Genomic DNA, 54,392 nt, shown 5'->3' with positions numbered 1-54,392 from the left:
TTCTCGACGGGGATCAGGGCGAACTCCTGGCCGGTGGCGGGGGCGAAGCTGTCGACCTTGCCGACGATCTTGGCCTTGCCGAAGGCGTCGGCCTTGATCTCGACCGGCTGGCCGACGCGGATGCGCGAGACCTGGGTCTCCTTGAAGTTGGCGACGACATAGGCCTGGCCCAGGGGCACGACCGACATCAGGGCGACGCCTGGCTGGACCAGTTGGCCCGGACGCACCGAGCGGGCGCCGACCACGCCGGCGGCCGGCGCGCGGATCACGGTGCGCTCCAGGTTCAGCTTGGCCTGTTCGACGGCGGCGTGGGCGGCGGCGGCCTGCGCCACGGCCTGAGCCTTGGCCGAGCCCAGCGACTGGGCGGCGCGGCGCTCGGCCTCGAGCGCGGCCTGGGCGCTGGCGACGCCGGCGGCGGTCTGGGTGGCGGTGGCGCGCTCGGTCTGGACCTTTTGTTGCGACACCCAGCCTTGGGCGGCCAGGGCGTTGTAGCGCTCGAGATCGGCCGTGGCCCGGCCGGCGTCGGCCCGGGCGCTGGTCACGCCCGCTGCCCGCTGAGCGATCATCGCCTGTTCGAGGCTGTTCTTGTCGTCGATGGCGCGCACGGCCGCGTCGGCGGCGCTGGCGTTGGCGATCGCCTGGTCGACGATGGCCTGGAAGGTGGAGGGATCGATCTTGGCCAGCACTTGGCCCGCCTCGACCCGCTGGTTGTCGGCCACCAGCACCTCGGCCACGTAGCCGGAGACCTGCGGGCTGATCTGCACCGTATCGGCCTGGACGAAGGCGTTGTCGGTGCTCTCGAAGCGCTGCTTGTCCAGGAACCAGAGCGTCCCGCCGGCCACGACGGCGATCACGACGGCTCCGCCGATGACCATCGGCACCAGTTTCTTCTTTTGCGGCGACGCCATGAACGAAACCCCAGACAGCGTGAGCGCGCCCGATAGAGGGCTCGGGCAAGCGCGGCAAGCGGATAAATGGACGCAGTCGTCCAAAAATCAACGGCGGCTTGGAGAAGTTTTTGCGTCGAAGCTGGAAAGCCTCGCCCCCGCCGAAGCGCGGACGGGCGCGAAACCCAGGCCGGCCGGGCCCCGCGAACCAAAAGGCGCTTGGTTCGTTCAACGAAAATGGGCCGCGAGACCGCGGCCGTGGGAGGTCCCCATGAACACCCCGCGATTGGCCGAGCGCTCTTCCCTGGAACTGGTCCGTCCGTTGCTGTGGCTGGCCGCCGCGGCCTTCACGGCGGGCTTTGGCGGCTATCTGGCCGTGGCCGGGCGCTCTCTGGGGCTCTAGACGCCCGTCGAGCCGAAACCGCCAGCGCCGCGATCGGTTTCGTCGAGATCGGCGACCTCGATCAGCGGCCATTGCGGGGCGGCGGCGATGACGCCCTGGGCGATGCGGTCGCCCCGGCGGATCGTGAAGTCCTCCTCGCCCAGATTGATCAGCAGCACGCAGACCTGGCCCCGATAGTCGCTGTCGACCGTGCCGGGCGCGTTGACGACCGTGACGCCGTTCTTGAAGGCCAGGCCCGAGCGGGGCCGCACCTGCATCTCCCAGCCGTCCGGGACCGCCACCGAAAAGCCCGTCGGCGCCATGCAGCGCGCGCCGGGCTTCAGCACGATCGGCGCGTCCTCCGGAACCGCCGCCCGCAAATCAAACCCCGCAGCGCCCGCCGTGGCGTAGGCCGGAACCGGCAGATCGGCATTGCCCTCCCAGCGCTTGAAGCGGATGGCGAGACCGGCGGGAATGGCGGACATGCGGAGTTCCTGTTCTGGGGTCGCGACGGCTTTAGCTGATTTGCGGGGGCCTGGGCCAGGGGGACTAGGCTCGTCGGCGAAGGCCCCCTCGATCGGGCGCGCCCAAGGCGACGCTCGCGGCCAGGATGACGGCGCCGGCGATCAGGGCCGCGTCGACCGCCAAGCCCATGGCGTCGGCCAGACCGCCGCCATGACGGGCCAGATGGACGACCGCGAGCCCCGCCAGCGCCGCCGCCGTGGCCAGCCTTAGCCCCGCGGAGATCACGGGGGGGCGACCCAGCGCCGCCGTGGCGCACGCCAGAAGCGTGACGACGCCCCAGACCAGGACCGGCGGCCAGGGCAGGACGAGCGCCGCCAGGGCCGAAGCCGCGTAGGCCAGCGGTTGGCTCCACGCGAAGGCCACCCACAGCCGCTCCCACCCGGGCGCCGGCCGGCCCTTGTCGCGACGCCGCGCCAGCCAGATGGCCACGCCGCTGGCGGTCACCGCGGTGAGGCCAAGACCCAGCAGGAAGTAGGCCACCTTCACCGGCCATCCGCCGAACCAGCCGAAATGCAGCGGAGTCATCGCCGAGAGCACGCGGAAGCCCAACGAACCGCTCTCGTAGCCGACCTCGCCCAGAATCCGGCCATCGCCGTCGACCACGACGGTCTCGCCCCGCGACAGGCGCCCCTCGGTGGCGAGATTGACGATGGCGTGCTGACCGCGTTCCCCCGGATGCTCGACAAAGATGTAGGTCGGCCGCGCATCGGGGTAGCGGGCGGCGACCGCGTCGAGGACCGAGCCGACGTCGATCATCCGGGCGGCGGGGCGCGGATCGTCCTGGACGGTCGGGCCTCGGAACAACGCGTAGGCCTTGCTGGCGTCGCCCTTGAAGGTGGCCAGGGCCAGGACGCCGACGATGATCGTCGTCAGGCCCAGGAAGGCGCCGGTCAGCGACACGGCGAGATGGAAGGGCAGGCCCCAGACCGAGATCCGATTATGCAGGTCGGCCTCCTGCAAGCGCTTGGAGCCGCCCCAGCGGAAGGCGAAGGCGTCCTTGAAGACCCGAGGATGCGACAGCACGCCCGAGATCAGGGACGACAACAGCGCCACGCCCGTCAGCCCCACCACGAACCCGCCCCAGGCGCGCGGCAGGTGCAGCACGGTGTGGAGCTCGACCTGGAATTCGGTCCACGGGGTTCGCGACTCGCCGGCCAGCCGGCCAGTTCGGTCCGCGACATAGGTGCGCTCGCCGCCGGTCGCGTCATCGCCATGCACGGTCAAACGAGGATCGTCGGCCGTCGGCAGGCGGACGAGCAGATCGTGGGCCTTTGGGTTCTTGGCCAGGGTCGCTCGGACAGCGGCGTCCACCGCCCGCGGAGAGACCGCGTCGAGGATCGGTCCCGCCGGTTGCTCCCAGCGGCCGAATTCCTGGGTGAACACCGCCACCGATCCCGAGAAGCAGACGAGATAGATCATGGCCGCGAAAGCCAAACCCAGAGCCGAGTGACCGGCCAGCATGGCGCGCACGAAATCGGCGGGAATCTTGGGCCAGATCGGCTTGCCCGCGGCCTTGGTCCTCGCGGGCGTGATCTTGTCGGGGGAGGCGTCCATCACAGCGCGCCCTTCAGGAAGGCCGCGCCCAGGGTCAGGGTCGCGACGCTGGCCAGGACCGCGAAGGCCCGCGGGATCTTGTCGTCGGAAAGAGTCCAGGCCATGCCGCCGGCCCACAGAAAGGGGACGATCAGTCCGCCGATGACCATCCGGCTCTGGATCTGGCCCGGCGCGCAGATCGCCACCGCCAGGCCGCAGCCCAGGGCCGCCACCCCCGCGAGCGGACCCGCCATGAAGCCGCGCAACCAGCCGCGCCAGACGACGCGCCGGCGGTCCGAGGGCTCGGGCGCCAGCTCGCGGGCGGCCTTCTTCCGAGCGTCGCGGCGCTCGACGCCGGCCGCGACGAGAGCGAGCGCCGCCATGGAGCCGACCGCCAGCATGGCCGAGGGACCGCGCGCCGGCCCCATCAGCGGAACCGAGGCGGCGATCGCCAGGGCCAGAAGGCCCCACCCGCCCAGGATCAGCCACGGTCGGTGGGGGCTTGGACCAGTCCAGGCCCGCTTCAGCAAGGTCGCGCCCGCGAGGGGCAGCGGCGTCAGGGCCAGCACCCAGAGCGCGCTCACCAGCGGGTCTCCAGGGTCAGGCCCAGGATCCGGGGCTCGCTCAACATGGCCACGCCGGTGTCGCCGCGGACGTACTGGGCGTAGGTCGCGTTCAGCAGGTTCTTGCCATAGACGTAAGCGCCCCAATGAGCGCGCTCGTAGCCGAAGCGGCCGTTGAACACGACGCGTTGCTTGACCACGTCGTCCTGCGCTTGTTGCAGGCCCGCCGACGAATAGCTCCGCGACCGGTAGGCGCCGTCCAGGTGGGCGATCACGCCGTTGGCCCAGCGATAGTCGGCGCCCATCGCCACCGTCCAGCGCGGGGCGTAGGGGAACTCCGATCCCGCCAGGTCGCGGGTGTCGACGCCCGAGGTGATCGTGAAGTCGTCGAACTTGGTCTTGGTGCTGCCGAGCGAGGCGTACCAGGACAGGGCCTGGCTGACGCGCTGGGCGACTTCGAGCTCGAAGCCGTAGAGGTGCGACTTGCCGGCGTTGCGGACCTCGTAGTCGTAGCTGTTGATGCCCAGGTTCACCGTGACCTGCTGGTCCTTCCAATCGACATAGAAGGCGTTGGCGTTGACCGTCAGGGTTCCGTCCAGCCAGGTGGTGCGCAGCGAGGCCTCGTAGTTCCAGGTGTATTCGGGATCGTAGGCCGCGACCGTCGAGCGGGCGATGTTCACCGTCGAGCCGCCGGAGCGGTAGCCGCGCTGGGCGACGAGGCTGGTGTTGATGTCCGGCGTCCAGTCGTACTTGACCCCGACCTTGGGCAGGAAGGCGTTGAACGCGCGGGTGTTCTTCGGCGCCGAGGAACCGGCCTGGGCCACCATGTTGGCGACGAAGCCGTTCACCAGGGTCACGTAGGGCGCGTAGGCGCCGAAGGACGAGGCGTTGGGATAGATCCCCGTGAAGCTGGCGACCTGATTGCTGCGGCTGGTGTTCTTCTCGTGGTCGTAGCGGAAGCCGCCCAGCAGGCTCAGCTTGTCGGTCAGGGCGAAGCTGGCGTCGGCGAAGATGGCGCTGGTGTCGATCACCGAGGGCTGGTCGCCCGAATAGTCCACCGGGATCACCGGCAGGGCCGCGATGTAGAGGTTGGCGAAGGCGTTGGCCTGGGCCGCGGCGGCCGCCTGCTGGGCGGCGGTCGGGCTGGGCACGCCGGCCAGCAGGGTCGAGGTCAGGGTGTTGACCAGGGTCGCGCGAGGGAAGTCGACATTGACCTGGCTGGCGGTCCGGTCCTGGGCGTCGCGCCTGGCGTGATAGAGGCCGACAAAGCCCTTCAGGCGCTCGCCGTCGTGGTTCAGGCGAAGCTCTTGGGAGGCCGTGTCGGTGTTCTCGCGGCGCGCGCCGTAGGACGTCCGGGCGGGCCGAAAATCAAGGTCATACGTGGATCGGTTCTTGACGGTGTTCAGCGAGGCGATCGCGTTCAAGGTCAGAACGTCGTTGAGCTTGTAGGCGACGTCGGCCGTCAGGATGTCGGTCTTGGTCTTGGTGCGGTTCGGATCGCCCGACAGGTCGACGCGGTGCTTGTAGTAGTCGGGCGTGTCGATGCGCGAATAGGTGAACACATAGCCCGCGTCGCGGTCGCTGTGGGCGTAGGTCAGGGTCGCCTTCAGGCCCGGTAGGGCGGTCGGGGTGAACAGCAGCTTGCCCCGGACGGTCAGGCTGTCCAAGGCGTCGATATCGCGCTTCAGGATCGGATTGTAGACGAAGCCGTCGCTATCCTTCTTTTCGACCGAGGCGCGGAACGCCAGTTGGTCGGCGACGATCGGGCCGCCGCCGGCGATCGCGTAGGTGCGCTCATCGCCGCTGGCGAGGTTCACCCGCGCCCGGAACTGGGGCGTGTAGGTCGGGTTGGCCGAGGTGATGACGACCGCGCCGGCCAGCGAGTTGCGGCCCTGCAGCGTCGATTGAGGGCCTCGCAGCACCTCGACCTGGCCGATATCCCACATCTCGAGCGGGCCGCCGTAGACGGCCTCGAGCGGCAGGGCCGCGCCATCGACATAGACCGTCGCCAGGCCGCCGGTCCCGCCGCCGGAGACGTTCATGTTGCTGACGCCGCGGATCGTGAAGCCGGTCTTGCCATAGGTCTCGCTCATGTTCGCCGTGCGGGCGACCACGTCGTAGAAGGTCTGGATGTTCTCGCGCTCGATGCGGGCGGCGGTGGTCACGGCGACGCTGGTGACGGTCTGCTGTAGGGAGCGCGAGGTCTTCTCGCCGGTGATCACCACGGCTTCCACGGCGGTGGCCTGGTCGTCGCTAGGCGGGGGGGCGGCTTCCACGCCCCCGGCCCAGGCGGCTTGGGCCAGGCTCAGGATCGTGAAAGAACAAGCGGTCAGCAGATAACGACGCATGGAAACCCCCGGACGAAACAATGGCCGAGGGCGCTACTTTAGATAATATTGCGAGTCAATCTCATTCGCAGTATGGGCGCTATGTCGTTCCCAACGCCTGAGCGATCCGCGCCGCGATCTGGGCCGCGACCGCGTCCTTGGCGGCGCGATCCCAGCGCTCGGTCTTGTCCTTGGTGACCAGCAGCACGGCGTTCTCGCCACCGCCCATCACGCCTGGCTGAGTGACGTCGTTGGCGATGATCCAGTCGCAGCCCTTGCGGGCCAGCTTGGCGCGGGCGTGCTCCTCGACATGGTCGGTCTCGGCGGCGAAGCCCACGACCAGTTTCGGCCGCTGGGGGCCGGAGGCCGACAGGGTCGCCAGGATGTCGGGGTTCTCGACGAAGGTCAGGGCCGGCGGACCGCCCTTCTCCTTCTTCAGCTTGGCGCCGAACGCCTCGTCGACGCGCCAGTCGGCGACGGCGGCGACGAACACGCCGACATCGGCCGGCAGGGCGGCCTGGCTGGCGGCCAGCATCTGGCGGGCGGTCTCGACGTCGACCCGCTTGACCCCCGGCGGGGTGGGCAGGAACACCGGACCGGCGATCAGGGTGACCTCCGCGCCCAGCCGAGCCAGGGCCTCGGCGATCGCGAAGCCCTGCTTACCGCTGGAGCGGTTGGTGATCCCGCGCACGGGGTCGATCGGTTCGAAGGTCGGGCCGGCCGTGACGATGGCGCGCTTGCCGACCAGCGGCTTGGCGGCGGGGCCCTCCAGCATGGCGACGATGGCGGCGAAAATCTCCTCCGGCTCGGCCAGGCGACCGGGCCCGAACTCGCCGCAGGCCATGGCGCCCTCGGCCGGATCCACGAACGACACGCCATCCGCCTTCAGGGTCGCGACATTACGCTGGGTGGCCGGGTGCAGCCACATCCGCACGTTCATCGCCGGCGCCATCAGCACGGGCTTGTCGGTGGCCAGCAGGGCGGTGGAGGCGAGATCGCCGGCCAGGCCTTGCGCGGCCTTGGCGATCAGGTCGGCCGTCGCTGGGGCGACCACGACCAGATCGGCCGAGCGCGACAGCTCGATGTGGCCCATCTCGTGCTCGTCGGTCAGCGAGAACAGGTCCTGATAGACCTTGTCCTCGGCCAGGGCCGCCAGGGACAGGGGCGTGACGAACTGCTCGCCCGCCTTGGTCAGGACCGGCCGCACGGCGATGCCCGCCCGCCGTAGCAGACGCACCAGCAGCAGCGTCTTGTAGGCCGCCACGCCGCCGCCGACGATCAGAAGAACCCGCTTGTCGCTCACGCCCAGCTCCCGCTTGCCGCGTCCGTTACGTTCTCTTGCACATGCCCATCCGCGCGGCAAAGCGCCAGTGACAATCCTAAGGCGAAGATTGGGACTCGACTCACGTTCCGCTTTCGTTCATTGAGCGTAAAGGTAGAGCAATGGGCGAATACGATCATGAAGGTTGTGAGACAGGCTGCTTTCGGCGTGGTCGCCTGGCTGGGCCTATTGGCCCTGGCCGCCTGCGACAGCGGGGCCTCGGCGGTCAAGGCGCCGAAGGGCGGCGAGCGCGCCGGCGCGGCGGCCGAGGGGGCGGCGACCCAGGCGGAAGCTCCGCGAGGCGATCCGCGCGACGCGCCGGTCAAGCTGGTCGCGGGCAAGCCCTACTGGGCCGCCAACCGCACGCGCACGGCCGAGGAGAACGCCCAGCGCTCGTTCGAGCGCAACGGCGAGACCTTCGGCGCCAAGTCCGCCGACGACTATGTCGCCAAGGTCCACGCCTTCGTCAGCGATCCGCCCAAGGGGGCGCAAACCCTCAAGCGGGCCAATGGCGACCTACTGATCTACGACCCCAAGGACAATGTCTTCGCGGTGGTCTCGCGCGAGGGCGCGCCCCGCACGATGTTCAAGCCCGACGAGGGCGCGGCCTACTGGACAGAACAAAAGACCCGCGAGGCCCGCCGCGCGACCGCCGCCAAGAAACGCGAGCGCGACGAGGCGGAGGGGTAAGGGGGATCCTCCTTGCCACCCTGGGTCTTGGGCTCGGGACCAGGGCGGGTCTGGGGCGGGGATGATGGGTTGAGCGAGGGCGGTCGTGCGCCCTTGCTTGGCTCTCCACGTACAACGCGCCTGGGTGGCAATGCGCCTGGGTGGCAACGCGCCTGGGCGGCGTCGCCTAGCGCGACAGCAGCAGTCCGGTCACGAACGCCGCCCCGGCCGTCGCGGCGCCGACCAGGAACCATAGCAGCGGCCAGACGTGCGACCGCTCGATATGAACCTCGGCCGTCGGCGGCGGCGGGGCCTCGGCCAGGCGGGCGATGGCGCGGAGGGCGCGTAGGGCTTCCTCGGCGAAGTCGCGGACCTTGGCGGCGGGGGACAGCTCGCGGCCGATCCAGCGACGCACCACCGGATCGGCGGCCGCCCACAGGTCGTGGGTCGGGTCGATGCGGCGGGCCACGCCCTCGACCGTGACCATGGTCTTCTGCAGCAGCACGAGCTCGGGCCGAAGGGCCATGTCGAACAGGGCGGTGATCTCGAACAGCTGCGCCAGGAGGCGGCCCATCGAGACGTCGCGGGCGTTGCGGCCAAACACCGGCTCGCCGACGGCGCGCAGGGCCTGGGCGAAGGCGTCCTTGTCCTGGTGGGCCGGCACGTAGCCGGCGTCGAAATGGACCTGGGCGATGCGGGCGTAGTCGCGGTTCAGGAAGCCGTACAGAATCTCGGCCAGGTAGCGGCGCTCGCCCGCGCCAAGGCGTCCGACGATGCCGTAGTCGACGGCGACCACGCTGGCGGGCGCGGCGACGAACAGGTTGCCCTCGTGCAGGTCGGCGTGGAACAGGCCGTGATCCAGGGCCTGGGCCAGGAAGCCCCGGGTGACGTTCTCGGCCAGGGCCTTGCGGTCCAGGCCGGGCAGCGCCAGGGCGTCTGGGTCCGACAGCGGCATGCCCTCGGCCCAGGTCAAGGTGAGAACCCGCTTGCCCACGCCCTCCCAGCACACGCTCGGGGCGCGCATATAGGGGTCCTTGGCCATGGCCTCGCCCAGCTCGGCGCAGCCGGCGGCCTCGAAGCGCAGGTCCATCTCCAGCGCGAGGGCGCGGATCACCACCTCGACGAACTCGGTCGGGCGCAGGCGGCGCGAGGCCGGCGCCAGGGTCTCGGCCAGGCGCGCGGCCAGCCGCAGCACGGCGGTGTCGCGGGCGACCTGGCGCTCGACGCCCGGCCGCAGCACCTTCACCGCGACCTCGCGGCCGTCGACCAGCGTCGCCGGATGGGCCTGGGCCAGGGAGGCGGCGGCGACCGGCTCGCCGATCTCGGCGAAGATCTCGTCCAGCGGCTTGCCGAGGTTACGCGCGATCTCGGCCCTCGCGACCGAGAGCGGAAAGGCCGGCAAACGGTCCTTCAGGTGCGACAGGTCCTCGGCGAAGGCGGCGCCGAAGATGTCGGCGCGGGTCGACAGGAACTGGCCCAGCTTGATCGCGGCCGGCCCTTGGCGTTCCAGCACGCGCGCCAGGCGCTCGCCCGGCCGCCCGCGCTTGGCGGCGCTACCGGCGAACAGGCGCAGCAGACGCCCGGCCAGCTTGGCGGCGGGCGGCAGCAGCGGTTCGGCCTCGCGCGGGATCAGGGCGTCGGCCCGAACCAGGGCCCAGCCCGCGCCCGTCAGGCGTAGAAAGGCGGAGAACGACGTCACTGGTTAGAGCGCCCAGCCCTGGTGCAGGGCCGCGACGCCGCCGGTGAAGTTGGTGTAGCTGACCCGCTTGAAGCCGGCGTTCTCGATCATGCCGGCGAAGGTCTTCTGGTCGGGGAAGCGGCGGATGCTCTCGACCAGGTACTGATAGGCGTCGCGGTCCTTGGCGACCCATTCGCCGACCTGGGGGATGACCTTGAAGCTGTAGGCGTCGTAAGCCTTGGCCAGGGCCTCGGTCACCGGGCGCGAGAACTCAAGGCACAGGAAGCGGCCGCCGGGCTTCAGCACCCGGCGCGCCTCGCGCAGGGCCGCGTCGATGTCGGTGACATTGCGGATGCCAAAGCTGATCACATAGGCGTTGGCGTAGTTGTCGGGCAGCGGCAGGCGTTGGGCGTCGCCCACGGTCCAGGTGATCTCCGGCTCGCCGCCGCGCTCGATGCCGGCCATGATCATCTCGGCGTTGTAGTCGACGATGTTGATGGTCGCGTCCGGGCCGCCGCGCCGCTCCTGGGCGTTCCGGGCCATCTTGGCGAAGCGGCGGGCCATGTCGCCGGTGCCGCCAGCGCAGTCGATGATCACCTCGCCCGGCTGCGGGTTCAGGCGCGCGGCGACCGCGTCCTTCCACAGGCGGTGCACGCCGCCGCTCATCAGGTCGTTCATGATGTCGTAGTTCTTGGCCACGCGGTCGAACACGCCGCGCACCAGGCCCGCCTTTTGCGAGGCGTCGACATCCTTGAAACCGAAGCTGGCGGAGGTGTTGCTCATGACGTCCCGGGGGCGAACTCTCTATATGAAGGTCCGCTATTAGCTCGCGCATCGCGCCGCGTCATCGTCTTAAGGGTTCAAGCTTGCCCGAACTGCCTGAAGTGGAGACCGTCCGGCGCGGTCTTACGCCCGTCCTGTCCGGCGCGCGCCTCTCCCGCGTGCGGGCTAACCGCCCCGACCTGCGCTTTCCCCTGCCCGACGGCTTCGTCCAACGGTTGACGGGCGCGACGATCCTGCGCCTGGACCGCCGGGCCAAGTACATCCTGGCGCCGCTGGACCGCGGCGACACCCTGGTGATGCACCTAGGGATGACCGGGCGCTTCGAGATCGCCGCGCCGGAGGGAACCGTGCGCCCCGGCGACTTCGCCCGCGAAGTGACGCCCGACGACAAGCACGCCCACGTCATCTTCGAGACCGAAGAGGGCGCCGTGGTCACCTACTACGACCCGCGCCGGTTCGGCTTCATGGACCTGATCCCGACCGACCGGGTCAGTCATCACCCCTGGTTCGCGACCATGGGGCCCGAGCCGCTGGGCGAAGGCTTCGACGCCAGGACGCTGGAAAAGGTCTTTCAGAACCGCAAGCAAGGCCCCAAGACCCTGCTGCTGGACCAGCGCACCGTGGCGGGCCTGGGCAACATCTATGTCTGCGAGGCCCTGCACCGCGCCCACATCTCGCCGTTCAAGCCGGCGGGCGGCGTCGCCAAGAAGCGCCTTGGCCCGCTGGCCACGGCGATCAAGGACGTGCTGGCCGAGGCGGTCGAGGTCGGCGGCTCCACGCTCAAGGACTTCGCCGCCGCCGATGGGGCGCTGGGCTATTTCCAGCACCGCTTCCGCGTCTACGACCGCGAGGGCGAGCCGTGTCCGACGCCGGGGTGCGAGGGCGTGATCGCCCGCGAGGTTCAGGCCGGGCGGTCGACCTTCTTCTGCCCGGTGTGCCAGGTGTAAGGGCCGTCCCGCGTCACCTTTTCTTGAGAACGCAGAGCGCCTGCCCGAGATTTCCCGCGGGCGTCACCTCGTCGCCGCCGCCTCGGAATTCCACGACGTCAAAGCCGATGTCGTTCGCCCACAAGGCGATCGCCGCCCGGTCCAGGAAGACATTGAGGGGCGCAGCGGAGCCGGACTTGGCGCCCGCCACGGTCGGCTTGAACACGTGCTCGAAGTGCCAGGGCTCCTGGAATTCCAGGAACGACAGGACGACCCGGCCGCCCTTTTTCAGCACGCGGTGGGCCTCCTCGAGGTACCAATAGCTCTGCTCGTGCAGCAGGTGGGTCATCACCGAAAAGAAGCAGACCATGTCGGCGCTGGTCTCGGGCGCCGGTATGCCGATGTGATCGATGACCTCGAACGTCCAATCCGGACGAGGGGTAATGCGGCGCGCGTTGTTGACCAGCGCCGGCACGAGATCGATCCCAAGATAGCCGCCCGGGTGTTGTTCGCTCAGCGTCTTGGCCAGCCGGCCCGCGCCGCAGCCCACGTCGACCAGAAAGCCCTGGGGCGGCAGGCCGTAATGCTTGAGCAGGGCCGTCTGGACCTTGCCGCCAAACTCCCAGTCCCCGCCGATCGCGACCGACATGGCTTCATCATGCGGCAACGCGCCCATCAGCGCGTCGACCATCGCGACATTGACGGCCTTCAAGGCGCGCGGATCGCCGCTCGGGCTGGCGTTAGGCGCGGGCTTGCGCCGCAAACGGTTCTTCAGAAACGACACGATGCTCATGAAACCCCCGACAATGCGCTTTGAGTAGGATGCCCGAGGCGTCCCGTCCAGCGAAGGCGAGTGGCGGGGGTGGCAATTGCTCTAAGTTGATCTGCGCGGCGGCGTGGTCTGAATAGGCGCCCTGAATGTCGGAAAGGCGCTCGGACATTGGGCATTGCGGCCCTGGCCCGACTTGCATTCAAGTTGTAGCGATTCCCGGCGCGATTTCGCGCCGGGCTTGCCGCGAGGTCGAGGGCGATGGAACTCCGAACGACGGACGGACAATTGAAGGCCGGAGCCGCCTTCAGATTGGTCGCGACCGGCTACATCATCGGCGCGAGCGTGATCTTCGGGCCGCTGTTCCTGCTCGCGACCTTGACGATGGGCGTTCAGCGCCCGGCCATGCTGGTGGGCGGCCTATTACAGCTTCTGCTGCTACCCATCGTTCTGGGGATTCAGTCCCTGTTGCTCGGCGGCGTGATCGTTCTGGGCCTCTGGCTGTATCAGAAGCGAAGGCCGATCTTGGTCGTGGATGGCGGTGACGCGCCCGCGCGGGGCGCTGGGGAGCCGACCGATCGAACGTCCGACTAGGGTGGAGGCCGGACACTCAAAACCCCTCTCTCATAGAGAGAGGGAGGGGCCCGCGCCGCAGGCGTGGGAGGGTGAGAGGGTAGGCGAAGCCCGTGGACAATCCTGGCGTGGTTGAGAGCGATGCGCCGGCACGCCGGCCGAGGGTGTAACCACTCACCCTCCCAAGCTTCGCTTGGGCCCCTCCCTCTCTCTAAGAGAGAGGGTTTTCGTGATCGTCTCGCCGCGGGATGTAAGGAATGGCTCCCGTCGCGGAGGACGGGCGACCAACACCAAAATCCTCCCCCGCTGGGGGGAGGATTTTACGAGCGTTCGCGGCGCTCTATCATCCGCGTAGACGAAATCGAACCCAGCGATTTCAACGGCTTCTCACTTTTACACGCCGCTGTGTGATCCGCGTTGAAACCGCGCGCACAATCATAGCCATCCCCGTCGCGGGGGAGGGCGTATGGATCCGGCCCAATACGGCGGCGGGGATAGGTTGAGCGGGGCCGCTTTCTGGTCCCCGTCCGTTTCGACAGGTCGCGTGGCTTACTCTTTAGGAGCGCACACGGGTGACGGGACGGTTCGGGAACAAGGCCGAAAGCGGAGCGACAGGGCGGTGATCGATAAAGCCGCCTATCGTGGATCGCCGAGCTGGAGACGGTAGAGCCGATCCAGTGGGTCCACGCCCGTCCGGGGGGAACGGAGGCCCGAGCAGATAACGCTCACGCCCGCCGTCCTCATGGAAACAACAGCCTGGCGGAGCGGTCGACGAGCCGAAACGCAATCAAACCAAACGGTCTCCGGGTTCGCCCGGCCGCTCCGTCACCTCCCCAGCAAACTTCAGCGGCATGCCGCGTGAGGTCGAAACGTCGTGTCCTCAGGTGACGGCATGATCCTTCAGAACACCCAGCGGCGCGACGGCCAGCATCTCCTCATGGGTGGCTTCCAGCACCACCTGGGGCGCCATGCCGGCCTCCAGCGCCTCGGTCCAGCGGCCGGCGCACAGGCACCAGCGGTCGCCGGCCTTCAGGCCCGGAAAAGCGTACTCCGGACGTGGGGTCGAGAGGTCGTTGCCCTGGGCCTTCGAGAAGGCCAGAAACTCGTCGGTCAACACGACGCAGACGGTGTGCAGGCCCAGGTCATGCGGCCCGGTCTCGCAGCAGCCGTTGCGATAGAAGCCGGTCACCGGGTTCAGGGAGCAGGGCTTGAGTTCTCCGCCCAGCACGTTCTTGGCGTTCTCGTCGTAGCGCGTGGTCATGGCCCGATCCTACGCCAAGCCGAGGCGAGGCCAAGGCGGTTATTGCCCGGCCTGCCGCAAGCGGAAGGCTTTTGCCGCGGCGCGGCAATGCTAAGCTTGATCCAATCCAGAAAGCCGACCCGGGGAGTTCCATGACGATCGCCGTTCCCAGCCGTCCGCGCCGCAGCGCGCTCTACATGCCCGCCTCCAACGCCAAGGCGGTCGAAAAGGCCCGCACCCTGGACGCCGACGTGATCATCCTGGACCTGGAGGACGCCGTCGCCCCCGAGGCCAAGTCGGCGGCCCGCGAGGCGGCCGTGGCGGCGGTCCAGGCCGGGGGCTTCGGGGCGCGCGAGGTCGTGATCCGCGTCAATGGCCTCGACACTCCCTGGGGCGCGGAGGACCTGGCCGCCGCCGCCGAGGCCGGGCCGGACGCCGTGCTGGTTCCGAAGGTCAACGACGCCGCCGACGTGCGCCTTTACGACCAGCGCCTGCACGCCGCCCCGCCGGCCACGCGTCTCTGGACCATGATCGAGACGGCCAAGGCCGCCTTCCACCTGTGGGAGATGGCCGAGGCCGCGCACGGAACCCGCCTTTCGGCCTGGGTCATGGGGGTCAACGACTTCGCCAAGGAAATGCGGGCCCGCCAGACGCCGGACCGCGCGCCGTTCCTGCCGCTACTGACCCTGTCGGTGGCGGCGGCGCGGGCCCACGGCCTGACCATCCTGGACGGCGTCCACAACGATATCGAGGATCTGGCGGCGCTGGAAGCGGTCTGCGTCCAGGGCGTCGACTTCGGCTTCGACGGCAAGACCCTGATCCATCCCAAGCATCTGGAGATCTGCAACCGCGTCTTCTCGCCCTCGCCCGAGGACATCGCCTGGAGCCGCGCGGTGATCGCGGCCTTCAACGCGCCGGAAAATTCTGGCAAAGGCGCCTTGCGGGTGGACGGCAAGATGGCCGAACGTCTGCATCTGGCCCAGGCCGAGCGCCTGGTGGCGGTCGCCGAGGCGATCGCCGCGCGAGGGTGACGGCTTGAGGGGCGTTTGAAGGTTGCGAATGCGGGCTATCGTCTTCTCCGTCGTCCTGGCCGCCAGCCCCGCGCTGGCCCAGCAGAGCCCGGCGACGGCGCCGCCCGCGCAAACGCCGACTGTCACGACCGCGCCGGCGGCGGCCCAGGTCCCCCAGGCGCCGGTCCCGCTAGCCCTCGACCCTTTGGCCGACCTGATCTCGCAATCTGGCCAGGACATGGACGAGGAGCAGGCCGAGACGGCCGCCAAGCCTCCGCCCCGTCGCAAGCCGAACATCCTGCCGATCCCGGCGCCGGGCGAGCCGACCTCGGCCGAGCAGGTCTATGAGCTGCGGGTGCGGGGCTCGATCGCCGCCGCCCAGAACCTGCAAGGGCCGCTGGACGGCCAGTGGCGAGTGGCGGGCCCGGACGGGACACCGCTGTACGCCCTTCAGATCGTCGACAAGGCCAGCGGCGCCGCGCCGCTGGAAGGGGCTTGGCGCGATCTGCGTCGAACCGGCGCGCCAGGATCCACCGGCTTGATCGACGACCTTCAGCGCGAGGGCGAGGGCCTCTCGGCGCGGTTTTCGGCTCGCGAGGGCGGTCAGGCCTCGACCCTGACCCTACGCCCCGACGCGGACGGTCGCTGGGCGGGCGAACTGGTCGAGGATGGCGCGGCGCGGCCGGTTTCCGCCGAGCACCTGCTGCCCGAGGCGCCGCCCGGCTACGAGGCGCGTGGCGCGCGGCCCTATGTCTGGCCGCCGCGCGCCACGTCCGGCCGCGCCGCGCCGGCCAAGGCGGCGGTCTGCTCGACCAAGGGCAAGAAGGGCAAGGCGCTCAAGGCCGCCAAGGCCAAGTGCGCCGCGGCCGCCCGCAAGGCCAAGTCGCCGGCGCTGAAGAAGGGCAAGGCCACGAAGGCCAAGGGCAAGAAAGCCGCCTCGCGGAAGAAGCGCCGCTAGTTTTCGAGGACTTCTTCCGCAGCGGTGATGGCGGCCGCCAGGGCGTCGGGGCCGTAGGGGCTGGCCGCGCCGTGACCCCAGACGGGGCCGGGCCACGCCGGATCGTCCCGCCGCCGGCCGACGACATGGACGTGCAGCTGGGCCGTGACATTGCCCAGGGCGCCGACATTGAGCTTGTCGACCGCGAGACCGAGCGCGGAGCCGACGGCCCGCACGGCGGCGCCGGCCAGGACGATCTCCTCCATCAGCTGCAGGCGATGGCCGACGTCGAGCTGCTCGATCTCGGTCAGGCCGGGCTGGCGGGGGATCAGCACGAGCCACGGATAGCGGACGTCGTCCTGAAGTCGCACCTCGCAGAGGGGAAGATCGGCGACCAGATGCGAGGTCGCCACGAACGCGGGATCGAGCACAAAATCAGACACGCTTAGGCACCGCCGCCCAGTAATCGAAGTCGAGGATCACGGCGGAATCGTAGACGCCTTCGCCGCCCTTGTCCGGGAATTCCGCGCAGGGGGCGTCCTTGGTCGCCACCAGCCGCAGCCGCAGGGCGCCGGCGCTTCCGAGGTCGGCTTTGTCCAGCACCTCGCTCCAGGCGAACACCGTGCCGCCGGCGAAGAACGGGGCGACGTGGCGTCCGCCATTGATCGCCAGGATCAGGCCGGCGTTCTGCAGGCCGTTGAACGACAGCGCCTTGGCCGTCGAGATCACCACCCCGCCATAGACGAGGCGACGGCCCGACGGGTCGCGGGCCCGCTCGAACTGGTTGAAATGCACCTTGGCCGTGTTCTGCCACAGGCGGGTGGCCATCTGGTGCTCGGCCTCCTCGATCGCCATGCCGTCGACATGGTCGATCCTCTCGCCGATCGCGTAGTCCTCGAAGGCGTGGGGCGCGCCGGCCAGAGCCCAGTCATAGCCGGAGAAGTCGAGGCCCGGCGGTAGGGCCAGATCGGCGGGGGCGACGGCGGTCGACAGGGTCGGGACGGTCTGCTCGGCGATCTCGGCCGCCTCGTCGCGCTTGCGGACCATGACCCAGCGGACATAGCTCAACACCGCCTCGCCGCGCTGGTTGGTCCCGGTCGTGCGGACATAGACGACGCCGGTCTTGCGGGTGGAATTCTCCTTCAGGCCGATCACGTCGGAGACGGCGGTCAGGGTGTCGCCTGGAAAGACGGGGGCCAGGAACCGGCCCTCGGCGTAGCCCAGATTGGCCACGGCGTTCAGGCTGATGTCCGGCACGGTCTTGCCGAACACGATATGGAAGGCGATCAGCGGATCGACCGGCGCCGACATAAGGCCGCACACTCGGGCGAATTCGTCGGACGAGAACAGCGAGAAGCGCGGGCCGTAAAGCGCCGTATAGAGCGCGACGTCCCCCGCCGTGACCGTCCGAGGGGTCGCGTGGACAAGCCTCTGGCCCAGCTTGAAGTCCTCGAAGAAATGGCCTGGGTCGGTCTTGGTGGTCACGGCTTTCATCCCCTGCGCTGCTTATCGTTGTTCACGCATCTTTGCCGCGGTGCAGCGAAACGGGAAAGGGGGCTTGAGGCCGGGCCGCGACGGGTCTAGACCGCGCGCGACATTTCACTGTCCACAGCCTTGATGGAGACCCCATGGCTCGCGCGAAGATCGCCCTTATCGGCGCCGGCATGATCGGCGGCACCCTGGCCCACATCGCCGCTCGCGAAGAGCTGGGCGACGTGATCCTGTTCGACATCGCCGAAGGCACCCCGCAGGGTAAGGCCCTCGACATCGCCGAAGCCTCGGCCGTGTTCGGCAAGGACGTGGCCCTGAAGGGCGCCAACGACTACGCCGACATCGCCGGCGCCGACGTCTGCATCGTCACCGCCGGCGTTCCGCGCAAGCCGGGCATGAGCCGCGACGACCTGCTGGGCATCAACCTGAAGGTCATGAAGGCCGTCGGCGAAGGCATCAAGCAGCACGCCCCGAACGCCTTCGTCATCTGCATCACCAACCCGCTCGACGCGATGGTCTGGGCTCTGCAGCAGTTCTCGGGCCTGCCGAAGGAAAAGGTCATCGGCATGGCCGGCGTCCTCGACTCGGCCCGCTTCGCCTACTTCCTGGCCGAAGCCACCGGCGTCTCGGTCGAAGACATCCACGCCTGGACCCTGGGCGGCCACGGCGACGACATGGTCCCGATGGTCCGTCACTCGACCGTCGGCGGCCTGCCGCTGCCGGAACTGGTCAAGCAAGGCTGGCTGACCCAGGAAAAGCTGGACGCCATCGTCGAGCGCACCCGCAAGGGCGGCGGCGAGATCGTCGCCCTGCTGAAGACCGGCTCGGCCTTCTACGCCCCGGCCGAGAGCGCCATCGCCATGGCGACCTCGTACCTGAAGGACAAGAAGCGCGTCCTGCCGTGCGCCACCTACCTGACGGGCCAATACGGCCTGAAGGATCTCTATGTGGGCGTGCCGGTGGTCATCGGCGCCGGCGGCGCCGAGAAGATCGTCGAGTTCGAAACCAACGACGCCGAAAAGGCCATGTTCGCCAAGTCGGTCGAGTCGGTTCAGGGCCTGATGGAAGCCTGCAAGGCGATCGACAGCTCGCTGGTCTAGGACTCCTCGCCTGAGCGAGTAACAGAAGGGCGGCTCCTCGCGGGGCCGCCCTTTTTCGCGCCTACTGCGCTTCGTCGGACTCCTGGGAGATCTCCTCCAGCGTCTTGCCGACCTGCTTGGCGCCATAGTCCTTGGCGACGTCGCCTAGCGACAGGATGCCGGTCAGGGCGCCCGCGTCGTTCAGCACGACCAGGCGCCGGACCTGATGGTTGGCCATCTTGGCCGTGGCGTCCGCCAGGACGTCATCTTCCTTCACGCTGAGCACCTCGCCGTCCGACATCGCCTCGGAGATGGGGCTGTCGAAGCTGCGGCCCTCGGCAACGACGCGCAGCACGATGTCGCGGTCGGTGACCACGCCCACCACCTTGCCGTCCTCGACCACGGGAACGACCCCGCTCTCGACCTGGGCCATGGTCTGGGCGACCTGGCGGATGCTGTCGGTGGGACGGGCGATCGAGACCTGGCTGGTCATGGCGTCGCTGACTTTCATGGAGAACCTCGTGGGTTTGGAACTTGAGCTCCTAAAACCCACCGCCACGCTCTCCCGTTCCGCTCGACGCGGCCTTATCTAGGCGCATTCCCCAAGTGGAGCTTCCCATGTCGATCTCGATCCACCAGGCCAGCGCGCCCGTATTCATCCAAGGGCTCAAGGGCCTGAAAGGCGTGTTGACCAAGGCCGCCGCTCATGTCGAGGCCAAGGGCTGGGATCCGGACGCTCTGCTGAAGGCCCGGCTCTATCCCGACATGTTCCCGCTGATCCGCCAGGCGCAGATCGCCACCGACTTCGCCAAGGGCGGCGCCGCGCGCCTGGCCCAGGTCGAGGTTCCGGCCTGGGACGACGTCGCGACCAGCTTTTCCGAGCTGATCGCCCGCGTCGAGCGCGCCATCGCCTTCGTCGAGGGCCTGGACGCGGCCGCCTTCGAGGGCGCCGAAACCCGCGAGGTCAGCCTGACCCGTCGCGGCGAGACCCACGTCTTCAACGCCGTCGACTATCTGCGGGGCCAGGCGATCCCGAACTTCTACTTCCACCTCGCCACCGCCTACGCGATCCTGCGCCACAACGGCGTCGAGATCGGCAAGCGCGACTTCCTGGGCGCGGCGTAGGCTCTCGATCCTCTCAACCACCGCCTTCCTCGCCCTCGTGGCGAGGACCCATGGTGGGGCTAGGCTCGGCTTTGGTCGGCGGGCTCCCCCAACGTGGCCATGTGCTCGTTCAGCGCCTTGCGTGCTGCGCGATGGGTCCCAGGCACAAGGCCTGGGAAGGCGGGAATTGGTTAGGCGAGTCCGCATTCACCCGTGACTGTGGACTCTTTGCCCATTTCCATGCATAAGCCCCGGCTTCCGGCGCTTTATCAGCAGCGCCTCCACCGTCACGCCCCCGGCCTGTTAGCGCAGGATCCATCCGGACGAGGACGGCGAGGACCCCCGTCGACGTGATCGTCCACGGGGGCTGATCGCGTTTGGAGCCGTGTATTCAACAGGGTTCGACATGTTCGACGGCCTTACAGAGCGACTTTCCGGCGTCTTCGAACGTCTCGGCGGTCGCGGCGTGCTGTCCGAGAAGGACATCGACGAGGCGCTGCGCGAGGTTCGCGTCGCGTTGCTCGAGGCCGACGTCGCCCTGCCGGTCGTCAAGGACTTCATCAGCAAGGCCAAGGAACTGGCCGCGGGCGAAGCGGTCATCCGTTCGGTCAAGCCGGCCGACCAGGTGGTCAAGATCGTCTACGACGGCCTCGTGGACATGCTGGGCGGCGACGTCCCGACCGGCCTGAACCTGGCGCTGAACCCGCCCAGCATCATCCTGATGGCCGGCCTGCAGGGCTCGGGCAAGACGACGACCACCGGCAAGCTGGCCCTGCGTCTGAGCAAGACCGAGCGCAAGAAGGTGCTGGTCGCCTCGCTCGATACCCGGCGCCCGGCCGCCATGGAGCAGCTGGCCCTGCTGGCGACGCAGGTCGGAGTCGAGAGCCTGCCGATCGTCGCCGGCCAGAGCGCTGTCGACATCGCCAAGCGCGCCGTCTCGGCCGCCAAGCTGGGCGGATACGACGTCCTGATCCTCGACACCGCCGGCCGCACCACGCTGGACGAGGCGATGATGAACGAGGCGGCCGAGGTCGCCCGGATCGCCAATCCGTCCGAGACCATCCTGGTCGCCGACAGCCTGACCGGTCAGGACGCCGTGCGCACGGCCAAGGCGTTCCACGAGCGCCTGCCGCTCACGGGGCTTATCCTGACCCGCGCCGACGGCGACGGCCGCGGCGGCGCGGCGCTGTCGATGCGCCACGTCACCGGCCTGCCGATCAAGTTCCTCGGCGCCGGCGAGAAGATCGACCAGCTGGACGTGTTCGACGCCCGCCGCGTCGCCGGCCGGATCCTGGGCCAGGGCGATGTCGTGGCGCTGGTCGAGAAGGCCGCGGCCGACCTCGACCAGGCCGAGGCCGAGCGCATGGCCAAGAAGCTGGCCAAGGGCAAGTTCGACCTCGACGACCTGGCGGCCCAGCTGCGCCAGATGCAGAAGCTGGGCGGCATGGAAGGCATCATGGGCCTCCTGCCCGGCGTCCAGAAGGTCAAGAAGCAGATCTCCGAGAGCGGGATCGACGACAGCATCTTCCGTCGCCAGCAGGCGATCATCAGCTCGATGACCAAGGAAGAGCGCAAGAAGCCCGACATCCTGGCCGCCTCGCGCAAGCGCCGCATCGCGGCCGGCTCGGGCGTCGATGTCGCCGAGGTCAACCGTCTGCTCAAGCAGCACCGCCAGATGGCCGACATGTTCAAGGCCATGAGCAAGGACGGCGGCAAGGGCCTGGCCCGCATGGCCCAGATGATGGGCGGCGGCGACATGGCGCGCCTCAAGAATTTGGGCGGGGGCAAACTTGCTTCCCCCGAAAGCAACGCAGCGGGAGGCCAAGGCCTCTCGGGGCTGCCCGGTCTGCCGGGCCTCGGGACTGGCGGCGACGCCAAGCCCAACCCTCTCTCCGGCCTGGGCCTGCCCGGCTTCAACCCGTTCAAGAAATAGAACTTTAGACCAAGGACTACCGCAATGCTGAAGATCCGTCTCGCCCGTGGCGGCGCCAAGAAGCGTCCGTACTACTCGATCGTCGTCGCTGACAGCCACTCGCCGCGCGATGGCCGTTTCATCGAGAAGGTCGGCACCTACAACCCGCTCCTCAAGAAGGACGACGCCAACCGCGTCACCCTGAAGGTCGAGTCGATCCAGGAGTGGCTCAAGAAGGGCGCCCAGCCGACCGACCGCGTCGCCCGCTTCTTGGCCGCCCAAGGCCTGACCACCTGGACCGCCGGCAACAACCCGCAAAAGGGCGCTCCGGGCAAGAAGGCCCAAGAGCGTCAAGCCGAGCGCGCCCAGCGCGAGGAAGACCGCAAGCAAGCCGAAGCCGACGCCAAGGCGGCCGCCGCCGAAGCCGCTGAAGCCGCCAAGGTCGCCGCCGCTGAAGCCGCCGCCGCCGCGGCCGCCGCTCCGGCCGTCGAAGAAGCTCCGGCTGAAGAGGCTCCGGCCGCTGAAGCCGCCGAAGCTCCGGCCGCCGAAGAAACCACCGAAGGCTAAGGGTTCCAGCGCCGTCGCCTCGTTCGAGGCGACGGCGCGACTCTGTCTGGACGATGGCCGCATCCCAAGACGATCCGCTGATCCTGGTCGGCCGCGTGGCCGGCGGCTTCGGCGTGCGCGGCGAGGTGCGGATCTCGACCTATACCGAAGACCCGATGAGCATCGCGGCCTTCAAGAGCCTGAAGCGCCAGGACGGCTCGCCGGCCCTGACCATCGCTTCGGCCCGCAAGACCAAGGACGGCGTCGTCTGCCGCTGTCCTGGCGTCGAGACCAAGGAAGCCGCCGACGCCTTGCGCGGCCTTCGTCTCTACGTCCCGCGTTCGGCCCTGCCCGAGCCCGATGAAGACGAATTCTACCTGACCGACTTGGTGGGTCTGGCCGTTCGCCACGTCCAGACCAGTCAACTGCTGGGCCGCGTGAAGAGCGTCCAGAATTTCGGCGCCGGCGACATTCTTGAGATCACCCCGGACCTGGGCGGCCCCACTTGGTACCTGCCCTTCACGCGGGCGGCTGTTCCCGAGGTGAAAATCGGCGAAGGCCTGATCCTGGCCGACCCGCCCGCTCTGGTGGGCGAGCACGAGGGCCCTTCGGAAGACGACGAGCTCGGCGACCGGGACTGACCTACCCCTTGGGAGACATCCAGCGATGTCGGACGGAAAATGGCGGGTCACCGCCTCGCGCCACATCCACAAGGATCGCTGGATCAGCGTCCGCGCCGATGACTGCGTCACCGACGAAGGCGCGGTGATCGCGCCCTACTACGTCCTGGAATATCCCGACTGGGTAGAGGTGGTCGCGCTGGACGCCGACAACAACGTCCTGCTGGTCAAGCAATACCGCCACGCCCTGGGCGACATCTCCGTCGAGCTACCCGCCGGCGGCATGGATCCCGGCGAGACCGATCCCGTCGAGGCGGCCCGGCGCGAACTGCTGGAGGAGGCCGGCTGCGCGGGGACCCTCAGCCTGGTCGGCGAGACCCGTCCCAACGCCGGCACCCATACCAACCGCACGCACATCATCCTGGCGCGTGACGTCGTGAAGGTCGCCGAACCTCAGGACGAACCCAGCGAGCGGATCGAGAGCGTCTGGGTTTCCCTCCCCGAGGCGATCCAGATGGCTCTGGCTGGCGAGATCACCGTCGGCATGCAGGCCGCGTCCCTGCTGCGCGGCCTGGCGGCGGCCGGCGTCGCCAGGATCCAGCCAGATAACAAGTAGGTCATGACGTAGCCTTAACTGGCGCCGCGACGCCAGGGATGAGATCGGTCGCCCATCAGACAGGGGGACGTGATGCGCTTTGTCGTCGCGACGGTGTTCACCGTTTTGCTTGCCTTCGCCGCGCCTGCTCAGGCGTCCGAGACATTGACCACGGCGCAGGCAGGCCAGGTCGTGGACGCCCTGGTTGGCAGCCTGGACAGTTACTTCGATCCCGCCAAAGCCGCGCGCGTGCAGGCCGCTCTGCGCGCCGATCGGGAGCGTCTTTCGCAAATCCATGATCGCGCCGCCCTGGCCGAAGCGCTCAGCGCCATCACCCTCGACGTATCAGGCGATCGCCACCTGAAGGTCTCGGTGGTGACGGCCAGCGCCCAATCCGCGACGCTCAGCGAGCCGGAGCAGGCACTTCTCGACCAGCGCCTGGCCTACGGGCTGATGGCCGTCCGGCGGTTGCCGGGAAACATCGGCTATCTGAAGCTGCGCTACTTCGAGCAGACTCCGATCGGGGCGGCGTTGATCGACTCGGCCATGAGCATGCTTCAGCACACCGACGCCCTTATCATCGACCTGCGCGAAAACACCGGCGGCGGCGGCGCGGCCGACGAGCGGCTCCTGGGTCATCTGGCCCGTGATCCGATCGTCATGGTTCAACTGCGTTGGCGTCGGCCAGGCGGGCGCGAAGAGATCGAACAGCGCAAGGTCTCGACGCCTGAAACCGGACCGCTCTATCCGGACAAGCCCCTGTTCGTCCTGACGGCGAACCGAACCTTCTCGGCGGCCGAAGAGTTCGCCTATGACATCCAGGCCAACCGGCGCGGCCTGTTGATCGGAACCAGGACGCGCGGCGGGGGCAATCCGTCGGATCGTCCCGCGCCGCCGCTGGGCTTTGGCTTGACCGTCTTCGTGCCCAACGGCCAGGCGGCGCACCCCCTGACCGGCAAGGGGTGGGAGGGCGTTGGCGTCCAGCCCGATGTCGAGACCTCCCTCGAAGGAGCCCTCACGGAAGCCTATCGTCGCGCGCTAACGGTCGCCAAGCCGAAGGTCTCGACGCCGAGGTCCGAGAAGGAGCGGGCAGACGCCCTAGCCGATCCGGCCGGAACTCTGCTCGCCGACCAGAAACTCTAGGCTACTTCCGCACGCGCATCAGGCATTCCTGGGCCACCGAGGCCAGGAGCTTGCCGTCGCGGCTGAACATCTGGCCGCGCACCAGGCCGCGCCCTTGCGAGGCGCTGGGGCTGTCCTGGGCGAACAGGGTCCAGTCGTTGAAGTTGAACGGGTGGTGGAACCACATGGCGTGGTCCAGGCTGGCGCCCTGCAGGCCGGGCGTCGTCCAGATCAGGCCGTGCGGGCGCAGGGCGCTTTCCATGAAGGCCATGTCGGACGCGTAGGCCAGGGCGGCCTGCTGCATCTTGATGTCGTCGCCCAGCGGGGCCTTGGCCCGCATCCAGACGTTTTTGGTGCCGGACTTCTGGACCGGCGTGACGGGGTTCTGGGGATCTTCCCAGCGCACGTCGACGGGGCGCGGCTTGCGGGCGTGAGCCAGCATCTTCGGGTGGATCTGGTCGCCCAGGCTTTCCAGGAACTCGATCTCGGTCGGCAGGGTCTCGGGGTCCGGCGCGTCGGGCATCGCCGACTGATGCTCGAAGCCCTCCTCGGGGGTCTGGAACGAGCAGGCCAGGTTGAAGATCTGCTCGCCGTGCTGGATGGCGGCGACGCGGCGGGTCGTGAACGTGCCGCCGTCGCGGGCCCGCTCCACGTCGTAGAGGACCGGCGCGTTCACATCGCCCGGACGGATGAAATAGGCGTGCAGCGAATGGCAAACCCGGTCGGGCACGGTCTTGTAGGCGGCCAGCAGGGCCTGGGCGATGACCAGGCCGCCGAAGATGCGCGGGAAGCCGTCGTTGGGACTGACGCCCCGGAACAGGTTCACCTCGATCGGTTCGAGGTCGAGGATGTCGGCAAGGGTCTCGGTCGTCTGCATGGCGCAGTGCGATAGGCGCAGCGGCGAGCCGCCGCAAGTCGTCACCTTGCGTCAGGCCGTCCCGGCGCCCATCGTCAGGCCATGTCCACCGCGCCGCCGATCGTCCATCACCCCGCCTTCCGCGCCGAGATGCCGGCGGGGCATCGCTTTCCGATGGACAAGTTCTCGCGCCTGGCCGCCGTTCTGGAGGCCGAGGGCGTTCCGGGGGCTGACGGCTTCGCGCGGCCGGAACCCGTCGATGTCGAGACGCTGCGGCTGGCCCACACCGAGGACTATGTCCGCGGCGTGATCGAACTCTCCTTGCCGCCCGACGTCGCGCGGCGGATCGGCTTGCCCAACACCGAAAGCGTGGCGACGCGGGCTCGGGCCGCGACGGGCGGCACCCTGCTCGCGGCGCGCCTAGCCCTGGAACACGGGATCGCCTGCAACACAGCCGGCGGCAGCCATCACGCCTCGGCCGAGAACGGGGCGGGCTTCTGCGTGTTCAACGACGTGGCGGTGGCGGCTAGGCGGTTGCAGGCCGAAGGACGGGTCGGCCAGGTGCTGGTCATCGATCTCGACGTCCACCAGGGCGACGGCACGGCGCGGATCTTCGAGGACGATCCCAGCGTCTTCACCTTCTCGATGCACGCCGAGAAGAACTTCCCGCATCGCAAGGCGACGAGCGACCTCGATGTCGAGCTGGCCGACGGCATGGGCGACGAGGATTATCTCGGGAAACTGGCGGAGATCCTGCCGGCGCTGCTCTCCAGCGTCCGGCCGGACATCGTCTTCTTCAATGCGGGGGTCGATCCCCACGCGGACGACAAGCTAGGCCGGCTGTCGCTGACCGACGAGGGTCTGGGGCGACGGGAGGCCTATGTCCTGGGCGCTTGTCTTGCTCTTGAGATCCCCGTGGTCGGGGTCATCGGCGGCGGCTACGACGCGGATATCGATCGTCTGGCGGCTCGCCACGCCATCCTGCATCGGACGGCCAAGTCTTTGTATTCTCGTTAGTTTGGATCGCCATCTCCGTCGGGGCGGCTTCTCTGAAGGAGCGGCCCGACGGAGGCTACGCGGCGATCACTTACAGGCTCTGGGCGAGCGAGCCGGCGATGATGACCAGCGGCAGAACCGCCAGAACGAGCGAGGCGAGGCCGGACACGGCGGTGGTCTTCATGGTCATGGTCTTGATCCCTTTTTTCTCCGGCCGCCCCGTTGGCGTCCGGTGATCAGGGATATAGGCCCGGGCCTTGGTTGCCGCACGTTACCTTTGCTTCATTACGCCGATTTTAAGGAGGTTATCGCGGTCAATTCACATTACGCGGGTGTAATTTTACGTGAACGGCATGCATCGGAACAAAATTTCACCGAATCCCAGTCCCTGGCCCACTTCTTTCGCCAGGTAAACGGCCGACCGCACGCCGCGCAAGGTTTGGACGGCAGGTCGCCCTTGGCGACCGCCTTTCCACCCTGCCGTGAGAGCTTCACGCGCCTTCTTCACTCGGCGCGACCAGGAACAGGCCGCGCAGCGTGGCGATCGGGGCCGAGCGGGTCTCCTGCCAAGCCTCGACGTGGACGTTGGCGATGCGGCGGCCCAGCTTCTTGATGCTGGCGCGGGCGTAGGTGGTCAGCGGGCGGCCCGAGCGCAGATACTCGATCGAGACATCGATGGTGCGGGGCTGGCGCGTCATCGGCGCGGCCACCGAGAGCTGGGCCAGGGCCGTCATCTCCATGAAAGCGCCCAGGACGCCGCCGTGGATGGCCGGCAGCATCGGATTGCCGACGATGTGCTGGGCGAACGGCAGGATCGCCGTCATCTCGTCCCCGGCCAGCTCGGCGCGCACGCCCAGGAAGCGAGCATAGGGAATGGACTCCAGCATCGAAACCAGGCGGCTGTCGGCGTCGCTCATTGGTCGGCTCCCCCAGTCTGGGCGCGGTTCGCTCGCGAGGGCTTGAGATTTGCGCCCGGCTTCTTGCCGGCGCTGGAGTCGAGCATGAAGGTCGCCTGAGCGGTGGCCACGGGATCTTCCGGATCGCGGTCGTAGGCGACGGCGCGCACGAAGGCGACCGAACGGGTCAGTTTGTAGCAGTGGGCGCGGGCCAGGATGTCGAGGCCTGGCTCGGCCGGCCGCATATAGTCGATGCGCAGGTCCAGGGTCGCGATCGAGGTCCAGGCCTCCAGCGCCGCGTGCACCGCCTGGCCGCTCGCGTGGTCCAGCAGCGTTGTCACCACCCCGCCCGCGATCACGCCGGTTTCCGGATCGCCGACGATCTCCGGGCGGTAGGGGACCTTCAGCAGCGCCGTGGCGTCCCCGATCTCCAGCGTGGAGAAACCCAGGGCCCTCGCCTGCGGGCTGCCCTCGTTCATCGCCGTGGCGATCAGGCGGCTCTGTTCGTTGTCGCTCATGCCGTCTCCTTCAACAGGGATAGGCTTAGCGCCTCAGGCGTTGTCATATCCAGCGTGATCAAGCCCGAGGATCTTCTCTGTCCCCGGCCCGGCGGCCTCTACTGCCCGCCAGGGGACTTCTATATCGACCCCGTCCGCCCCGTGGACCGGGCGGTGATCACGCATGGCCATTCCGATCACGCCCGCGCCGGCCACGGCGTCGCCGTCGCCACGCCCGAAACCCTGGCGATCATGGCGGCCCGCTACGGCGAGGGCTTCGCCGGTCGGCGTGAGCCCGTGGCCTATGGCCAGACCTACGCTCGGGACGGCGTCGAGGTGACCCTGGTCCCCGCCGGCCACGTCCTCGGCTCGGCCCAGGCCGTCGTGCGCTGGAAGGGGCTGACGATGGTGGTCTCGGGTGACTACAAGCGACGGCGCGACCCGACCTGCGCGGCGTTCGAGCCCGTGCCGTGCGACGTCTTCATCACCGAGGCGACCTTCGGTCTGCCGGTGTTCCGCCATCCCGACGACGCCGGCGAGATTCGTGGCCTCCTGGCCTCGGTCGAGCAGTTCCCCGAGCGTTGCCACATCGTCGGCGCCTATGCGCTGGGCAAGGCCCAGCGGGTGATCCGCCTGCTGCGCGAGGCAGGCTGGGACAAGACGATCTTCGTGCATGGCGCGCTGGAGCGGCTCAACGCCCTCTACGAGGCGCACGGCGTCGAACTCGGTCCGCTGGCGCCCGCCACTGCTTCCGGGCCTAAGGAGGCCTTCGCCGGCCAGATCATCATCGCTCCGCCCAGCGCCGCGGCCGATCGCTGGTCGCGCCGCTTCTCCGACCCGGTCGATTGCTTCGCCTCGGGCTGGATGCGCGTGCGAGCCCGGGCCCGTCAGCGCGGCGTCGAGCTGCCGCTGATCCTGTCGGACCACGCCGACTGGGACGAACTGACGGGCACGCTGGCGGAGCTTCGCCCCGGCGAGGTCTGGATCACCCACGGCCGCGAGGAGGCGCTGGAGCGCTGGTGCGAGCTGGAGGGCTTGCCGGCCCGCGCGCTGCGACTGGTCGGTTACGACGAGGAAGAGGGCGAATAGCCTTCTGGAGGCGCGCCGACATACCGGGCCCTGGGCCGGATCAGGCGACCGCTCTGGAGCTGCTCTATGGCGTGCGCGGTCCAGCCGGCGCTTCTGGCCGTCGCGAACAGGATGAAGGACGCGTCGTCTGGCAGTCGCAAGGCGCGCGACAGGCTGACCAAGGCGAAGTCGATATTGGGCGACAGGTCGGTGGCCGCTTGGGTGGCGGCGCGCAGTTCGGCCAGCGGCGGCGGCGGATCAAAGGCCGCCAGTAGCGCCGTGGCGCGTGGATCACCGTCCGGATAAAGCGGATGGTCGAAACCCGGCATGGACGCGCCTCGGGAAAGGCGCGCGGCCACGGCGTGAGCGGGATCGCGTCGCTCCGCCTCCTCGACGAACGCCTCGACCCGCGCGGCCATGCCGCCGTGCAGGGGGCCCGAAAGCGCCGAGAGACCCGCCAGGCACGCCGCGGACAAAGAGGCGCCCGTCGAGGCGGCCACGCGCGCCGCGAACGTCGAGGCGTTCAGCTCGTGATCGGCCAACAGCACCAGTGCGCGGCGGACCAGATCGGCGCCGGCGGCGTCGAGGCCCCAAGCGTCGGCGAACCGGACGTGGGCTGGCCCCTCGCCAGCCCGACCGGTGGCGGCGTCAACGACCGCCTCCAGAAGATCGGCGGCTTCCATCGCCAGGGCCAAGGGCGCGCGGCCCCGCGCCGGGGGCTCCCGCCCGGCTCGCCCGGCGAGCGTCAGGAACAGCCGCTGGCGCGCTGTGTCCGCCTCCGGCGGTTTTGGCTGGCGCGAGGCCTTGAGCGCCGCGCCGTGGCCGCCGCGCAGGAGCCGGCCGACATTCTCCAGCGTCAGCCCCTGCTCGGCGAGTTGCACGGCGTCGCGGCCGCGATACCAGAGCCTTCCGCCCGCCACCGTCGTGATGGCGGATGGCAAGACGGGTTCGCCCCAGGCGATGGCTTCGGCCGCGACATCGGCCGCCCGCCGACCTCGCGCCTTTTTCTGGGCCAGGGCGGCGACGTCGGAGGCGCGATAAAGGCTGCGTCGCGGATCGCGCGGATGGGCCATCGCCTCGATCCGCCCCCGGCTGACATAGGCGTAGAGCGTCTGCGGTCGGACGCCGAGCCGTTCCAGAACCTGATCCGCGTCCAACCAATCCGCCATATAGGTTGATTATATTGATCAAGATTGACGATCAAGCTGGCGGGGGCGTTTTCTCGCCCCGAAAGGAGACCGCATATGTCCGATGGTCTTGAGGGTGTTGTCGCCGCCCGCACTGTCCTGTCCGATGTCGATGGCGCGCGGGGGCGTCTGGTGATCCGAGGCTACGCCGTCGAGGACCTCTCGGGGCGCGCGCGGTACGAGGAGGTCGCCCACCTGCTGTTCGACGGCTTCTTCGAGGACGCGCCCAGCGATCTCGCGCGGGCGCTCGGCGAGGCCCGCGTCCGCGCCTTCATCGAAGTCGCCGCCTTGGACGAGGGTCTGGCGCGCCGAGACCCGGTCGAGGCCATGCGCGCCCTTCTGGCGCGCCTGACCGATGGCGACGACCTGCGCACCGCTCTCCTGCTGATCGCCGCGCCCGCCGTTTTCACGCCGGCGGTGCTGCGCGTCGCCGCGGGCCAGAGCCCGATCGCGCCCGATCCCTCGCTGTCCCACGCCGCCGACATCCTGCGAATGACCAGGGGCGCGCCGGCGTCCGACGCCGAGGCCGCCGCGATGGACGCCTATCTGGTGACCGTTTGCGATCACGGCCTGAACGCCTCGACCTTCGCCGCCCGCGTCGTCGCCTCGACCCGCGCGGGCCTGACTTCGGCGGTGCTAGCGGGGCTTTCGGCGCTAAAGGGGCCGCTGCATGGCGGCGCGCCGGGACCGGTGATCGAGATGCTCGATGCGATCGGGACGCCGGCCAACGCGCGCCCCTGGCTGGAGAGAGCCTTGGCGCGCGGTGACCGGCTGATGGGGTTTGGCCATCGCATCTACCGCGTCCGCGACCCCCGCGCCGACGCTCTGAAGGCCGCCGTGCGCAAGCTCGTCGCCGCCTCGGGCGGGCCGCCAGGGCGGCTGGTCTTCGCCGAGGCGGTTGAACAGGCGGCGCTCGAAATCCTGCGCGAGCACAAGCCCGATCGCCCCCTGGACACCAATGTCGAGTTCTACACGGCGCTGTTGCTGGAGGCCCTGGGCTTGCCGCCATCGAGCTTTACCTGCGTGTTCGCCATGGGGCGGGTGTCGGGCTGGATCGCCCACGCGCGCGAGCAGCTGGCCGGTGGGCGTCTGATCCGGCCGCAGTCGGTCTATGTCGGTCCGGAGCCGCGTATCGCGGCCTAGAGCCTCGCGAGTCGTTCGCGCTGGGGTTGGGCGGGCCGCCTTGCTAAAAGGCGGCCATGTCCCCGACCGCCAACTCTCCCGAAGTCCGCGCCGCCACCCGTCGGGTCGCCTTGCTCTCGGTGGCGACGGCGTCGATCCTGATCGTGGTCAAGGCCATCGCCTGGGTCGCCAGCGGTTCCGTGGCGGTCTTGGCGTCGCTGTCGGACTCCGCGCTGGATCTCGTCGCCTCGCTGATCACGGTCTACGCCGTACGCTACGCGGCCGAGCCGCCGGACGCCGAGCACCGCTTCGGACATGGCAAGGCCGAGGCCTTCTCCAGCCTGATGCAGGGCGGCCTGGTCTTCGCCTCGGGCGCGCTGATCGGGCGCGAGGCGATCAACGCCCTGCTGCATCCGCGTCCCGTCGAGCACGGCCTGGCCGGGGTTGTCGTGATGCTGATTTCGATCGGCCTGACCTTCGCCCTGATCACCGCCCAGACCCGCGTTGTGAAGGCTAGCGGCTCGATCGCCATCTCGGGCGACCGCGCCCACTACGCGGCCGACCTCGCCTCGAACCTGGTCGCCCTCATCGGCGTCGGCGCCGCGGCTTGGTTGGGCTTGCCTTGGCTGGACGCCGCCGCCGGCCTCCTGGTCGCGTTGTGGCTGATCTGGGGCGCGGTCGGCGTTTTCCGCGAGGCGTCATCCCAGTTGATGGATCGCGAACTGCCGGAAGAAGAGCGCACGCGGATCGTCCAGCTGGCCACGGTCGATCCGCGGATTCTGGGCGTCCACCAGCTGCGCACCCGCGCCTCCGGACCTTACGTCCACATGCAGATGCACGCCGATCTGGCCGCCGACATCTCGCTGGCCGAGGCCCACACGATCATGGTCGCCGCCGAAAACCGGCTGCTGGAGGCCTTCCCTTCGGCCGACATCATCATTCACCCCGACCCGCGAGGCCTGGCCGAAAAGCACGGCGGCGTGTTCGCCGAAAGCGTCGAGGGTTGAGTTTTCGGGGCGGACCGGTACGGAACTCCGCATGAACGACACCCTCGCCCACCTGCCCCACGCCTTCGCCGGCAAGACCGTGCTGGTCCTCGGCGACGTGATGCTGGATCGCTTCGTCTATGGCGCGGTCGACCGCATCTCGCCCGAGGCGCCGGTGCCGGTGATCGCGGTCGAGAAGGAAACCGCCATGCTGGGCGGCGCGGGCAACGTCGCCCGCAACGTCGCCGCCCTTGGCGCCAAGGCCGTGCTGATCGGCCTGGTCGGTCAGGACGAGGCCGGCGCGGCCTTGCGCGGCATGATCGACGCCGAGCCGGGCCTGGAGGCCGAACTCATCGTCGACCCGGCCCGTCGCACCACCGAAAAGGTCCGCTACATCTCCGGCTCCCATCAGATGCTGCGCGTCGATCGCGAGGACCGCGCGCCGGGCGACGGCGCGGCGTTGCTGGCGGCCTTCAAGGCCCGACTGGCGAGCGCCGACGTGGTGGCGCTGTCCGACTACGCCAAGGGCGTGCTGACGGACGCGGTGACGCGCGAGGCCATCGCCGCCGCCCGCGCCGCCGGCAAGCCGGTCATCGTCGATCCCAAGAGCCGCGACTTCGAGCGCTACGACGGGGCGACCCTGATCAAGCCCAATCGAAAGGAAGCCGCGGAGGCGACGGGGATCATCGATAACAGCGACGAGGCCTCCGAGGAGGCGGGCGCGGCCATTCTGGCCATGGCTCCGACGCTGGACGCGGCTCTGATCACGCGCGGCGGCGCCGGCATGACCTTGTCGGTGAGGGGAGAAGCGCCGGTCCACCTGCCGGCTACGGCGGTCGAAGTTTTCGACGTCTCGGGCGCCGGCGACACCGTGGCCGCCACCTTGGCTCTGGCGGTGGCCGCCGGGGCCAGCCTGGTCGACGCCGCGCATCTGGCCAACCTCGCGGGCGGCCTGGTGGTCGCCAAGCTGGGCACGGACGTCGTCACCGCCGCCGAGCTGACCGCTCGCGCGGGGTCTCGGCAAGGCGAGCCGGGCGAGATCAAGATCGCCGACCTCGCGCAGGCGCGGAATATCGTCGAGGGCTGGCGCGCGCGCGGGCTGAAGGTCGGCTTCACCAACGGCTGCTTCGACCTTTTGCACCCCGGTCACGTCTCTTTGCTCTCGCAGGCCAAGGCCGCCTGCGATCGGCTGATCGTCGGTCTCAACACCGACGCCTCGGTGTCCAAGCTGAAGGGGCCGACCCGTCCGGTGCAAAAGGAGCAGGGCCGCGCGACCGTGCTGGCCTCGCTGTCATCGGTCGATCTTGTCGTGCTGTTCGACGAGGACACGCCGCTGGGGCTGATCGAGGCATTCAGGCCGGATGTGCTGGTCAAGGGCGCGGACTATACCGTCGAGACCGTGGTCGGCTCGGATGTCGTGCTGGGCTACGGCGGCAAGGTCCTGCTGGCCGACCTCAAGCAAGGCCAGAGCACAACGGCCCTGATCGGCCGCATGAACGCGAAGACCTGAGCGAAACCGCCGCGCAAAAGCCTGGTTTTCCTGAGTAATCGCGGTTCGGCAATCTCTTGTTAAGCAAAACGGCGCATCGCTCTTTCGATGCAGCCTGAGCGCACCTGGGCATGAGCGTCGAACGCACCCTTCATCATTTCCCCCTCGATCCCGCCTCGCGACAGGTGCGTCTGGCGCTGGGCGAGAAGCGGCTGCCGTTCGTCGAGGTCCAGGTCCGCTACTGGGAAATGCCGCCCGAGTTCTCGGCGCTCAATCCGTCGGGCCTGCCGCCGGTGTTGGTCGAGACCCGCAACCAGCGCACCGTGACCGCCTGCGAGACCCGGGCCATCCTCGAGCACATCGAGGAGACCGAGCCGGAGCCGCCGCTGCTGGGGCGGGATCCGGCCGAGCGGGCCGAGGCGCGCCGGCTGTTGCAGTGGTTCGACCGCAAGTTCGACAACGAGGTCAACGGCTTCCTTTTGCACGAGAAGATGGAGAAGCGGCTGTTGCGCATGGGCGCGCCGGACCTGGCCGCTCTGCGCCAGGGTCGCGAGGCGCTGCGCATGCACCTGGGCTACATCGAGAGCCTGTTGCAGACTCGCGACTGGCTGGCCGGACGCCGGATGAGCCTGGCCGACTTCGCCGCCGCCGCGCACCTTTCGGTGATCGACTATTTCGGCGACGTGCCGTGGAAGGACTTCCAGACGGCCAAGACCTGGTACATGAAGCTGAAGTCGAGGCCGGCCTTCCGGCCCATCCTGGCCGATCGCTGGCCCGGCCTCGCGCCGGCCGCGCACTATGACGACCTCGACTTCTGAACTGACCCCTCAAGCGATCAAGGACGAGATCCGCGCCGAGGCCCTCGCGCTAGGGTTCTCGACCTGCGGCTTCGCCGACGCGGCGGCCGCCTGGCCGAACGGCGAATGGCTGCGCGAATTCGTCGAGGCCGATCGTCACGGCGCCATGGATTGGATGGAGGAGACGCTCGATCGGCGCTCGCACCCGACGGCCATGTGGACCGAGGCGAAATCGGCGGTGGTGCTTGGGGTGAACTACGGCCCCGACATCGACCCGCTGGAGCAGCTCATGCAGGCCGATCGCGCGGCGATCTCGGTCTACGCCCAAGGCGACGACTATCATGACGTCGTCAAGAAGCGTCTGAAGGTGCTGGCGGGCTGGATGCATCGGCGGTTCGGTCAGGACGTGAAGGTCTTCGTCGACACAGCGCCGCTGATGGAGAAGCCACTGGCCCAGCGCGCGGGGGTCGGTTGGCAGGGCAAGCATACGAACCTCGTCTCGCGGGAGTTCGGCTCGTGGCTGTTCCTTGGCAGCGTGCTGACGACCCTGGACCTGCCGCCGGATGCGCCCGAGACCGACCACTGCGGTCGATGCAGCGCGTGTCTGGACATCTGCCCAACCAACGCCTTTCCGGCGCCGCGTCAGCTGGATGCGCGGCGCTGCATCTCGTATCTGACGATCGAGCTTTCGGGTCCGATCCCAGCCGAGTTCCGGTCGGCCCTGGGCAATCGCATCTACGGCTGCGACGACTGCCTGGCGATCTGTCCCTGGAACAAGTTCGCGTCGCTTTCCAGCGAGGCGAAGCTGCAGGCGCGCGAGGCGCTCAGGCAGCCGTCCCTGGCCGAGCTCGCGAGACTGGACGACGCGGAATTCCGGGCGCTGTTCTCGAAGAATCCGATCAAACGGATCGGCCGGGATCGCTTTGTACGCAACGTGCTCTACGCCATCGGCAACAGCGGCGACGCCCGCCTGATGGCCGTGGTGGAGCCCTTGTTCGCGGACCCGGCGCCTGTGGTGCGCGGGGCGGCGGTCTGGGCCGCGCGCCGGCTCCTGGGAGGCGCGGCGGCGGCCTTGAGAGGGCGCGAGGACGACGAAACCGTCCTCGCCGAGTGGGCCTAGGCCTTCAGAGCCGCTTCCACCGCCGCGCGCGCGGCCGCGCCGAGGTCCGGGCGCTTCAGGGCCAGGGCGACATTGGCGCGCAGCAGGCCGATCTTGTCGCCGCAGTCGTGGGTGACGCCGTCATAGACATAGGCGTGGAAGGGCTGCTGCTGCATCAGCTTGGCCATCGAGTCCGTCAGCTGGATCTCGTTGCCCGCGCCCTTCTCCTGACTGGCCAGCAGGTCGAAGATCTCGGGCTGCAGGATATAGCGGCCGGCGATCGACCAGTTCGAAGGCGCCGTGCCCTTGGCGGGCTTCTCGACCATGCCCGTCATGGTGGCCAGGCGACCGTCGACCTTGCCCGGCGCGACGATGCCGTACTTGTGGGTCTCGCTCTCGGGCACTTCCTCGACGCCGATGACGTTGCCGCCGCCAACCTTGTCATAGACCTCAATCAGCTGACCGAGGGCCGAGGGATCGGCGTCAACGATGACGTCCGGCAGCATGACGGCGAACGGCTCGTCGCCGATGATGTCGCGGGCGCACCAGACCGCGTGGCCCAGGCCCAGCGGGGCCATCTGGCGCACGAAGCTCATTTCGCCGGGCTTCGGCAGCTCGGCGAGCAGTTGATTGAGGATGTCGGTCTTGCCCTTGGCTTCCAGCTGGGACTCGAGCTCGACCTGATGGTCGAAATAGTCCTCGATGGCGCCCTTCGAGCGGCCGGTGACGAAGACGAAGTGCTCGATGCCGGCCTTACGGCCTTCCTCGACGATGTAGGACAGGATCGGCCGGTCGACGACGTTCAGAAGCTCCTTCGGCGTGGTCTTGGTGCCGGGGAGCACGCGGGTGCCCAGGCCGGCGACGGGAAGGACGGCTTTACGAACGGGTTTCATGAGCGGCTCGTCTGGTGTTGGGAGCCCGTTTCTAGAAAAGCTGGCGACCGAAAGCCACCACTGTTCCGTGAAATCGTTGGCATATTGGGTTGGAGGTGGAATACCGCGCTGTCCGTGCTAGCTGGACGGCCAGCTTCGCCTGAGGTTTTCCCATGCTCCGTCGCGCCTTTCTCGTAACCCTCGCCGTCGCCGGCCTGACCCTGGCCGCTTGCGGACCCAGCAAGAAGGCGCAGGAGAACCTCGCCGCCGCCGACGCCTTCATGGCCAAGAACGCCAAGGAGCCTGGCGTCGTCACCCTGCCCCAAGGGCTGCAGTACAAGGTGGTGCGGGAGGGGCCCCAGGGTGGCATGCATCCCACCACCGCCGACGAAGTGAAGGTCCACTACGAGGGCAAGCTACTGGACGGGACCGTTTTCGATTCCAGCTACGAGCGCGGCGTCCCGGCGGTGTTCCCGCTGGACGGCCTGGTGCTCGCCTGGGTCATCGCGCTTCAGCGTATGAAGGCGGGCGACGAATGGATCCTCTACGTCCCGCCGGCCCTAGGCTATGGCGCGCAGGACAAGGGCCCGATCCCGGGCAACAGCGTGATGATCTTCCGGATCGAGCTGCTGGACGTGAACCGGATCGGTCCGGGCAAGCCTAAGGAATAGGGCCCTAGACGGCCCGCGGCGGGTAGCCGCTCTCGCGCAGGGCGTCCATCACCTCTTGGGTGTGCTGGGCGTCGCGGGTCTCGATCGTGATGTCGAACTCCGCGCCCTTGGCCGGCACGTCCAGGGCGAGGCGATTGTGGTTCACCTCGATGATGTTGGCGCCCATGGCGCCGATCACGCTGGCCACGGTCGACAGTAGGCCCGGGCGGTCGTCGCCGATGATCCGCAGGGAAGCCAGGCGCTGGGCGCGCACCAGCTCACGGGTCAGGACCGAGGCCAGCAGGCGGGTGTCGATATTGCCGCCGCACAGGATCAGGCCGCACTTCTTACCGCGGAAGCGCTCAGGATAGGCCAGCAGGGCCGCCAGCGAGGCGGCGCCCGCCCCTTCGGCGATCGTCTTCTCGACGTTGCAGTAGAGCGAAACGGCCTGCTCCAGGTGCGGCTCTTCCAGCAGCAGCACGTCGTCGATCAGCGGGCGCACGACGCCGTAGGTCAGGTCGCCGACCTGCTTGACCGCCACGCCCTCGGCGATGGTCTGGCCGCCGCAATGGGCCGCGACGCCGCGCATGCGGGCGGTGAAGGACGGATACATGGCCGGCTCGCAGCCGATGATCCGGATGTCGGGCTTAAGCGCCTTGGCCGCGGTGGCCACGCCGCTGATCAGGCCGCCGCCGCCGATCGGCACCGGCAGGATCTCCAGGTCCGGCGCGTCCTCCAGCATTTCCAGCGCGATCGTGCCCTGGCCGGCCATGATGTCATAGTCGTCGAACGGATGGACGAAGGTCAGGCCCTGTTCCGCGCAAAGCTTGCGCGCGTGGGTGTTGGAGTCGTCATAGGTCTCGCCCTCGATCACCACGGTCGCGCCGAAGTCGCGGGTGTGCTGCACCTTCACGAAGGGCGTGGTCTTGGGCATGACGATGGTGACGGGCACGCCCAGGCGGGCGCCGTGATAGGCGAGGCCTTGCGCGTGATTGCCGGCGCTGGCGGCGATGACGCCCTTGGCCTTCTCGGCCTCGGACAGCAGCATCAGTTTGTTGAGCGCGCCGCGCTCCTTGTAGGCGGCGGTGAACTGCAGGTTCTCGAACTTCACCCACACTTCGGCGCCGGTGATCTTCGACAGGGTCTTGGAGTAGCGGCACGGGGTGCGCTCGATCTGGCCCTTCAGGCGGCCGGCGGCGGCTTGGATGGCGGCGAGGTCGAGGGTCATCGGGTCAGCACTCTGTCGCGGCGAAGAACGGGCCGTGGCGCGGCTCTAACACGGCCAAGCCATCCGGGCACACCCCTTTAGGGCGCCGTTTCGAGCAGCTTTTCTATCGCCGCCCAGGCTTCCGGCTCGGTGAGCATGGGCGCGTGACCGACGCCAGGGACCTCCGCATAGGCCATGTCGGGCGCGGCCGCGCGCATCCGCTCGGCGATGGCGGGCTCGATCAGGTCCGAGATTCCGCCGCGCACCAGCAGGAGCGGGCGCTCCTTCGCGAGAGCCCGGAACAGCGGGTACATGTCCGGCGGAGCCAACGCCTGACCGCCCTCGGCCTGGGTCTTGGCGGCCGCTTCGGCGGCGGCCTTGATTGGCGCGGAGATGTCGGGATCGTAGGCCAGGACGAAAGCGCCGTCCTTCTCGTCGAACAGCCGGCGGGCGAAGACGTCCCAGTCATCGGGGCCGTAGCCGGGGAAAGCGGCCTCGTTGATCGCCTTGGCGTAGGCGACGGCGTCGTCCCAGGTCTCGAACCGGCTCGCCAGACCCGTATAGCCGGCGATGCGGGCTAGGCCGACGGGCGACAGCTCTGGACCCACGTCGTTCAGCACGGCCGCCGCGATCGCCTCGGGTTTGATCGAGGTCAGCACCATGGTGATCAGGCCGCCCATGCTGGTGCCGATGAACACCGCCTTCTCGATCCTGGCGGCCTCGAGCAGGGCCACGATATCGGCGGCGTAGGTCCCCGGATGGTAGTTCATGGGGTTGGGGTCGCGAGCCGACAACCCTCGTCCTCGCACGTCCACCGCCAAGACGCGGCGACCCAAGGCCGCGATGCGAGGCGCGAGATCCTCGAAGTCGCGGGCGTTGCGGGTCAGGCCGTGGATGCAGATCACCGGCGCCTTCTGGTTCTCGCCCCGCGGCGCGTAGTCCCGGGCGTGCAGAGGCAGGCCTTCGGGCGAGGTCCAGAAGAAATCGGTGAACGCCACCATCTCAGCCCTCGTAGGTGAACGGCGAGTCGATCTCGGCCAGCAACGGCGCGGCATTGTCGCGGTCGTTGGCGGTGATCTCGGAAACCGGGATCGGCCAGTCGATCCCGACCGCCGGATCGCTCCAGCGCACCGCGCCCTCGGCCTGGGGCGCGTAGTAGTCGGTGACCTTATAGAGCACCTCGCAGGCGTCGGTCAGAGTGACGTAGCCGTGCGCGAAACCCTTGGGGACCAGCAGTTGCTGGCGGTTCTCGGCGGACAGCTCGGCGCCCACCCACTGGCCGTAGGTCGGCGAGCCTTCGCGGATATCGACCGCCACGTCGAAGATCGCGCCGACCACACAGCGCAGCAGCTTGTCCTGGGCGTGCGGCGGTTTCTGGTAGTGCAGGCCGCGCTGGATGCCGCGCGTCGTCGAGCGGACATGGTTGTCCTGCACGAACGCGGCCTTGAAGCCGGCTTCCTCCAGCGCCGATTGGCGAAACGTCTCGGAAAACCAGCCGCGCTCATCGCCATGGCGCGTGGGCGTGATAAGCAGCACTTCGGGGATCGCCAGCGGCGTGATCTTCATGACGCGTACTTTGCCTCGAGAAACGAACTGGCCACCGATGCCGCCTGAGACGACGGAACACAAGAGCGCGCCGGCGGTAACGGTGGTGATCGTCTCCTACCAGAGCGGCCCGACCCTGGCCGAATGCCTGGCGCGACTAGAGGCCCAGACCTTCCGAGATTTCGAGACGATCCTGATCGACAACGCCTCGACCGATGGCGCGCCGCGGGCGGCGGCCAAGGCCTTTCCCTGGGTCGATCTGGTCGAGGCCGGCGCCAATCTCGGCTTCGCGGCCGGTAACAACCTGGCCGCCCGGCGGGCCAAGGGGCGATGGCTGGTCCTGCTAAACCCCGACGCCTATCCCGAGCCGGACTGGCTGGAAGAACTGATGGCGGGCGCCGCGCGGCACCCCGTCGTGAAGAGCTTCGCCTCGCTGCAGCTCTCCGCCGATCGGCCGGGCCTGCTGGACGGCGCGGGCGACAATCTGACCAGCGCCGGCATTCCGTTCAGAGGCGGCTACGGCCGGCGGCGGCCTGCCTCCCTCCCCGAGGGCGAGGTGTTCTCGGCCTGCGGCGCGGCGATGCTGCTCGATCGGCGGCTGTTCCTGGAGGTCGGCGGCTTCGACGAGCGGTACTTCTGCTACTGCGAGGACGTCGACCTGGGCTACCGCCTCCGGCTGCTGGGCCAGCCCACGCTGCTCTTGCCCAAGGCCAAGGTCGCTCACGTTGGTTCGGCCAGCACCGGCGTCCGGTCCGACTTCGCGATCTTCCACGGCTCGCGCAACCGCGTCTGGACGTTCCTGAAGAACACCCCCGGGTGGCTGTTCCCGGTCACCTTGCCCCTGCACGTGGCCGTGACGGGCGGGCTTTTGCTTCTGCACTGGCGGCGCGGCGACGTCGCGCCGGCGATCCGGGGGATCAAGGCGGCGCTGAAGCGTGACGATCTTGACGCCGTCATGGCCGATCGCCGCGCGATCCAGGCCAAACGGAAGGCGTCTCCGAGCGCGATCCTACGGGTGATGTCGATCGATCCGGCGGCCTTCATCGGCCGGCGGTTCGTGATCCGAAAGGCGCGCGGGCTCTAGACCGACAGATCCTCGATCAGCCGGCGCATGAAAGCCGCGCCGCGCTGCATCTGGCTGATCTCGACATATTCATCGGGCTGGTGGGCCTGATCGATCGAGCCGGGGCCGCAGATCACGGTCGAGAAGCCCGCGCCCTGGAACTGTCCGGCCTCGGCGGCGTAGGGGACGACGCGCGGCGGGCCATTGTCGCCGGCCAGCTTGCGCGCGAACGCCTCGGCCACGCCGTCCTCCTCGGGCGCGAAAGCGGGGGTCAGCGAGCGGCGCTCCACCTTCACCCCGCCCTCCGGCGCCTTGGCCTTGATCTCGGCGTCCATGGCGCGCGCGGTCGCGAAGAAATCCGCCAGAAGCGCTTCGGGGTCCATGCCCGCCGGCGTGCGCAGATCGAAGACGAAGACGCATTCCCGAGCCAGGATGTTCACCGCCGTGCCGCCGTTGACCTGGCCGACCGTCAGGGTCGCGCCCTTGGGGGTGAACGGCGAGCTAGGATCCGCCTCGCGCTCCAGTCGTTCGGAAAGCGAGACCAGCATGCTCATCAGCTTGATCGCGGCCATGTTCGCCGAGACGCCCAGATGGGTTAGGCTGGAATGGGCCTCGCGACCCGTGACTGTCACGATGAAGCTGGCGATGCCCTTGTGCGCGCGGACCGCGACCATGTCGGTGGGCTCGCCCACCACCACGAGGGCGGGGCGGGGCGCTTCCTGGGCGATGACCTGGATCATGTCCGGCGCGCCGAGACAGCCGACCTCCTCGTCATAGGAGAAGGCCAGATGAACCGGCCGGCTCAGCGTCGCCTTGGCCAGATCGGGCGCGGCGGCCAGCGCCAGGGCCAGGAAGCCCTTCATGTCGCAGGTTCCGCGTCCATAGAGTCGCCCATCGCGCTCGGTCAGGGTCCAGGGATCGCTGGACCAGGGCTGGCCGTCCACGGGCACGACGTCGGTGTGCCCGGACAGCACGACCCCGCCTTCGACCGCCGGACCGATCATGGCCATCAGGTTCGACTTGGAGCCGTCCGCGTTCGGCACGCGCCGGGAGGGCACGCCCAGATCGGCGAGATAGCGCTCGACCCACTGGATCAGCTCGAGGTTGGAGCGCCGCGAGGTGGTGTCGAAGGCGACCAGCGTGGCCAGGATATCGATCGCGCGGTCTGACAGGACTTCGGATGAGGAAACCATCGGGCGAGCCTAGACCCGTTCTCCCCATCGCGCCTACCCGCCCCCGCCTCGTTCGCGGGGCTTGCGCGCTTCGAGGGCATGGATGTGCCCGTCGAGGGTGTCTCCGGCCGGTTGCAAGGCGACTTCGTGCCCTGGCGGCGCGACCGAGGGCTTTTCTTGGCGGTCGCTGTTCTCTAGAGGGAGCGGACCATGATCCTTACTCTCTCCTGCCCCGACCAGCGCGGCATCGTCGCCAAGGTGTCCGCCTTCCTCTACGAGCGCGGCTGCAACATCCTGGACGCTCAGCAGTTCGACGATCAGGAGACCGGTCAGTTCTTCATGCGCGTGGTCTTCGACGCCGACGGGGCCGATCGCGCCGCTCTGCGAGAAGAATTCGGCGCGCTGGCCGAGCCGCTGAAAATGAAGTGGACCCTGCGCGACCGCGCCGAGCGCTACCGCGTGCTGCTGCTCGCCAGCAAGTTCGACCACTGCCTGGCCGATCTCGTCTATCGCTGGCGGATCGGAGAGCTGCCGATGGACATCGCCGGCGTGGTGTCAAACCATCCCGCCGAGACCTACGCCCACATCGACCTGTCGGACCTGCCCTTCCATCACCTGCCGGTGACGAAGGAGACCAAGTTCGAGCAGGAGGCCGAGCTCTGGAAGCTGATCCACGAAACCAAGACCGATATCGTCGTGCTCGCCCGCTACATGCAGGTGCTGTCGGACGGCCTGTCGGCCAAGCTGCAGGGGCGCTGCATCAACATCCACCACTCGTTCCTGCCGGGCTTCAAGGGCGCCAAGCCTTATCACCAGGCCCACGCGCGCGGCGTGAAGCTGATCGGCGCCAGTGCTCACTACGTCACTGGCGACCTCGACGAGGGGCCGATCATCGAGCAGGACGTCGAACGTATCAGCCACCGCGACACGCCAGAGGACCTTGTCCGCAAGGGTCGCGACATCGAGCGCCGCGTGCTGGCGAGGGCCTTGCGCTACCGCCTGGAAGACCGCGTTCTGCTGAATGGCCGCAAGACGGTCGTCTTCACGGACTAACGCCCCCGTTCGGCCTCGACAGTTGCAAGTACACTAAAAACTGGAGTACGGGGCTTCCACTTTGAAGGCCGAGGCTTCCAGCGCATGTCGCAGCAGAATCTCCGCGTGATGGTGACCGGCGGGTCGGGCTTCATCGGCTCGGCCGTGTGCCGCCATCTGGCTGGCCAGAACGATGTCGCGATCCTCAACTTCGACAAGCTGACCTATGCCGCCTCGCCGGCCAGCCTGGCGATGCTGGAGGGCAAGGCCGACTACCAGTTCGTCCAGGGTGACGTCGCCGACGCGGACGCCGTGTCTGGGGCCGTCCGGGCGTTCCGTCCGAATGTCATCATGCACCTGGCCGCGGAGAGCCACGTCGACCGCTCGATCACGGGTCCTGGCGAATTCATCCAGACCAATATGGTCGGCACCTACGTGATGCTGCAGGCCGCGCTAGAGCATTGGCGGGGTTTGGACGGCGCGGAGAAGGAAGCCTTCCGCTTCCACCACATCTCGACCGACGAGGTTTTTGGCAGCCTGGGCGCCGAGGGCTTGTTCAGCGAGACCACGCCCTACGATCCGCGCTCTCCCTATTCGGCGTCGAAGGCCTCGTCCGATCACCTGGCTCGCGCCTGGCATCACACCTACGGCCTGCCGGTCGTGGTCTCGAACTGCTCGAACAACTACGGGCCCTATCACTTCCCCGAGAAGCTGATCCCGCTGGTCACGTTGAACGCGCTCGAGGGCAAGTCGCTGCCGGTCTACGGCAAGGGCGACAATGTCCGCGACTGGCTGCATGTCGAGGACCACGCCCGCGCCCTGCACCTGATCGCCACCAAGGGCGTCGCCGGTGAGAGCTACAATGTCGGCGGCCGCAACGAACGCACCAATCTTCAGGTGGTCGAGGCGATCTGCGACGTCTTGGACGAGCTGCGTCCGCTGCCTGGGCGAACGCGCCGCGAGCTGATCACCTTCGTCGCCGACCGGCCGGGCCATGACGCCCGCTACGCCATCGACGCCACGAAGCTGGAGACCGAACTGGGCTGGAAGGCCCAGGAGACCTTCGAGACCGGTCTGCGCAAGACGGTCCAATGGTACCTCGACAACGAAGCGTGGTGGGCGCCGCTGCGCGAGCGCTACGCCGGCCAGCGCCTGGGCTTGAAGACCGCCTGATGGCCGGACCGCGCATCGCCCTGTTCGGGGCCAACGGGCAGCTGGGCTCGGACATCGCCAAGCAAGCGGCCGAGCGCGGCCTGGACCTCGTCGCCGTGACCCGCGCCCAGGTAGACGCGGCCGATCCGTCGGCCGGCCTCGACGATCCGACCTTCGACGTCGCCATCAACTGCGTCGCGGTCACGCGCGTCGACGACTGCGAGAAGGACCCGGCGCCCGCCGTCGCGATCAACGCCCATTTCGCGGGCCGCCTGGCGAAGGCTTGCGCCGCCAAGGGCGCGCGCCTGATCCAGGTCTCGACCGACTATGTCTATGGCGGCCAGCTCCAACGCGAGCCGTTGTCCGAGGAGATCGGCCGCGCGCCGGTCAATGTCTACGGGGCGACCAAGGCTCTGGGCGAGGACCTGGCCCGCCTGGAGCATGACGACGTCATCGTCGCCCGCGTGGCCTCGCTGTTCGGCGTGGCCGGCGCCAGCGGCAAGGGCGGCAACTTCGTCGAGACCATGCTGCGGTTGGGCCAGGAGCGTGGCCGCCTGACGGTGGTGGACGATCAGATCATGTCGCCGACCGCCTCCTGGGACGCGGGCGAGGCGATCCTGGACCTGATCGCGGCCGAGGCGCCCGTCGGTGACTACCACGTCGTCAATTCGGGCGTCGCCAGCTGGCGGGACTTCGCCGCGCGGATCATCGAAAGGGCCGGTATCGCCGCCGAGGTCGCGCCCATTCCGACGAGCGATTTTCCGACGCCCGCGCGGCGTCCCCCCTACAGCGCGCTGTCCAACCTCAAGCTCGCCGCCGCGATCGGTCGCCCCATGCCGCTCTGGACCGACGCGCTCGATCGCTATCTCCGCGCCAAGGGCAGGCTCTGAACCGCGCGCCTCAAATCCTCCACGATCATCGCGTTGAACCGCCAACCTCCCCGCGACAGGCTTCACGTTCGCGGAGTTCCGCTCTAGGTTCGGCTCTCAGGACTGAAGAAGAAGACGTAATGAAGGGTATTATCCTCGCCGGCGGGTCGGGCACGCGGCTCCACCCATTGACCATGGCGATCAGCAAGCAACTGCTGCCCGTCTTCGACAAGCCCATGATCTACTATCCGCTGTCGGTCCTGATGATGGCCGGGGTGCGCGACGTCCTGATCATTTCCACGCCGCGCGATCTGCCCGTGTTCGAGGCGTTGCTGGGCGATGGCGCGCGTTGGGGGATCAGCATCACCTACGCCGAGCAGGCCAATCCGAACGGCCTCGCCGAGGCCTATCGCATCGGCGCGGATTTCGTCGGGAACGAACCGAGTGTTCTCGTCCTCGGCGACAACCTGTTCTACGGCGCGGGCCTGGGCCGCATCCTGCAGGGCGCCAGGGAGCGTTCGAAGGCCGGCGCCAGCGTCTTCGCCTATTTCGTCAACGACCCCCAGCGCTATGGCGTGGTCGAGTTCGGCGCCGACGGCAAGGCGATCTCCATCGAGGAGAAGCCCGAGAAGCCGCGTTCGAACTGGGCGGTCACCGGGCTCTACATGTATGACAACCGCGTCGTCGATTTCGCCCGCGACCTGAAACCCTCCGCGCGGGGCGAACTCGAGATCACCGACATCAACCGCCTCTATCTCGAGGCTGGCGCCTTGTCGGTCGAACGCATGGGCCGCGGCTTCGCCTGGCTCGACACCGGCACGCATGACAGCCTGCTGGAAGCCTCGGAGTTCGTCCGCACGCTCGAGCACCGCCAGGGCCTGAAGATCGGCTGCGTCGAAGAAGTCGCCCACCAGAACGGCTGGATCTCGAGCGAGCAGCTGCTGGGCCTGGCCCATGATCTGAAGAACTCTCCCTATGGCGCGTATCTGAAGATGATCGCCTCGCACGGCTGATCTACGACCTGGAACCGCTGGAAAACGGCCTCGGCGTCGGCGACAGTCCGCGCCGATAAGAAAGTCCGCCGGGAGGTCTCGTGTCCAAGAAGCTGATCCACGCCGCTGTCATGGCGGCGCTGCTGGCTGTTCCAGCCGCCTCGGCTCTGGCGAGGCAGGCTCCCACGTCGGCCGCTCAGGCCGCCGCGGTGTCCGTCGACAAGGCGCGCATCGACGCGGCTCTGAAGGCCATGGTCGACAGCGGCCGCGCCGTCGGCGTCTCGGCCTTGGTCTGGGCGGATGGTCGCGAGCGCTATTTCGGGACCGCCGGCATGGCCGACCGCGAGGCTGGCAAGCCGATGCGCCGCGACACCCTGGTGCAGATCTACTCGATGACCAAGCCGGTCACGGGCGTGGCCCTGATGCAGCTGTGGGAGCAGGGCAAGTTCGGTCTCGACGACCCGCTATCTCGCTATCTGCCGGAGTTCGCGGATATCAAGGTGATCGACGGGCAGGGCGGTACACGTCCGCCAGCGCGACCGATCCTCATACGGGACATCCTGCGCCACACGGCCGGCTTCTCTTACGGCATGCGCGACACCGCCGCCGACGCGGCGTTCAACGCCGCCGACCCTCTCAATCTCCACAATGATCTGACCGAGTTCGGCCGTCGCCTCGCCAAGGTCCCGCTGCTTTACGATCCGGGCGAGCGCTGGAGCTACAGCGCCGCCGTGGATGTGCAGGCGCTGCTGGTCGAGACGCTGTCGGGCCAGCCGTTCGAGGCCTATGTGAAGGCCCACATCCTCGATCCCCTGGGGATGAAGGAGACCGCCTGGACTCAGCCGGAGTCCGCCTTTCCGCGCATGGCCGCCGTTTACAACAAAGGCCCGGACGGCAAGCTCGCCAAGGAAGACGCCGCCGAAACACGGTTGATGAATTTCGATCCCGCGCGCCGCATGACCATGGGCGGCGCGGGTTTGGCGGCGTCGATCGACGACTACGCTCGCTTCACGCGGATGCTGTTGGGCGGCGGCTCTCTGGACGGGATGAAGATTCTCAATCCGTCCACCGTGCGTCTGATGGCGACGGATCACCTGGACGCGCGGGTGACCGACCGCTGGTGGCTGCCCAGCAAGGGCTCCGTTGGCTTCGGCTTCGACTTCGCGGTGCGCGTGAAACAGCCTCAAACACCGGATGAAAACCGTGGCGCTGTGGGCGAGTTTTTCTGGGACGGGCGCGACAGCACCCTGTTCTGGGTCGACCCGGTGAACAGGCTGACCGCCGTCTTCTTCGTCCAGACCTTCCCGTTCGACGCCACCCTGCATCATGATTTGAGAGCCGCGGTGTACGGACCCGACTATCTGGGGCCCAAGGGCGACTAGGCGGCCCTGGCGCGCGCGCGCGAACAGGCTAGTCTCCCGGCGATGACTCGCGCGCGTCCAAATTTCCTCGAATTCTTCGCCGGCGGCGGCATGGCCCGCATCGGCCTAGGCGACGGCTGGACCTGCGCCTTCGCCAATGACTTCGACGCTGTGAAGGCGGCGACCTATCGCGCGAACTTCGCGGACGCCGAGAGCCATTTCCAGCAGGGTGACGTCTTCGCGCTCTCCGCCGAGACCCTGCCGACGGCGGATCTGGCCTGGGCTTCCAGCCCCTGCCAGGACTTCAGCCTCGCCGGCGCCCGAGCGGGCCTGGCGGGCGGAAAATCATCGGCCTTCTTCGGTTTCTGGACCTTGATGAAGGCGATGTCGGCCGAGGGGCGCGCGCCGCCGGTGATCGTCATCGAGAATGTCGTGGGGCTTCTCACCTCTCATCATGGCGACGACTTCACCGCCCTGTGCGGCGCGCTGAGCGAGGAAGGCTATCGCTTCGGGGCCCTGGAAGTCGACGCGGCGGCATTTGTCCCGCAGTCCCGCCCCCGCGTCTTCGTGGTCGCTACGCGCCTGCCGACCGCTCACCTCGAGGGCGTCAGCGCTTTTCACGGCCGCGCCATCCGCGAGGCGGCCGCGCGTCTGCCCGAGGACCTGCGAGCGCGCTGGATCTGGTGGGGCGTTCCCTCGCCTCCCCCTCGCAACACCGATCTCGCGGCGATGCTCGAGTCCGACGAGGCCGTCACCTGGAATCCGCCCGAACGGACGGAAGCGCTGCTGGCGCTGATGGCCCCAGCGCATCGTCAGGCCGTCGACACCAGGCTTCAGGCCGGCGGTCGTTCGGTCGGCGCGGTTTTCCGACGTATGCGTGGCGGCCAGCAACGCGCCGAGGTTCGGTTCGACGGCCTCGCGGGCTGCCTGCGCACCCCGCGCGGGGGGTCTTCCCGGCAGACCCTGCTGGTCATCGACGACGGCCAAGTTCGGTCGCGTCTGCTGACCCCGCGCGACGGCGCTCGCCTGATGGGTCTGCCCGACAGCTACCAGCTTCCGGCGTCGCAGACCTCGGGTTTGCAGGTAATCGGTGACGGGGTCGCGGTCCCCGCGGTGCGTTGGCTTGCCGAAACCCTTCTTGAGCCGCTCGTCTATAGCAAAACTGCAAGCCTTGCCGCCGAATGACCCCCTGACAGCCCAGGGATAGGGGTCTAGGGTGCGCCGCTTCCGCCACCCCAAGGCTCCGAGGTGTTCCGATGGACGACGCTTCCTCCCTCTATGACGCCGCCCGCTTCAAGCGCGCCGGTCGCGGCAGGGTCTATGACTCGATCATCGACACGATCGGCGACACGCCGCTGGTGCGCCTGCCGCGTCTGTCGGCCGAGCTGAAGCCCAAGGGCGAGGTCCTGGCCAAGCTGGAATTCTTCAACCCGATTTCGTCGGTCAAGGACCGGATCGGCGTCTCGATGATCGAGTCGCTCGAGGCCCAGGGCATTCTGAAGCCCGGCTCCACGATCGTCGAACCCACCAGCGGCAATACCGGCATCGCGTTGGCCTTCGTGGCGGCCGCCAAGGGCTACAAGCTCACGCTCGTCATGCCGGAAAGCATGTCGATCGAGCGTCGCAAGATGCTGCTGCTGCTGGGCGCCAAGCTGGAGCTGACTCCGGCCGAGAAGGGCATGCGCGGCGCGGTCGCCCGGGCCCAGGAATTGATCGAGGCCACACCCGGCGCGGTCATGCCGCAGCAGTTCGAGAACAGCGCCAACCCGCTGGTCCATCGCGTCTCGACGGCCGAGGAAATCTGGAACGACACCGCCGGCGCCGTGGACGCGGTGGTGTCGGGCGTCGGAACCGGCGGCACGATCACGGGCGTCGGCCAGGTGCTGAAGGCTCGCAAGCCGTCGCTGAAGATGGTGGCGGTCGAGCCCGAGGCCTCGCCCGTGCTGTCGGGCGGCGCGCCGGGTCCGCACAAGATCCAGGGCATCGGCGCCGGCTTCGTGCCGGGCGTGCTGGACCGCGGCGTCATCGACGACATCGTCCAGGTCAGTAACGACGACGCCTTCGCCATGGCCCGCCGCGCCGCAGCCGTCGAAGGCCTGCCGGTCGGCATCAGCTCGGGCGCGGCGCTGGTCGCGGCTTTCGACCTGGCCCTGCGCGACGAATACAAGGGCAAGACGATCGTCACGATCATCCCGAGCTTCGCCGAACGCTACCTGTCGACCGCGCTGTTCGACGGGCTCTAGGAGCCGGCGGGCGCTTGACCGACGTCTACGACAAGGAAAAGCGCTCCGCCGTCATGGCGCGGGTCAAGAGCAAGGACACCTCGCCGGAGAAGGCGGTCCGGCGGATCCTGACGGGGCTGGGCGCGCGCTACCGGCTGCACCGCAAGGACCTGCCGGGCAACCCCGACATCGTCATGCCCGGCCGGAAGCTGGCCGTCTTCGTCCACGGTTGTTTCTGGCACGGGCATGATTGCGCGCGCGGGGCGCGGGTTCCGAAGGCCAACCGCGACTACTGGCTGGCCAAGGTCGCCCGCAACAAGGCGCGGGACGAGCAGGCGGCGTTGGCGCTGCGCGCGGACGGTTGGATCGTGGAAACGGTCTGGGAATGCGAACTCAAGGACGAAGAGCGCCTTACGTCGCGCCTGTCGAGCCGGCTGGCGGCCCGCTAACCAAAGCCTCGATCTAAGCGGTGGAGCGTGCGTGGGGGCCCCGCGTGGGCGACCTCGAAGCGATGGCCGGAGCGCGCGCCAGGGCGGCATGGAGCTCGAACGGATCGATCGGCTTTGACACGTGGTCGGTCATGCCGGCCGCGGCGCACGCCTCCCAGTCCTTGGGGTCCACGGAGGCGGTGACGGCGATGACGGGCGCGTGCTGGTTTGGTCCGCTGGTGGCGCGCAGCACCCGCGTCGCGGCGCGTCCATCCATGCCGGGCATGTAGACGTCCATCAACACCACGTCGAACACCTCGGACCGCAGAAGCTCCAGGGCCTGCTCCGCCGATTCCGCCAGGGTCGCGCGGACGCCCAACGGCTCCAGGACGAGTTCCAGCGCGCGGCGATTGACGAGGTGATCATCGACCACCAGCACCCTCAAGTCGGTGATCGGCGCCGCCGCGGAGGGGTTCACCGGCGCGTCGGCGATGTCCAGCTTGGCCCTGAGCGTGAAGCGCGCGCCCTGGCCAGGCGTGCTGCTCGCCGTGAGGTCGCCCCCCATCAGCCGCGCCAGTTCGCGGCTGATGACGAGCCCCAGTCCGGACCCGCCATGGTGTCGCGCGATCGCGTCGTCCAGCTGCTCGAACGGCGTGAAAAGACGGGCGAGCGAGGCCTCGGGAATGCCGGGACCCGTGTCGTTGACCTCGATCGACAGCAGAACCCTCGAGCCCTCGATCTCGGCGCGGGGAGAGACCGTGATCTCGCCCCGCGCCGTGAACTTCAGCGCGTTGGACAGGAGGTTGTTGAGCACTTGTCTGAGGCGCATGACGTCGCCCGCGACCCAGCGCGGAAGCGCCGCCGCGCCCTTGACCCGCAGGCGCAAGCCCTTGCGCGTCGCCTCTGGGCGCCAGAGCCGGACTGTATCGGCGATCGTCTGGCGTAGGTTGAAGGGCTCCTTCTCGACCGACATGCGTCCCGCCTCCAGACGCGAGAAGTCCAGCAAGTCGTTCAATAGCCCGCGCATCAGGCCGCCGGCGTCGGCGATCAGCTGCGCTTGGACCTTCGCGCTGGCGTCGGGGGCCTCGCCATGCAGGCGGGCCGCGCCGGCCATGATCGCGCTGATTGGCGTGCGCAATTCATGGCTGATCATCGCCACGAAAGCGGACTTCGCGGCGACGGCCTCCTCGGCCTCGTGCCGCCTCCGCTCCGCCTCATCCTTGGCCCTGGCTTCGGCCTCCAGCGCGGTATGCAGGGTATGGGCCGTGATCGTGACGGTGGCGACCAGCAACAGGGCGCCGAACCACAGGGCGTTGGCCAGTGGCGAGTCCGGATTGGCGGCGCGGGCCACCAGAGGGACGATCAGCAGGTAGAGGACGTAGGGCGTGGCGGCCGAGATGATCGCCGAGCGCCGACTGCCGTTGATCACCACCACGTTCAGAAGGGCGCCCGCCAGCAGCATGCCGCCCAAGGTGGGCGCGAAGCGGGCATGGGACGCGAACAATGGTAGGGAAAGAAAGCCGAAGACGGTCGAGGTCAGGAAGGGCAGGGCGGTCACCGTCAGGCCCCGCCACAGCGCCTGGACCCGTTCCGATCGTCCCCGGACCCACCTATTTCCCCACAGCTCGACGACCTGCAGGGCCGCGTAGATCGTCGCCCACGCCCACACCCAACGCAGATGTATGAAGACGTCCAGGATCAGGGCGATCGCGAAGGCCGCGATCAGGCGCAGGGACGTGTTCGCCCGCCGCGAGGCGAGCGCGTGGACGGTCTGCCTTCTCTCCCGCACCGCGCTCATTCAGCGCCATTCCCTAGAAGGCCGGACTAAAGGCCTCGGGGGAAGGTTAGGCGCGAAGGGCTAAGAGGGTGTGAAAAGAAATATGGTTGATCAATGACTTGACCCAAAATGGGCCGCACGGTCCAGTGCGCGCTCGACGATCAGGCGCCGCCCTGGGGCGGCCGAGCGCCAAAGGCCCGGTCCAGATCCGCCCGGTCGACGCCATCGAGCTCCAGGCGCTTGATCCGCGCGGTCTCGCCGGACGCCAGCCTGACGCTCGAGCGCGGAATCTTCAGGGACTTGGCCAGGAAGGCGATCAGGGCCGCGTTGGCGGCTCCCTCCACTGGCGGGCTGGAGACGCGCACCTTCAGATAAGGCCGACCGTCGGCGTCGATCGCCCAGCCGTCCGCAGCGTCGCGACCGCCGCGCGGCGTCAGCCGGACGGCGAGGGTCTCAGCCAAAGGGACCGATCAGGGCCGATTCCAGCGCTGGCAGGATGAACAGCTGAACGCCGCGCAGCAGCAGCAGCACGATGATCGGGCTGATGTCGACGCCGCCGATCGCCGGGATGAAGCGGCGGAACGGGCTTAGGATCGGGTCGGTGATCCGATCCAGAACGGTGGCGACGTTGTAGACGAACTGGTTGCGGCGGTTGATCACCTCGAACGCGAACAGCCAGCTCAGAATCGCCGAGATGACGATGGCCCACCAGAGCAGGTCCACTAGCGCGTTGATGATGAAGAAGACGAGATGGATGATCGGGGCCATGGGGTTTCCGTCTAGACGCCTGAGCTTCTTGCCCCGCCGGAACGATGCTGACAAGGCGCAGTTATAACCCCGCTTGACGAGACGGCTCTGGGGCCGTATCTCCGCCGCTCCTTGGGGCCGTAGCTCAGATGGTAGAGCGCCTCGTTCGCAATGAGGAGGTCAGGGGTTCGATTCCCCTCGGCTCCACCAAGGACCTTCCAGAAGGCGTGACTATCGAGAGAGCCTGAGAAGATTCAGGCTGCGCCCTCGTACGTCGCGGGTCGGGGTTCTGGACGCCGTGACCTGCGACCACGCGCCACAGCCTTGGTTAACGGGATCGTCGACATCGAAGCTTAGCCTCTCGAGCGTGTCCACGAGATCGGCGTCGAGGGTCAAATGCGTCAGCGTCACCCTATCGCGCTCCGGATCGGAGCGATCTTTTCCGCTGCTTGCGCCGCGTTCGCGGGCGCTTGCGCGTTCGCGGCCGAGGCCCCGAGCAAGGCCGTCACCCTCAGCGGCGGCTACACCGTCGATGTCGCGGGCGTGGTCAGCGGAGGCCTCGCCAAACGAGGGCGCGTCTTGGATGATCTCCAAATCGGCGCCGACATCGACCTGGACAAGGCGGTTGGCTGGAAAGGCGCGAAGGCCCATGCGCTTCTGCTGAACAACAGCGGCGCCATGCCCAACGATGACGCTGGCACGCTGCAGGGCGTCAACAATATCGAGGTGACGCGCCAAAGAGCTCGTCTGTTCGAGGCCTGGGTCGAACAGAGTTTCGGCGACAAGGGCTCGGTGCTCGTGGGCCTCTACGACCTCAACAGCGAATTTTACGCCAATGACAGCGCGGGATTGCTGCTGGCGCCGGCTTTCGGCATCGGCTCGGAGCTGGCGGCCACCGGCCCGAACGGCCCCTCCATCTTCCCATCGACGGCCCTGTCCGTACGCGGCAGCTGGACGCCGAACGAGCACGTCTACGTCCAGGCCGCGGCCATCAACGCCCATTCCAGTGTTCTGGGGGACCCCGGCGGCGTCTGCACCGAGTTCGAGCATGGCTTGCTGACGATCGCCGAAGCGGGCTGGCGGGGACGTGGCAAGGTCGCCTTCGGAGCTTGGCGCTACACCAAGAAGCAGCCGGATATTCGAGACGTCGTCGCGGACGGTCTCCCAGCCTCCCGGACGGCGCGAGGCGCCTACCTCCTGTTAGAGCGACAGCTTACGGGCGAAGGCGAGGAGGCCGTACGCAAGACGACCGCTTTTGCTCGTCTGGGTCTCTCCGATGGCGACACCACGGCCTTCAGCGGCGGCTGGCAGGCTGGTCTGCTCGTCGAACGTGTTTTCGAAAGCCGCCCCGACAGCGCCTTCTCGGTCGGGGTGAACCAGGCTTTCCTCACGGGCAAGTTCCGCGCGAACGCTCTGGATGAAGGTCAGCGCCTCACGCGCGCGGAGAGCGCGATAGAAGTCACCTATTCCGACAAGATCGGACCCGTCACCATCCAGCCGGACCTGCAATATGTCCGCGACCCCGGCGCCGACAGCGGCGTTGGCCACGCCCTGGTCGCCACGGTGCGGTTCGGGGTGGCGTTCTGACGCCACCCCGTCCGGACCTTAGGCCAGCGCTGCTTGGGCGACGGCTTCGGCGGTGATGCCGAACTTCTGATAGAGCACCTCGAACGGGGCGGAGGCGCCGAAGCTCTTCATGCCGACGAACTTGCCGGTTT

58 protein-coding genes, 1 tRNA gene and 1 pseudogene (1 of these 60 running past the window's edge) are annotated in these 54,392 nt (G+C 68.4%); 32 read left to right on the top strand and 28 right to left on the bottom strand.

Annotation, left to right across the window (positions count from 1 at the left end):
* Positions 1-908, bottom strand: the 5' portion of a protein-coding gene (locus J2728_RS14540; protein ID WP_310000214.1) for an HlyD family secretion protein. It extends 196 nt beyond the left edge of the window; only the first 908 of its 1,104 coding nucleotides appear in the window; it begins with the start codon at positions 906-908; its stop codon lies beyond the left edge, outside the window.
* Between the two features lie 250 nt (positions 909-1,158).
* On the opposite strand from J2728_RS14540, the gene J2728_RS14535 reads away from it, so the two are divergent.
* Positions 1,159-1,290, top strand: a complete 132-nt coding sequence (locus J2728_RS14535; RefSeq protein WP_310000213.1) for a hypothetical protein — start codon at positions 1,159-1,161, stop codon at positions 1,288-1,290.
* Here J2728_RS14535 and dut read toward each other — a convergent pair.
* The 5 genes from dut to coaBC all read right to left on the bottom strand — a co-directional run bounded on the left by dut (position 1,287) and on the right by coaBC (position 7,520).
* Entirely contained in the window at positions 1,287-1,754 is a 468-nt protein-coding gene (gene dut, locus J2728_RS14530; RefSeq protein WP_310000212.1) for a dUTP diphosphatase, read from the bottom strand. The genes J2728_RS14535 and dut overlap by 4 nt on opposite strands.
* 64 nt (positions 1,755-1,818) lie before the next feature.
* Complete coding sequence (locus tag J2728_RS14525; RefSeq protein WP_310000211.1) at positions 1,819-3,348, bottom strand: PepSY-associated TM helix domain-containing protein; 1,530 nt, start codon at positions 3,346-3,348, stop codon at positions 1,819-1,821.
* The gene (locus J2728_RS14520; protein WP_310000210.1) at positions 3,348-3,911 is read right to left on the bottom strand and encodes a hypothetical protein; all 564 of its coding nucleotides are present in this window, start codon (positions 3,909-3,911) and stop codon (positions 3,348-3,350) included. The genes J2728_RS14525 and J2728_RS14520 overlap by 1 nt, the downstream gene beginning before the upstream one ends.
* The gene (locus J2728_RS14515) at positions 3,908-6,238 is read right to left on the bottom strand and encodes a TonB-dependent receptor (RefSeq protein ID WP_310000208.1); all 2,331 of its coding nucleotides are present in this window, start codon (positions 6,236-6,238) and stop codon (positions 3,908-3,910) included. Before J2728_RS14515 ends, J2728_RS14520 begins: the two co-directional genes overlap by 4 nt.
* A 79-nt stretch (positions 6,239-6,317) precedes the next feature.
* Complete coding sequence (gene coaBC, locus J2728_RS14510; protein ID WP_310000207.1) at positions 6,318-7,520, bottom strand: bifunctional phosphopantothenoylcysteine decarboxylase/phosphopantothenate--cysteine ligase CoaBC; 1,203 nt, start codon at positions 7,518-7,520, stop codon at positions 6,318-6,320.
* Between the two features lie 156 nt (positions 7,521-7,676).
* Here coaBC and J2728_RS14505 point away from each other — a divergent pair, with 156 nt between their 5' ends.
* Positions 7,677-8,228, top strand: coding sequence for a hypothetical protein (locus J2728_RS14505; protein WP_310000205.1), 552 nt, complete (start codon positions 7,677-7,679; stop codon positions 8,226-8,228).
* A gap of 166 nt (positions 8,229-8,394) precedes the next feature.
* Here the strand turns inward: J2728_RS14505 and ubiB are convergent, their stop codons facing one another.
* Together ubiB and J2728_RS14495 are read right to left on the bottom strand one after the other, a co-directional pair.
* On the bottom strand, positions 8,395-9,906 hold the full coding sequence (ubiB, locus tag J2728_RS14500) for a 2-polyprenylphenol 6-hydroxylase (protein ID WP_310000204.1): 1,512 nt from the start codon (positions 9,904-9,906) through the stop codon (positions 8,395-8,397).
* Positions 9,907-9,909: 3 nt separating this feature from the next.
* Positions 9,910-10,668, bottom strand: a complete 759-nt coding sequence (locus J2728_RS14495; RefSeq protein WP_310000202.1) for a class I SAM-dependent methyltransferase — start codon at positions 10,666-10,668, stop codon at positions 9,910-9,912.
* An 83-nt stretch (positions 10,669-10,751) separates the two neighbouring features.
* On the opposite strand from J2728_RS14495, the gene mutM reads away from it, so the two are divergent.
* The gene (mutM, locus tag J2728_RS14490) at positions 10,752-11,615 is read left to right on the top strand and encodes a bifunctional DNA-formamidopyrimidine glycosylase/DNA-(apurinic or apyrimidinic site) lyase (RefSeq protein WP_310000201.1); all 864 of its coding nucleotides are present in this window, start codon (positions 10,752-10,754) and stop codon (positions 11,613-11,615) included.
* Positions 11,616-11,628: 13 nt separating this feature from the next.
* Here mutM and J2728_RS14485 read toward each other — a convergent pair whose 3' ends face one another.
* On the bottom strand, positions 11,629-12,387 hold the full coding sequence (locus J2728_RS14485; RefSeq protein WP_310000200.1) for a class I SAM-dependent methyltransferase: 759 nt from the start codon (positions 12,385-12,387) through the stop codon (positions 11,629-11,631).
* Positions 12,388-12,624: 237 nt separating this feature from the next.
* Here J2728_RS14485 and J2728_RS14480 point away from each other — a divergent pair, with 237 nt between their 5' ends.
* Positions 12,625-12,957 carry a hypothetical protein gene (locus tag J2728_RS14480; protein WP_310000198.1) on the top strand — a complete coding sequence of 111 codons (333 nt, stop codon included), beginning with the start codon at positions 12,625-12,627 and terminating at the stop codon, positions 12,955-12,957.
* A gap of 859 nt (positions 12,958-13,816) precedes the next feature.
* On the opposite strand, the gene J2728_RS14475 is transcribed toward J2728_RS14480, so the two are convergent.
* Positions 13,817-14,197 carry a DUF2237 family protein gene (locus tag J2728_RS14475; protein WP_013081203.1) on the bottom strand — a complete coding sequence of 127 codons (381 nt, stop codon included), beginning with the start codon at positions 14,195-14,197 and terminating at the stop codon, positions 13,817-13,819.
* A 131-nt stretch (positions 14,198-14,328) separates the two neighbouring features.
* Here J2728_RS14475 and J2728_RS14470 point away from each other — a divergent pair, with 131 nt between their 5' ends.
* Together J2728_RS14470 and J2728_RS14465 are read left to right on the top strand one after the other, a co-directional pair.
* Entirely contained in the window at positions 14,329-15,207 is an 879-nt protein-coding gene (locus tag J2728_RS14470) for an HpcH/HpaI aldolase/citrate lyase family protein (protein WP_310000196.1), read from the top strand.
* Positions 15,208-15,235: 28 nt separating this feature from the next.
* Positions 15,236-16,144, top strand: coding sequence for a hypothetical protein (locus J2728_RS14465; RefSeq protein WP_310000194.1), 909 nt, complete (start codon positions 15,236-15,238; stop codon positions 16,142-16,144).
* Here J2728_RS14465 and J2728_RS14460 read toward each other — a convergent pair.
* Complete coding sequence (locus tag J2728_RS14460; RefSeq protein WP_310000192.1) at positions 16,141-16,566, bottom strand: HIT domain-containing protein; 426 nt, start codon at positions 16,564-16,566, stop codon at positions 16,141-16,143. The two genes, J2728_RS14465 and J2728_RS14460, sit on opposite strands and share 4 nt — an antisense overlap.
* Positions 16,559-17,617 carry a MaoC/PaaZ C-terminal domain-containing protein gene (locus J2728_RS14455; protein WP_310000190.1) on the bottom strand — a complete coding sequence of 353 codons (1,059 nt, stop codon included), beginning with the start codon at positions 17,615-17,617 and terminating at the stop codon, positions 16,559-16,561. The genes J2728_RS14460 and J2728_RS14455 overlap by 8 nt, the downstream gene beginning before the upstream one ends.
* A 134-nt stretch (positions 17,618-17,751) precedes the next feature.
* Between J2728_RS14455 and mdh the strand changes: the two genes are divergently transcribed.
* Positions 17,752-18,714: a malate dehydrogenase gene (mdh, locus tag J2728_RS14450; RefSeq protein WP_310000189.1), complete on the top strand. Its 963-nt coding sequence runs from the start codon at positions 17,752-17,754 to the stop codon at positions 18,712-18,714.
* A 61-nt stretch (positions 18,715-18,775) separates the two neighbouring features.
* Here the strand turns inward: mdh and J2728_RS14445 are convergent, their stop codons facing one another.
* Positions 18,776-19,204, bottom strand: a complete 429-nt coding sequence (locus J2728_RS14445; protein ID WP_310000186.1) for a CBS domain-containing protein — start codon at positions 19,202-19,204, stop codon at positions 18,776-18,778.
* Between the two features lie 107 nt (positions 19,205-19,311).
* Between J2728_RS14445 and J2728_RS14440 the strand changes: the two genes are divergently transcribed.
* From J2728_RS14440 to J2728_RS14415, 6 genes are all read left to right on the top strand, one after another.
* Positions 19,312-19,818 (top strand): DUF1993 domain-containing protein, encoded by a 507-nt coding sequence (locus J2728_RS14440; protein ID WP_310000184.1) that lies wholly within the window; start codon positions 19,312-19,314, stop codon positions 19,816-19,818.
* A 385-nt stretch (positions 19,819-20,203) separates the two neighbouring features.
* Positions 20,204-21,730 carry a signal recognition particle protein gene (ffh, locus tag J2728_RS14435; protein WP_310000182.1) on the top strand — a complete coding sequence of 509 codons (1,527 nt, stop codon included), beginning with the start codon at positions 20,204-20,206 and terminating at the stop codon, positions 21,728-21,730.
* A 24-nt stretch (positions 21,731-21,754) separates the two neighbouring features.
* Complete coding sequence (gene rpsP, locus J2728_RS14430; RefSeq protein ID WP_310000180.1) at positions 21,755-22,276, top strand: 30S ribosomal protein S16; 522 nt, start codon at positions 21,755-21,757, stop codon at positions 22,274-22,276.
* Between the two features lie 53 nt (positions 22,277-22,329).
* Positions 22,330-22,896, top strand: a complete 567-nt coding sequence (gene rimM, locus J2728_RS14425) for a ribosome maturation factor RimM (RefSeq protein WP_310000177.1) — start codon at positions 22,330-22,332, stop codon at positions 22,894-22,896.
* Positions 22,897-22,921: 25 nt separating this feature from the next.
* Positions 22,922-23,491, top strand: a complete 570-nt coding sequence (locus J2728_RS14420; protein WP_310000175.1) for an NUDIX hydrolase — start codon at positions 22,922-22,924, stop codon at positions 23,489-23,491.
* 72 nt (positions 23,492-23,563) lie between these two features.
* Positions 23,564-24,613, top strand: coding sequence for a S41 family peptidase (locus tag J2728_RS14415; RefSeq protein WP_310000173.1), 1,050 nt, complete (start codon positions 23,564-23,566; stop codon positions 24,611-24,613).
* Position 24,614: 1 nt separating this feature from the next.
* On the opposite strand, the gene J2728_RS14410 is transcribed toward J2728_RS14415, so the two are convergent.
* On the bottom strand, positions 24,615-25,469 hold the full coding sequence (locus tag J2728_RS14410) for an acyl-CoA thioesterase (protein WP_310000663.1): 855 nt from the start codon (positions 25,467-25,469) through the stop codon (positions 24,615-24,617).
* Positions 25,470-25,550: 81 nt separating this feature from the next.
* Here J2728_RS14410 and J2728_RS14405 point away from each other — a divergent pair, with 81 nt between their 5' ends.
* Positions 25,551-26,465 (top strand): histone deacetylase family protein, encoded by a 915-nt coding sequence (locus J2728_RS14405; protein WP_310000172.1) that lies wholly within the window; start codon positions 25,551-25,553, stop codon positions 26,463-26,465.
* A gap of 70 nt (positions 26,466-26,535) precedes the next feature.
* Here J2728_RS14405 and J2728_RS14400 read toward each other — a convergent pair whose 3' ends face one another.
* From J2728_RS14400 to J2728_RS14385, 4 genes are all read right to left on the bottom strand, one after another.
* Positions 26,536-26,634: a hypothetical protein gene (locus J2728_RS14400; RefSeq protein ID WP_099537226.1), complete on the bottom strand. Its 99-nt coding sequence runs from the start codon at positions 26,632-26,634 to the stop codon at positions 26,536-26,538.
* A 134-nt stretch (positions 26,635-26,768) separates the two neighbouring features.
* On the bottom strand, positions 26,769-26,894 hold the full coding sequence (locus tag J2728_RS14395; RefSeq protein WP_310000662.1) for a DUF2256 domain-containing protein: 126 nt from the start codon (positions 26,892-26,894) through the stop codon (positions 26,769-26,771).
* Positions 26,895-26,935: 41 nt separating this feature from the next.
* Positions 26,936-27,361, bottom strand: a complete 426-nt coding sequence (locus J2728_RS14390) for a PaaI family thioesterase (RefSeq protein WP_013081186.1) — start codon at positions 27,359-27,361, stop codon at positions 26,936-26,938.
* Complete coding sequence (locus J2728_RS14385; protein ID WP_013081185.1) at positions 27,358-27,858, bottom strand: PaaI family thioesterase; 501 nt, start codon at positions 27,856-27,858, stop codon at positions 27,358-27,360. Before J2728_RS14385 ends, J2728_RS14390 begins: the two co-directional genes overlap by 4 nt.
* Before the next feature lie 40 nt (positions 27,859-27,898).
* Here J2728_RS14385 and J2728_RS14380 point away from each other — a divergent pair.
* Positions 27,899-28,926: pseudogene (locus J2728_RS14380) on the top strand (ligase-associated DNA damage response exonuclease).
* On the opposite strand, the gene J2728_RS14375 reads toward J2728_RS14380, so the two are convergent.
* On the bottom strand, positions 28,902-30,074 hold the full coding sequence (locus J2728_RS14375; RefSeq protein ID WP_310000168.1) for a citrate/2-methylcitrate synthase: 1,173 nt from the start codon (positions 30,072-30,074) through the stop codon (positions 28,902-28,904). The pseudogene J2728_RS14380 and the gene J2728_RS14375 overlap by 25 nt on opposite strands.
* 75 nt (positions 30,075-30,149) lie before the next feature.
* On the opposite strand from J2728_RS14375, the gene J2728_RS14370 reads away from it, so the two are divergent.
* From J2728_RS14370 to queG, 5 genes are all read left to right on the top strand, one after another.
* Positions 30,150-31,235, top strand: a complete 1,086-nt coding sequence (locus J2728_RS14370; RefSeq protein ID WP_310000166.1) for a citrate synthase/methylcitrate synthase — start codon at positions 30,150-30,152, stop codon at positions 31,233-31,235.
* Positions 31,236-31,291: 56 nt separating this feature from the next.
* Positions 31,292-32,221: a cation diffusion facilitator family transporter gene (locus tag J2728_RS14365; RefSeq protein ID WP_310000164.1), complete on the top strand. Its 930-nt coding sequence runs from the start codon at positions 31,292-31,294 to the stop codon at positions 32,219-32,221.
* Between the two features lie 31 nt (positions 32,222-32,252).
* Entirely contained in the window at positions 32,253-33,710 is a 1,458-nt protein-coding gene (gene rfaE1, locus J2728_RS14360; RefSeq protein ID WP_310000163.1) for a D-glycero-beta-D-manno-heptose-7-phosphate kinase, read from the top strand.
* A gap of 110 nt (positions 33,711-33,820) precedes the next feature.
* On the top strand, positions 33,821-34,507 hold the full coding sequence (fzlA, locus tag J2728_RS14355; RefSeq protein WP_310000161.1) for an FtsZ-binding protein FzlA: 687 nt from the start codon (positions 33,821-33,823) through the stop codon (positions 34,505-34,507).
* The gene (gene queG, locus J2728_RS14350) at positions 34,488-35,606 is read left to right on the top strand and encodes a tRNA epoxyqueuosine(34) reductase QueG (RefSeq protein WP_310000159.1); all 1,119 of its coding nucleotides are present in this window, start codon (positions 34,488-34,490) and stop codon (positions 35,604-35,606) included. The genes fzlA and queG overlap by 20 nt, the downstream gene beginning before the upstream one ends.
* On the opposite strand, the gene J2728_RS14345 is transcribed toward queG, so the two are convergent.
* Entirely contained in the window at positions 35,603-36,478 is an 876-nt protein-coding gene (locus J2728_RS14345) for a UTP--glucose-1-phosphate uridylyltransferase (RefSeq protein ID WP_310000157.1), read from the bottom strand. The two genes, queG and J2728_RS14345, sit on opposite strands and share 4 nt — an antisense overlap.
* 152 nt (positions 36,479-36,630) lie before the next feature.
* Between J2728_RS14345 and J2728_RS14340 the strand changes: the two genes are divergently transcribed.
* The gene (locus tag J2728_RS14340; RefSeq protein ID WP_310000155.1) at positions 36,631-37,128 is read left to right on the top strand and encodes a BamJ family beta-barrel-assembly machinery protein; all 498 of its coding nucleotides are present in this window, start codon (positions 36,631-36,633) and stop codon (positions 37,126-37,128) included.
* Positions 37,129-37,132: 4 nt separating this feature from the next.
* Here the strand turns inward: J2728_RS14340 and J2728_RS14335 are convergent, their stop codons facing one another.
* From J2728_RS14335 to rfbC, 3 genes are all read right to left on the bottom strand, one after another.
* Positions 37,133-38,335 (bottom strand): threonine ammonia-lyase, encoded by a 1,203-nt coding sequence (locus J2728_RS14335; protein WP_310000153.1) that lies wholly within the window; start codon positions 38,333-38,335, stop codon positions 37,133-37,135.
* Between the two features lie 77 nt (positions 38,336-38,412).
* Entirely contained in the window at positions 38,413-39,315 is a 903-nt protein-coding gene (locus tag J2728_RS14330; RefSeq protein WP_310000152.1) for an alpha/beta fold hydrolase, read from the bottom strand.
* 1 nt (position 39,316) lies between these two features.
* Positions 39,317-39,880, bottom strand: coding sequence for a dTDP-4-dehydrorhamnose 3,5-epimerase (gene rfbC / locus J2728_RS14325; RefSeq protein WP_310000149.1), 564 nt, complete (start codon positions 39,878-39,880; stop codon positions 39,317-39,319).
* A 37-nt stretch (positions 39,881-39,917) separates the two neighbouring features.
* Between rfbC and J2728_RS14320 the strand changes: the two genes are divergently transcribed.
* Positions 39,918-40,943 carry a glycosyltransferase family 2 protein gene (locus J2728_RS14320; RefSeq protein ID WP_310000148.1) on the top strand — a complete coding sequence of 342 codons (1,026 nt, stop codon included), beginning with the start codon at positions 39,918-39,920 and terminating at the stop codon, positions 40,941-40,943.
* Here the strand turns inward: J2728_RS14320 and argE are convergent.
* Positions 40,940-42,115 carry an acetylornithine deacetylase gene (argE, locus tag J2728_RS14315; protein ID WP_310000146.1) on the bottom strand — a complete coding sequence of 392 codons (1,176 nt, stop codon included), beginning with the start codon at positions 42,113-42,115 and terminating at the stop codon, positions 40,940-40,942. The genes J2728_RS14320 and argE overlap by 4 nt on opposite strands.
* Before the next feature lie 189 nt (positions 42,116-42,304).
* Between argE and purU the strand changes: the two genes are divergently transcribed.
* The 8 genes from purU to J2728_RS14275 all read left to right on the top strand — a co-directional run bounded on the left by purU (position 42,305) and on the right by J2728_RS14275 (position 50,171).
* Positions 42,305-43,147, top strand: coding sequence for a formyltetrahydrofolate deformylase (gene purU / locus J2728_RS14310; protein ID WP_310000144.1), 843 nt, complete (start codon positions 42,305-42,307; stop codon positions 43,145-43,147).
* An 84-nt stretch (positions 43,148-43,231) separates the two neighbouring features.
* Positions 43,232-44,299, top strand: coding sequence for a dTDP-glucose 4,6-dehydratase (gene rfbB, locus J2728_RS14305; RefSeq protein ID WP_310000142.1), 1,068 nt, complete (start codon positions 43,232-43,234; stop codon positions 44,297-44,299).
* The gene (gene rfbD / locus J2728_RS14300; protein WP_310000140.1) at positions 44,299-45,168 is read left to right on the top strand and encodes a dTDP-4-dehydrorhamnose reductase; all 870 of its coding nucleotides are present in this window, start codon (positions 44,299-44,301) and stop codon (positions 45,166-45,168) included. Before rfbB ends, rfbD begins: the two co-directional genes overlap by 1 nt.
* 119 nt (positions 45,169-45,287) lie before the next feature.
* Positions 45,288-46,160: a glucose-1-phosphate thymidylyltransferase RfbA gene (rfbA, locus tag J2728_RS14295; protein ID WP_310000138.1), complete on the top strand. Its 873-nt coding sequence runs from the start codon at positions 45,288-45,290 to the stop codon at positions 46,158-46,160.
* Positions 46,161-46,240: 80 nt separating this feature from the next.
* Positions 46,241-47,521, top strand: a complete 1,281-nt coding sequence (locus tag J2728_RS14290) for a serine hydrolase domain-containing protein (protein ID WP_310000137.1) — start codon at positions 46,241-46,243, stop codon at positions 47,519-47,521.
* A 42-nt stretch (positions 47,522-47,563) separates the two neighbouring features.
* A complete protein-coding gene (locus J2728_RS14285) occupies positions 47,564-48,685 on the top strand; it encodes a DNA cytosine methyltransferase (RefSeq protein WP_310000136.1) in 1,122 nt (373 codons plus the stop codon).
* Positions 48,686-48,756: 71 nt separating this feature from the next.
* Positions 48,757-49,743, top strand: coding sequence for a cysteine synthase A (gene cysK / locus J2728_RS14280; RefSeq protein ID WP_310000135.1), 987 nt, complete (start codon positions 48,757-48,759; stop codon positions 49,741-49,743).
* 14 nt (positions 49,744-49,757) lie between these two features.
* Positions 49,758-50,171 carry a very short patch repair endonuclease gene (locus J2728_RS14275; RefSeq protein WP_310000133.1) on the top strand — a complete coding sequence of 138 codons (414 nt, stop codon included), beginning with the start codon at positions 49,758-49,760 and terminating at the stop codon, positions 50,169-50,171.
* Between the two features lie 13 nt (positions 50,172-50,184).
* Here the strand turns inward: J2728_RS14275 and J2728_RS14270 are convergent, their stop codons facing one another.
* The 3 genes from J2728_RS14270 to J2728_RS14260 all read right to left on the bottom strand — a co-directional run bounded on the left by J2728_RS14270 (position 50,185) and on the right by J2728_RS14260 (position 52,695).
* Positions 50,185-51,948, bottom strand: a complete 1,764-nt coding sequence (locus J2728_RS14270) for an ATP-binding protein (RefSeq protein ID WP_310000132.1) — start codon at positions 51,946-51,948, stop codon at positions 50,185-50,187.
* Between the two features lie 140 nt (positions 51,949-52,088).
* A complete protein-coding gene (locus J2728_RS14265) occupies positions 52,089-52,388 on the bottom strand; it encodes a DUF167 family protein (protein WP_310000129.1) in 300 nt (99 codons plus the stop codon).
* Positions 52,381-52,695 carry a YggT family protein gene (locus J2728_RS14260; RefSeq protein WP_310000127.1) on the bottom strand — a complete coding sequence of 105 codons (315 nt, stop codon included), beginning with the start codon at positions 52,693-52,695 and terminating at the stop codon, positions 52,381-52,383. Before J2728_RS14260 ends, J2728_RS14265 begins: the two co-directional genes overlap by 8 nt.
* A gap of 113 nt (positions 52,696-52,808) precedes the next feature.
* Between J2728_RS14260 and J2728_RS14255 the strand changes: the two genes are divergently transcribed.
* Positions 52,809-52,884, top strand: a tRNA-Ala gene (locus tag J2728_RS14255).
* A 186-nt stretch (positions 52,885-53,070) separates the two neighbouring features.
* Positions 53,071-54,261 (top strand): carbohydrate porin, encoded by a 1,191-nt coding sequence (locus J2728_RS14250; RefSeq protein ID WP_310000125.1) that lies wholly within the window; start codon positions 53,071-53,073, stop codon positions 54,259-54,261.
* Between the two features lie 18 nt (positions 54,262-54,279).
* Here J2728_RS14250 and J2728_RS14245 read toward each other — a convergent pair.
* The coding region (locus J2728_RS14245; RefSeq protein WP_310000659.1) for a hypothetical protein at positions 54,280-54,392 on the bottom strand (113 nt) is incomplete at its 5' end.

The organism is Caulobacter segnis (assembly GCF_031454995.1).
Taxonomy (GTDB): Bacteria; Pseudomonadota; Alphaproteobacteria; order Caulobacterales; family Caulobacteraceae; genus Caulobacter; species Caulobacter segnis_E.
Note: the sequence above shows the minus strand (reverse complement) of the source record. Positions and strands in the feature narration are given on the sequence as shown.

Bases quoted from the DNA above. Each gene is read 5' to 3' on its own strand.
- rfbD (WP_310000140.1), top strand. From the start codon at position 44,299: ATGGCCGGACCGCGCATCGCCCTGTTCGGGGCCAACGGGCAGCTGGGC.
- J2728_RS14340 (WP_310000155.1), top strand. From the start codon at position 36,631: ATGCTCCGTCGCGCCTTTCTCGTAACCCTCGCCGTCGCCGGCCTGACC.
- dut (WP_310000212.1), bottom strand. From the start codon at position 1,754: ATGTCCGCCATTCCCGCCGGTCTCGCCATCCGCTTCAAGCGCTGGGAG.
- cysK (WP_310000135.1), top strand. From the start codon at position 48,757: ATGGACGACGCTTCCTCCCTCTATGACGCCGCCCGCTTCAAGCGCGCC.
- J2728_RS14495 (WP_310000202.1), bottom strand. From the start codon at position 10,668: ATGAGCAACACCTCCGCCAGCTTCGGTTTCAAGGATGTCGACGCCTCG.
- rfbB (WP_310000142.1), top strand. From the start codon at position 43,232: ATGTCGCAGCAGAATCTCCGCGTGATGGTGACCGGCGGGTCGGGCTTC.
- J2728_RS14385 (WP_013081185.1), bottom strand. From the start codon at position 27,858: ATGAGCGACAACGAACAGAGCCGCCTGATCGCCACGGCGATGAACGAG.
- J2728_RS14375 (WP_310000168.1), bottom strand. From the start codon at position 30,074: ATGGCGGATTGGTTGGACGCGGATCAGGTTCTGGAACGGCTCGGCGTC.
- J2728_RS14270 (WP_310000132.1), bottom strand. From the start codon at position 51,948: ATGAGCGCGGTGCGGGAGAGAAGGCAGACCGTCCACGCGCTCGCCTCG.
- J2728_RS14445 (WP_310000186.1), bottom strand. From the start codon at position 19,204: ATGAAAGTCAGCGACGCCATGACCAGCCAGGTCTCGATCGCCCGTCCC.
- queG (WP_310000159.1), top strand. From the start codon at position 34,488: ATGACGACCTCGACTTCTGAACTGACCCCTCAAGCGATCAAGGACGAG.
- J2728_RS14475 (WP_013081203.1), bottom strand. From the start codon at position 14,197: ATGACCACGCGCTACGACGAGAACGCCAAGAACGTGCTGGGCGGAGAA.
- J2728_RS14420 (WP_310000175.1), top strand. From the start codon at position 22,922: ATGTCGGACGGAAAATGGCGGGTCACCGCCTCGCGCCACATCCACAAG.
- J2728_RS14260 (WP_310000127.1), bottom strand. From the start codon at position 52,695: ATGGCCCCGATCATCCATCTCGTCTTCTTCATCATCAACGCGCTAGTG.
- J2728_RS14390 (WP_013081186.1), bottom strand. From the start codon at position 27,361: ATGAGCGACGCCGACAGCCGCCTGGTTTCGATGCTGGAGTCCATTCCC.
- J2728_RS14485 (WP_310000200.1), bottom strand. From the start codon at position 12,387: ATGAGCATCGTGTCGTTTCTGAAGAACCGTTTGCGGCGCAAGCCCGCG.
- J2728_RS14535 (WP_310000213.1), top strand. From the start codon at position 1,159: ATGAACACCCCGCGATTGGCCGAGCGCTCTTCCCTGGAACTGGTCCGT.
- fzlA (WP_310000161.1), top strand. From the start codon at position 33,821: ATGAGCGTCGAACGCACCCTTCATCATTTCCCCCTCGATCCCGCCTCG.
- J2728_RS14505 (WP_310000205.1), top strand. From the start codon at position 7,677: ATGAAGGTTGTGAGACAGGCTGCTTTCGGCGTGGTCGCCTGGCTGGGC.
- J2728_RS14480 (WP_310000198.1), top strand. From the start codon at position 12,625: ATGGAACTCCGAACGACGGACGGACAATTGAAGGCCGGAGCCGCCTTC.
- J2728_RS14365 (WP_310000164.1), top strand. From the start codon at position 31,292: ATGTCCCCGACCGCCAACTCTCCCGAAGTCCGCGCCGCCACCCGTCGG.
- J2728_RS14320 (WP_310000148.1), top strand. From the start codon at position 39,918: ATGCCGCCTGAGACGACGGAACACAAGAGCGCGCCGGCGGTAACGGTG.
- purU (WP_310000144.1), top strand. From the start codon at position 42,305: ATGATCCTTACTCTCTCCTGCCCCGACCAGCGCGGCATCGTCGCCAAG.
- J2728_RS14405 (WP_310000172.1), top strand. From the start codon at position 25,551: ATGTCCACCGCGCCGCCGATCGTCCATCACCCCGCCTTCCGCGCCGAG.
- rfbC (WP_310000149.1), bottom strand. From the start codon at position 39,880: ATGAAGATCACGCCGCTGGCGATCCCCGAAGTGCTGCTTATCACGCCC.
- J2728_RS14285 (WP_310000136.1), top strand. From the start codon at position 47,564: ATGACTCGCGCGCGTCCAAATTTCCTCGAATTCTTCGCCGGCGGCGGC.
- argE (WP_310000146.1), bottom strand. From the start codon at position 42,115: ATGGTTTCCTCATCCGAAGTCCTGTCAGACCGCGCGATCGATATCCTG.
- rfbA (WP_310000138.1), top strand. From the start codon at position 45,288: ATGAAGGGTATTATCCTCGCCGGCGGGTCGGGCACGCGGCTCCACCCA.
- ffh (WP_310000182.1), top strand. From the start codon at position 20,204: ATGTTCGACGGCCTTACAGAGCGACTTTCCGGCGTCTTCGAACGTCTC.
- J2728_RS14345 (WP_310000157.1), bottom strand. From the start codon at position 36,478: ATGAAACCCGTTCGTAAAGCCGTCCTTCCCGTCGCCGGCCTGGGCACC.
- J2728_RS14410 (WP_310000663.1), bottom strand. From the start codon at position 25,469: ATGCAGACGACCGAGACCCTTGCCGACATCCTCGACCTCGAACCGATC.
- rpsP (WP_310000180.1), top strand. From the start codon at position 21,755: ATGCTGAAGATCCGTCTCGCCCGTGGCGGCGCCAAGAAGCGTCCGTAC.
- J2728_RS14370 (WP_310000166.1), top strand. From the start codon at position 30,150: ATGTCCGATGGTCTTGAGGGTGTTGTCGCCGCCCGCACTGTCCTGTCC.
- J2728_RS14465 (WP_310000194.1), top strand. From the start codon at position 15,236: ATGCGGGCTATCGTCTTCTCCGTCGTCCTGGCCGCCAGCCCCGCGCTG.
- rimM (WP_310000177.1), top strand. From the start codon at position 22,330: ATGGCCGCATCCCAAGACGATCCGCTGATCCTGGTCGGCCGCGTGGCC.
- J2728_RS14400 (WP_099537226.1), bottom strand. From the start codon at position 26,634: ATGACCATGAAGACCACCGCCGTGTCCGGCCTCGCCTCGCTCGTTCTG.
- J2728_RS14515 (WP_310000208.1), bottom strand. From the start codon at position 6,238: ATGCGTCGTTATCTGCTGACCGCTTGTTCTTTCACGATCCTGAGCCTG.
- J2728_RS14415 (WP_310000173.1), top strand. From the start codon at position 23,564: ATGCGCTTTGTCGTCGCGACGGTGTTCACCGTTTTGCTTGCCTTCGCC.
- J2728_RS14440 (WP_310000184.1), top strand. From the start codon at position 19,312: ATGTCGATCTCGATCCACCAGGCCAGCGCGCCCGTATTCATCCAAGGG.
- J2728_RS14525 (WP_310000211.1), bottom strand. From the start codon at position 3,348: ATGGACGCCTCCCCCGACAAGATCACGCCCGCGAGGACCAAGGCCGCG.
- mdh (WP_310000189.1), top strand. From the start codon at position 17,752: ATGGCTCGCGCGAAGATCGCCCTTATCGGCGCCGGCATGATCGGCGGC.
- J2728_RS14250 (WP_310000125.1), top strand. From the start codon at position 53,071: ATGCGTCAGCGTCACCCTATCGCGCTCCGGATCGGAGCGATCTTTTCC.
- J2728_RS14470 (WP_310000196.1), top strand. From the start codon at position 14,329: ATGACGATCGCCGTTCCCAGCCGTCCGCGCCGCAGCGCGCTCTACATG.
- rfaE1 (WP_310000163.1), top strand. From the start codon at position 32,253: ATGAACGACACCCTCGCCCACCTGCCCCACGCCTTCGCCGGCAAGACC.
- J2728_RS14330 (WP_310000152.1), bottom strand. From the start codon at position 39,315: ATGGTGGCGTTCACCGATTTCTTCTGGACCTCGCCCGAAGGCCTGCCT.
- J2728_RS14335 (WP_310000153.1), bottom strand. From the start codon at position 38,335: ATGACCCTCGACCTCGCCGCCATCCAAGCCGCCGCCGGCCGCCTGAAG.
- J2728_RS14455 (WP_310000190.1), bottom strand. From the start codon at position 17,617: ATGAAAGCCGTGACCACCAAGACCGACCCAGGCCATTTCTTCGAGGAC.